Origin of the sequence: Catenulispora yoronensis, from assembly GCF_039531695.1 — a bacterium.
GTDB lineage: Bacteria > Actinomycetota > Actinomycetes > Streptomycetales > Catenulisporaceae > Catenulispora > Catenulispora yoronensis.
Genome location: NZ_BAAAQN010000020.1, coordinates 115,343 through 158,001, shown reverse-complemented (window position 1 = coordinate 158,001; position 42,659 = coordinate 115,343). Strand labels below are relative to the sequence as shown.

Annotated in this window: 40 protein-coding genes and 1 pseudogene (1 of these 41 cut by a window edge); 23 read left to right on the top strand and 18 right to left on the bottom strand. The window is 71.0% G+C overall.

What is annotated here, in order from left to right:
- Positions 1 to 551 precede the first annotated feature (551 nt).
- The gene (locus tag ABD481_RS18740) at positions 552 to 1,484 is read left to right on the top strand and encodes a bestrophin family protein (RefSeq protein WP_344666973.1); all 933 of its coding nucleotides are present in this window, start codon (positions 552 to 554) and stop codon (positions 1,482 to 1,484) included.
- A gap of 34 nt (positions 1,485 to 1,518) precedes the next feature.
- Here ABD481_RS18740 and ABD481_RS18735 read toward each other — a convergent pair whose 3' ends face one another.
- A complete protein-coding gene (locus tag ABD481_RS18735) occupies positions 1,519 to 2,652 on the bottom strand; it encodes a DUF2332 domain-containing protein (protein WP_344666972.1) in 1,134 nt (377 codons plus the stop codon).
- 37 nt (positions 2,653 to 2,689) lie between these two features.
- Positions 2,690 to 3,133, bottom strand: a complete 444-nt coding sequence (locus tag ABD481_RS18730; RefSeq protein ID WP_344666971.1) for a pyridoxamine 5'-phosphate oxidase family protein — start codon at positions 3,131 to 3,133, stop codon at positions 2,690 to 2,692.
- Between the two features lie 162 nt (positions 3,134 to 3,295).
- Between ABD481_RS18730 and ABD481_RS18725 the strand changes: the two genes are divergently transcribed.
- A complete protein-coding gene (locus ABD481_RS18725) occupies positions 3,296 to 4,513 on the top strand; it encodes an LLM class flavin-dependent oxidoreductase (protein ID WP_344666970.1) in 1,218 nt (405 codons plus the stop codon).
- A 265-nt stretch (positions 4,514 to 4,778) separates the two neighbouring features.
- A complete protein-coding gene (locus ABD481_RS18720) occupies positions 4,779 to 6,710 on the top strand; it encodes a S53 family peptidase (RefSeq protein WP_425559211.1) in 1,932 nt (643 codons plus the stop codon).
- A 157-nt stretch (positions 6,711 to 6,867) separates the two neighbouring features.
- On the opposite strand, the gene ABD481_RS18715 is transcribed toward ABD481_RS18720, so the two are convergent.
- From ABD481_RS18715 to ABD481_RS18690, 6 genes are all read right to left on the bottom strand, one after another.
- Complete coding sequence (locus ABD481_RS18715) at positions 6,868 to 7,875, bottom strand: PHP domain-containing protein (protein WP_344666969.1); 1,008 nt, start codon at positions 7,873 to 7,875, stop codon at positions 6,868 to 6,870.
- A gap of 74 nt (positions 7,876 to 7,949) precedes the next feature.
- Complete coding sequence (locus tag ABD481_RS18710) at positions 7,950 to 8,642, bottom strand: fasciclin domain-containing protein (RefSeq protein WP_344666968.1); 693 nt, start codon at positions 8,640 to 8,642, stop codon at positions 7,950 to 7,952.
- Positions 8,643 to 8,815: 173 nt separating this feature from the next.
- Positions 8,816 to 10,495 (bottom strand): molybdopterin-dependent oxidoreductase, encoded by a 1,680-nt coding sequence (locus ABD481_RS18705; RefSeq protein WP_344666967.1) that lies wholly within the window; start codon positions 10,493 to 10,495, stop codon positions 8,816 to 8,818.
- A gap of 140 nt (positions 10,496 to 10,635) precedes the next feature.
- Positions 10,636 to 11,625: an anti-sigma factor RsbA family regulatory protein gene (locus tag ABD481_RS18700; protein WP_344666966.1), complete on the bottom strand. Its 990-nt coding sequence runs from the start codon at positions 11,623 to 11,625 to the stop codon at positions 10,636 to 10,638.
- Between the two features lie 147 nt (positions 11,626 to 11,772).
- Positions 11,773 to 12,564, bottom strand: coding sequence for a SigB/SigF/SigG family RNA polymerase sigma factor (locus tag ABD481_RS18695; RefSeq protein WP_344666965.1), 792 nt, complete (start codon positions 12,562 to 12,564; stop codon positions 11,773 to 11,775).
- 3 nt (positions 12,565 to 12,567) lie between these two features.
- Positions 12,568 to 13,041 carry an ATP-binding protein gene (locus tag ABD481_RS18690; protein WP_344666964.1) on the bottom strand — a complete coding sequence of 158 codons (474 nt, stop codon included), beginning with the start codon at positions 13,039 to 13,041 and terminating at the stop codon, positions 12,568 to 12,570.
- Positions 13,042 to 13,308: 267 nt separating this feature from the next.
- Here ABD481_RS18690 and ABD481_RS18685 point away from each other — a divergent pair, with 267 nt between their 5' ends.
- Positions 13,309 to 13,677: an STAS domain-containing protein gene (locus ABD481_RS18685; protein ID WP_344666963.1), complete on the top strand. Its 369-nt coding sequence runs from the start codon at positions 13,309 to 13,311 to the stop codon at positions 13,675 to 13,677.
- A gap of 118 nt (positions 13,678 to 13,795) precedes the next feature.
- Positions 13,796 to 14,311 carry a pantetheine-phosphate adenylyltransferase gene (gene coaD, locus ABD481_RS18680; protein WP_344666962.1) on the top strand — a complete coding sequence of 172 codons (516 nt, stop codon included), beginning with the start codon at positions 13,796 to 13,798 and terminating at the stop codon, positions 14,309 to 14,311.
- On the opposite strand, the gene ABD481_RS18675 is transcribed toward coaD, so the two are convergent.
- The 3 genes from ABD481_RS18675 to ABD481_RS18665 all read right to left on the bottom strand — a co-directional run bounded on the left by ABD481_RS18675 (position 14,244) and on the right by ABD481_RS18665 (position 16,978).
- Positions 14,244 to 15,272 (bottom strand): GDSL-type esterase/lipase family protein, encoded by a 1,029-nt coding sequence (locus ABD481_RS18675; protein ID WP_344666961.1) that lies wholly within the window; start codon positions 15,270 to 15,272, stop codon positions 14,244 to 14,246. The genes coaD and ABD481_RS18675 overlap by 68 nt on opposite strands.
- A gap of 275 nt (positions 15,273 to 15,547) precedes the next feature.
- Positions 15,548 to 16,171, bottom strand: a complete 624-nt coding sequence (locus ABD481_RS18670; RefSeq protein WP_344666960.1) for a YdcF family protein — start codon at positions 16,169 to 16,171, stop codon at positions 15,548 to 15,550.
- Between the two features lie 81 nt (positions 16,172 to 16,252).
- A complete protein-coding gene (locus ABD481_RS18665; protein ID WP_344666959.1) occupies positions 16,253 to 16,978 on the bottom strand; it encodes a UTRA domain-containing protein in 726 nt (241 codons plus the stop codon).
- Positions 16,979 to 17,322: 344 nt separating this feature from the next.
- Between ABD481_RS18665 and ABD481_RS18660 the strand changes: the two genes are divergently transcribed.
- From ABD481_RS18660 to ABD481_RS18640, 5 genes are all read left to right on the top strand, one after another.
- On the top strand, positions 17,323 to 17,697 hold the full coding sequence (locus tag ABD481_RS18660) for an STAS domain-containing protein (protein ID WP_344666958.1): 375 nt from the start codon (positions 17,323 to 17,325) through the stop codon (positions 17,695 to 17,697).
- A gap of 142 nt (positions 17,698 to 17,839) precedes the next feature.
- The gene (locus ABD481_RS18655) at positions 17,840 to 18,322 is read left to right on the top strand and encodes a DUF6328 family protein (RefSeq protein ID WP_344666957.1); all 483 of its coding nucleotides are present in this window, start codon (positions 17,840 to 17,842) and stop codon (positions 18,320 to 18,322) included.
- Between the two features lie 121 nt (positions 18,323 to 18,443).
- The gene (locus ABD481_RS18650; RefSeq protein WP_344666956.1) at positions 18,444 to 18,788 is read left to right on the top strand and encodes a YciI family protein; all 345 of its coding nucleotides are present in this window, start codon (positions 18,444 to 18,446) and stop codon (positions 18,786 to 18,788) included.
- 19 nt (positions 18,789 to 18,807) lie between these two features.
- Entirely contained in the window at positions 18,808 to 20,118 is a 1,311-nt protein-coding gene (locus ABD481_RS18645; protein ID WP_344666955.1) for an RNA polymerase sigma factor, read from the top strand.
- Positions 20,119 to 22,570: 2,452 nt separating this feature from the next.
- On the top strand, positions 22,571 to 23,026 hold the full coding sequence (locus ABD481_RS18640; RefSeq protein WP_344666954.1) for a hypothetical protein: 456 nt from the start codon (positions 22,571 to 22,573) through the stop codon (positions 23,024 to 23,026).
- 50 nt (positions 23,027 to 23,076) lie between these two features.
- On the opposite strand, the gene ABD481_RS18635 is transcribed toward ABD481_RS18640, so the two are convergent.
- Positions 23,077 to 24,138 (bottom strand): DMT family transporter, encoded by a 1,062-nt coding sequence (locus ABD481_RS18635; protein ID WP_344666953.1) that lies wholly within the window; start codon positions 24,136 to 24,138, stop codon positions 23,077 to 23,079.
- 84 nt (positions 24,139 to 24,222) lie between these two features.
- Between ABD481_RS18635 and ABD481_RS18630 the strand changes: the two genes are divergently transcribed.
- Positions 24,223 to 25,146, top strand: a complete 924-nt coding sequence (locus tag ABD481_RS18630; RefSeq protein WP_344666952.1) for an AraC family transcriptional regulator — start codon at positions 24,223 to 24,225, stop codon at positions 25,144 to 25,146.
- On the opposite strand, the gene ABD481_RS18625 is transcribed toward ABD481_RS18630, so the two are convergent.
- A complete protein-coding gene (locus tag ABD481_RS18625) occupies positions 25,062 to 25,754 on the bottom strand; it encodes a TetR/AcrR family transcriptional regulator (protein WP_344666951.1) in 693 nt (230 codons plus the stop codon). The genes ABD481_RS18630 and ABD481_RS18625 overlap by 85 nt on opposite strands.
- Positions 25,755 to 25,835: 81 nt before the next feature.
- Between ABD481_RS18625 and ABD481_RS18620 the strand changes: the two genes are divergently transcribed.
- Complete coding sequence (locus ABD481_RS18620) at positions 25,836 to 26,186, top strand: antibiotic biosynthesis monooxygenase (RefSeq protein ID WP_344666950.1); 351 nt, start codon at positions 25,836 to 25,838, stop codon at positions 26,184 to 26,186.
- Positions 26,183 to 27,295 carry an amidohydrolase family protein gene (locus ABD481_RS18615; RefSeq protein ID WP_344666949.1) on the top strand — a complete coding sequence of 371 codons (1,113 nt, stop codon included), beginning with the start codon at positions 26,183 to 26,185 and terminating at the stop codon, positions 27,293 to 27,295. The genes ABD481_RS18620 and ABD481_RS18615 overlap by 4 nt, the downstream gene beginning before the upstream one ends.
- A gap of 65 nt (positions 27,296 to 27,360) precedes the next feature.
- Here the strand turns inward: ABD481_RS18615 and ABD481_RS18610 are convergent, their stop codons facing one another.
- On the bottom strand, positions 27,361 to 27,828 hold the full coding sequence (locus ABD481_RS18610; protein WP_344666948.1) for a MarR family winged helix-turn-helix transcriptional regulator: 468 nt from the start codon (positions 27,826 to 27,828) through the stop codon (positions 27,361 to 27,363).
- 87 nt (positions 27,829 to 27,915) lie between these two features.
- Between ABD481_RS18610 and ABD481_RS18605 the strand changes: the two are divergent.
- Positions 27,916 to 29,316, top strand: a pseudogene (locus ABD481_RS18605) (FUSC family protein); the annotation flags it as partial.
- On the opposite strand, the gene ABD481_RS18600 reads toward ABD481_RS18605, so the two are convergent.
- Positions 29,313 to 29,768, bottom strand: coding sequence for a winged helix-turn-helix transcriptional regulator (locus ABD481_RS18600; RefSeq protein ID WP_344666978.1), 456 nt, complete (start codon positions 29,766 to 29,768; stop codon positions 29,313 to 29,315). The pseudogene ABD481_RS18605 and the gene ABD481_RS18600 overlap by 4 nt on opposite strands.
- A gap of 132 nt (positions 29,769 to 29,900) precedes the next feature.
- Between ABD481_RS18600 and ABD481_RS18595 the strand changes: the two genes are divergently transcribed.
- Positions 29,901 to 30,359 (top strand): nuclear transport factor 2 family protein, encoded by a 459-nt coding sequence (locus ABD481_RS18595; RefSeq protein ID WP_344666947.1) that lies wholly within the window; start codon positions 29,901 to 29,903, stop codon positions 30,357 to 30,359.
- Positions 30,360 to 30,421: 62 nt separating this feature from the next.
- Positions 30,422 to 31,099 (top strand): MOSC domain-containing protein, encoded by a 678-nt coding sequence (locus ABD481_RS18590; protein WP_344666977.1) that lies wholly within the window; start codon positions 30,422 to 30,424, stop codon positions 31,097 to 31,099.
- Positions 31,100 to 31,107: 8 nt separating this feature from the next.
- On the opposite strand, the gene ABD481_RS18585 is transcribed toward ABD481_RS18590, so the two are convergent.
- Entirely contained in the window at positions 31,108 to 32,334 is a 1,227-nt protein-coding gene (locus ABD481_RS18585) for an MFS transporter (protein ID WP_344666946.1), read from the bottom strand.
- A gap of 117 nt (positions 32,335 to 32,451) precedes the next feature.
- Here ABD481_RS18585 and ABD481_RS18580 point away from each other — a divergent pair, with 117 nt between their 5' ends.
- Both ABD481_RS18580 and ABD481_RS18575 read left to right on the top strand, forming a co-directional pair.
- Positions 32,452 to 32,916, top strand: a complete 465-nt coding sequence (locus ABD481_RS18580) for a MarR family winged helix-turn-helix transcriptional regulator (protein ID WP_344666945.1) — start codon at positions 32,452 to 32,454, stop codon at positions 32,914 to 32,916.
- 78 nt (positions 32,917 to 32,994) lie between these two features.
- Positions 32,995 to 34,602 (top strand): serine/threonine-protein kinase, encoded by a 1,608-nt coding sequence (locus tag ABD481_RS18575; protein ID WP_344666944.1) that lies wholly within the window; start codon positions 32,995 to 32,997, stop codon positions 34,600 to 34,602.
- A 2-nt stretch (positions 34,603 to 34,604) separates the two neighbouring features.
- Here ABD481_RS18575 and ABD481_RS18570 read toward each other — a convergent pair whose 3' ends face one another.
- A complete protein-coding gene (locus ABD481_RS18570) occupies positions 34,605 to 35,087 on the bottom strand; it encodes a YcxB family protein (protein ID WP_344666943.1) in 483 nt (160 codons plus the stop codon).
- A gap of 209 nt (positions 35,088 to 35,296) precedes the next feature.
- On the opposite strand from ABD481_RS18570, the gene ABD481_RS18565 reads away from it, so the two are divergent.
- From ABD481_RS18565 to ABD481_RS18555, 3 genes are all read left to right on the top strand, one after another.
- Positions 35,297 to 36,079, top strand: coding sequence for a cellulose binding domain-containing protein (locus ABD481_RS18565; RefSeq protein WP_344666942.1), 783 nt, complete (start codon positions 35,297 to 35,299; stop codon positions 36,077 to 36,079).
- Positions 36,080 to 36,234: 155 nt separating this feature from the next.
- Positions 36,235 to 39,162 carry an ATP-binding protein gene (locus ABD481_RS18560; protein WP_344666941.1) on the top strand — a complete coding sequence of 976 codons (2,928 nt, stop codon included), beginning with the start codon at positions 36,235 to 36,237 and terminating at the stop codon, positions 39,160 to 39,162.
- 231 nt (positions 39,163 to 39,393) lie between these two features.
- On the top strand, positions 39,394 to 39,726 hold the full coding sequence (locus ABD481_RS18555) for a hypothetical protein (protein WP_344666940.1): 333 nt from the start codon (positions 39,394 to 39,396) through the stop codon (positions 39,724 to 39,726).
- On the opposite strand, the gene ABD481_RS18550 is transcribed toward ABD481_RS18555, so the two are convergent.
- On the bottom strand, positions 39,727 to 40,704 hold the full coding sequence (locus tag ABD481_RS18550; protein ID WP_344666939.1) for an acetylxylan esterase: 978 nt from the start codon (positions 40,702 to 40,704) through the stop codon (positions 39,727 to 39,729).
- Between the two features lie 232 nt (positions 40,705 to 40,936).
- Here ABD481_RS18550 and ABD481_RS18545 point away from each other — a divergent pair, with 232 nt between their 5' ends.
- Together ABD481_RS18545 and araD are read left to right on the top strand one after the other, a co-directional pair.
- Complete coding sequence (locus ABD481_RS18545) at positions 40,937 to 41,902, top strand: dihydrodipicolinate synthase family protein (RefSeq protein ID WP_344666938.1); 966 nt, start codon at positions 40,937 to 40,939, stop codon at positions 41,900 to 41,902.
- Positions 41,899 to 42,659 carry the beginning of an L-arabinonate dehydratase gene (gene araD, locus ABD481_RS18540; protein WP_425559209.1) on the top strand. Its footprint extends 1,000 nt past the window's final position, so 761 of the gene's 1,761 nt are visible here — the first part of the coding sequence; it begins with the start codon at positions 41,899 to 41,901; the stop codon falls past the right edge of the window. The genes ABD481_RS18545 and araD overlap by 4 nt, the downstream gene beginning before the upstream one ends.

Below are 42,659 nucleotides of genomic sequence, written 5' to 3'. Positions count from 1 at the left end.
TTCCCACGAACCAGCACCCTGCCAAGACACGACACCACATCCGAACCCAACGTCGGCGTCGCCAACAACACCACCCGCCTGATCCGCACCAACTCCCGACCCCGACCCTCCGCCAACATCCGCACCAACCACCGCTGAACCACCAACCCACCCACCCCATGACCCACCAACACCAACCCCTCAAAACCCCCCGCCTCCACCTCCAAAAACAACTTCAAACTATCCGCCACCGTCGCAATCGACGGCAACACACCCACCAACCCCTGCACCCTCCCCGACGCATACTCAAACCGCGACACCGGCTCCCCCACCACCCCCGACAACCCCCCATCCCCAGCCAACAACGCCCCGAACCCATCCCACATCCCCGCCGACGAACCCAACCCATGCACAAACACCACACCCAACAACCCACACCACCCCCAACCAGGACAGAGGATCGCAGAGCACGAAAGCCCCGGCGCCAGTCAAACCAGGCTACTGATGTGCCACGTCCGATTAGGGCCCCTATCGGGAATCCCCTTCAGAGATAGCCCTCGTACCATGTCCCGGTGATTGTCAAAGAGAGCTTCCATATCCGCAGGACTCTGCCATTCGTCTGGTTCGACTCTCTGCTCGCCGTGGGCAGCGCCACGGCGGCGTATCTGCTGATAGACCGTGGCGGCGTGCACTGGCTCGCGCTGCCCTCGCTGCTGGCGACCGTCATGGGCACCGCGCTGGCCATCCTCCTTGCCTTCCGCGCCACGACCGCCTACCAGCGGTGGTGGGAAGCGAGCACCATCTGGGCGCAGCTCACCGGCCAATCCCGGACGCTGATCCGGGTCGCGCGGACCATCACCGACGCGAAGCTCGCCGACCCCTCGATCGACCCCGACACCGTCCACCTCTGGCAGCGCGACCTCGCCAACCGCCAGGCGGCCTGGGCCCACAGCCTGGCCCGGCAGCTGCGCGGCCAGGATCCCGACGCCGAGCTCGCGCGGCTGCTGCCGGCCGACGAAGCGTCCTTGGTCCTGGCCGCCGACAACCGGGCGACCGTGCTGGCCCGGTTGCAGAGCCAGGCCATATTCCGGGGGTACGCCGCCGGCATCCTGACCGGTCTGGACAACTTCCAGATGGAGACGGCGCTGGCGGGGCTGTCCACGCAGCAGGCGCTGGCCGAGCGGATGAGCACGACGCCGATCCCGCGCCCGCACGACTATGTCACCCGGATGTTCGTCCATTGCTATATCGTCGTGTTCCCGTTCGCAGCCATCAGCGCCCTGACGTCCTACCGCTGGCTGGTCATCCCGTCGGCGCTGCTGATCGCGCTGTTCTTCCGGATGGTCGAACGCGTGGGCGCCTCCACGGAGGAGCCGTTCGCCAACCGGACGCAGGACGTGCCGATCACCGCCCTGGCCACCAACCTCGAACGCGACCTGCTCGAACTTGTGGACGTGCGAGAGCGCCCGGCGAAGCCCGTTCCCGTGGACGGATACCTCTGGTAGCCGCAGCCGCTCACCCTCGCGCGACGGCCCCCGGTCACAGCATGGCGGGGGCCCAATCCAGCCAGGCGCCGCGCGGCCCGGCCGTGCCGAGCGAGAAGCACCGCTCGCGACCGGCCTGGTAGAGGACGGCTCCCAGCGTCTCGACGCCAGGTACGGCCGGATCCGCCACCGCGCGTGGGGCGAACAGCCCCAGGCCGACCGAATCAGGCTCCTTAACGATCAGCACCAGGTCCTGCCGCGCTCCCAGAGCCCTGATGAGCTCGACGAAGGCAGCCCGGCCGTCGGCGTCGAAGTGCGCCAAAGTGTTCGACACGAAGACGCACGGCACCGCGGGCGCCGACACCGTCCCGACCGCCGCCGGAAGGATCGCGACCGCGTCGCCCTTGCGCAGCCGCGCCGGGTAGCGGACCGCCATGGCGAGCGCCGCGTCCAGGCGGGCCCGGCGGTCGGCCTCCTCGGGCCAGACCTGGGCGCGCAGCCAGGCCCGGTTCTCGGCGTCGGCCGGGTTCAGCGGGTTCAGGTCGAGACCGACTCGCGAGGAGATACGCAGGTCCTTGGCGATCAGCGGCGCGAGCGCCTTTGCGGTCGCGGCCCCACGCATCTCGCACCGCAGGACCGGTCCTACGACGTCGTCCCGGGGGTCGCTGCCGGCCGCGGGTGGCCGCTCCAGCACCGAGCCGTCGCCAAAGACGTACTCGTAGCCGTAGCGCTCCGGATGCAGCAGCAGGCCGGCGCTCGTGCCGACCTCGATCAGGCCCAGGGCCCGCCCCAGCCCGGCCTGCGCCCATCCGAACGCCGGCCGCAGCTGCGCGGCCCGGAGCGGCTCGTTGCTCTGGAGGTCCGCGGTGGCCAGCAGCGTCTCGATCCGGTCCCGGTGGTCGAACACGAACGCCTCGAACGCCTTGGCCAGCTCCGCGTCCGGCGCACGATCGCCGCCGAGCGACGCGTAGTAGGCGGCCAGCGCGTCGTCCGGGTGGTCCGCGAGCACTCTGTGCATGGCGGCGAAAGCCAGTGTCACAGGCCGATCGTCCGCCGAGCCCGGTTCCGGCCCCTCGAACACCGCCCGCAGCCGCGCGTCGTCGGCGGCCTGCTCGGCCAGCGCCGCGTAGAGCGGCGAGGCGTCGGCCGCCGCCATGGGCGCGAACCTGCGGAAATTGTCGGCGTTCATGGAGGACACTGTAGATCGCGAACCACCGCGGAAGCGGTCAGGAGTTGGAGTAGACGCGCTTCGGGGTGATCAGGACGGCGGCCCGGCGCTCCTCGGCCATGACGCGGTCGTACGTCGGCCAGTCGTCGTGCGTCCCGCCGGCGGCAGTGAAGATCGCCCGCAGCAGCAGCCGCAGGCCCTCGGCGTCGACCCCGGGACGGGGATCGTCCGGGCCGATGATCTCCACCTCCCCGTCCACGCTGGCCCATTCCAGCCCGGCCCGCGCCGTCAGCGTGCCCTGCGGCCGCTGGCGCAGGTGCACCAGTTTCCGGCTGCCGCCGATGGCGACGTACGCCGCCACGTCGTGGCCGAGCACGGGATGGCCGAGCACACCGGCGTTGACGAGCGAGGAGTGGATCGTGCCGTCGGGCCGCAGCGTGGAGGCAATGCAAAGCCCGCAGTCCTTGGCGGCGACCCGGGCGAAGTCAGCGAGTTCTGTCATAGGCGCAACCTAACCAGAGGCAGGAGCGACTGTGCGTCCTTGACGCGGCGGTGTCGTTTCCCAGCAAACCGATGGGAATACCACCAGTCGAGACCGGATTGTCCGCCGATGGCCGGGCCCGCCAGCATGGACGTGCCATGCCACCCACCCATGAGGTCGCCCATGTCCGCTGACCCGCTTGCCCAGGCCGACGCTCAGGCTCCCGCTTCCGTTCCCGCTCAGGCTCACGCTCCCGCTCCCCGGCCCGAACCGGAGTTCCACTGGTTCCTGCCCACCGGCGGCGACGGCCGCGACCCGGGCGGCGTCACCGCCGTGCAGGGGCGGACGCGGGCCGCGACCCGGCGTCCGGCCGACATCGGCTACCTCGGCCAGGTGGCGCGGGCCGCGGAGCAGGCCGGTTTCGGCGCGTTGCTGGCTCCGGTGGGGCTGGGGTGCGTCGACCCGTGGATCCTCTGCTCGGCGCTGACCCAGCACACCTCGCGGATCGGGTTCCTGGTCGCGTTCCGGGCCGGGCTGGCCAGTCCGACGCTGGTGGCGCAGCAGGCCGACGCGTTCCGCCGGTTCGCCGACGGGCGGCTGCGGTTGAACGTGGTCACCGGCGGCGACGCGGCCGAGCAGCGCGCCTACGGCGACCACCTGCCGCACGACGAGCGCTACACCCGGACCGGACACCTGATGGCGGTGCTCCGCGACCTGCTGGAAGGCAAGGAGGCGGCCGGCGACGGCGGAGCGCTGCGGCTGGAAGGCGCCCGGCTCGTCGATCCGGCGGTCGAGCATCCCGTGCCGCTCTACTTCGGCGGGGCGAGCCCGGCCGCGGAGCAGGTGGCGGCCCGCCAGGCCGATGTCCAGCTGCTGTGGGGCGAGCCCCCGGCGGCGGTTGGACAGCGGATCGAGCGGGTCCGGGCCCTGGCCGCCGAACAGGGCCGGACGGTGCGCTTCGGCCTCCGGCTGCACGTCATCACCCGGGACACCGCGCAGCAGGCCTGGGCCGAGGCCGATCGGATCCTCGACACGCTCGACCCGGCAGCGGTGCGGGCCAGCCAGGAGCGCTTCGCGGCCATGGAGTCGGTGGGACAGGCCCGCCAGACCGCGCTGCACGGCGGCGGCACCGACCGGGGCTCGCTCGAAGTGTCGCCCAACCTGTGGGCCGGCATCGGGCTGGTCCGGGAGGGCGCGGGCACGGCGCTGGTGGGCTCGCACGACGAGGTCGCCGAGCGGCTCGCCGAGTACCGCGCACTCGGTATCGACGAGTTCGTACTCTCCGGGTATCCGCATCTGGAGGAGGCACTGCGGGTCGGTGAGGAAGTCGTGCCGCGAGTAAGGGACCTGACGGCCCAGCCCGATCGTATGGCCCGACCTGTTCTTAGGACCTGGTCCTAAGACTTTGCTAAACCAACCCGAATAGTCGGCGGCACACAGTGGAACCATGCCACTGATTCGCTCCCGTCCATCCTGGTCCCTCGGGCTTATCCGTACCCTGTCGCTCGTCTCCGCCGTGGCTCTGGTCTGGTCCATGTTCATCCCGGCGGCACAAGCGACGGCCGCGCAGCCGAACCGAGCAGCGTTCCAGACGTCTTCGAACCCTGCGGTAAAGCGCGCATGCGCCACGCCAACGAAGTCGGGTGTCGCAGCGTGCCTGACCCTCGTGCGCACCGACGTCACACAGAAGACCGGCGCCCTCCTGGCCCCCGCGCAGGCGCCGTCCGGCGTCGGCTACGGTCCGTCCAGCTTGCAGAGTGCTTACAACCTGCCGTCCGCTTCGGGCGGCGCGGGTCAGACGGTCGCCATCGTGGACGCCTACGACGACCCCAACGCCGTCGCGGACCTGGCGGCCTATCGCACCGCCTGGGGCCTGCCGGCCTGCGACGGCTCCACCGGCGCGGGCTGCCTGACCAAGGTCAACCAGAACGGCGCCGCGTCCCCGCTGCCGACGGCGTCGGGGACCACGGGATGGGCCACCGAGGAATCGCTGGACATCGACATGGTGTCCGCCATCTGCCCGAACTGCCGCATCCTGCTGGTGGAGGCGAACTCCCCGACCACCGCCGACCTGGGCACCACGGTCAACAGCGCGGTCGGCCTGGGCGCGAAGTACGTCACCAACAGCTACGGCGGCTCGGAGTACGCGGGCGAGACGAGCGCCGACTCGGCGTATTACAACCACCCGGGCGTGGTGATCACCGCGTCGGCGGGCGACTCCGGCTACGGCGTGGAGTTCCCGGCCGCCTCGCCGCACGTCGTGGCGGTCGGCGGCACGTCGCTGAGCGCGGCGTCCACCGGGCGCGGCTGGGCCGAGTCGGCGTGGAGCGGCACCGGGTCGGGCTGTTCGGCGTTCGAGCCGAAGCCTGCTTGGCAGACCGACTCCGGCTGCGGCTCGCGAACGAACAACGACGTGTCGGCGGTCGCCGACCCGGCCACCGGGGTGGCCGTGTACGACAGCTACGACCAGCACGGCTGGCTCGAGGTCGGCGGCACCAGCGCCTCCTCCCCGATCATCGCGTCCGTATACGCGCTGGCGGGCACTCCGGCCGCGGGGTCGTACCCGGCGTCCTCCCTCTACGCCCACGCCTCCGCCCTCAACGACGTCACCACCGGCAGCGACGGCTCGTGCAGCCCGGCCTACCTCTGCACCGCGCAGGCCGGGTACGACGGACCGACCGGCCTGGGCACCCCGAACGGCCTGACCGCGTTCGGCGAGGGCACGCCGCCGCTCATCGCAGTGCTCGACGGCAATGGCACCGTCCACGCCAAACAGGGCGGCCTGTCCGCCGGCTGGGTCACCGAGACCAGCGGAATCTCGCAGGTCGCGGTCGCCAGCGATCCCGTCAATGGTCCACTGATCGGCGTCCTACGCACCGACGGCAACTTCTACGCGAAGGAAGGCGGCCTGTCAGCAGGCTGGGTCCTGGAGACCACCGGCGTCGCCCAGATCGCGGTCGCCAGCGATCCGGTCAACGGACCGCTGATCGGTGTCCTGGGTACCAACGGCAACTTCTACGCGAAGGAAGGCAGCCTGTCCGCAGGCTGGGTCCTGGAGACCACCGGCGTCGCCCAGATCAGCGTCGCCAGCGACCGCACGCACGGTGCATTGCTCGCCGTCCTGGGCACCAACGGCAACGTCTACGCCAAGCAGGGCGGCCTGTCGGCGGGCTGGGTCCTGGAGACCACGGCCAAGACGCAGGTCGACGTCGCCAGCGATCCCGTCAACGGCGCGCTGATCGCGGTGCTCGACGGTAGCGGCAACGTCTACGCGAAGGAGGGCGGCGTGTCGGCAGGCTGGGTCCTCGAAGCCGGCGGCATCAGCCATGTCGCCGTCGCGAGCGACGCCGCCAACGGTCCGCTGATCGCGGTTCTGGCCACCAACGGCAGCGTCTACGCGAAGGACGGCGGCCTGTCAGCAGGCTGGGTCTTGGAGACCACCGGCCAGAAGCAGATCGCCGTCGCCAGCGATCCGGCCTTCGGTCCTCTGATCGCAGTGCTCGATAACAGCAACAACGTCTACGCGAAGGAGGGCGGCCTGTCCGCAGGCTGGGTTCTCGAAGCCAACGGCCAGGTCCAGGTCAGCGTCGCCGGATGACGGTCCGGATCGGCTGACCCATCGCAGCCCGCTTATATGTCCCGTTGTGTGTCCCGTTGTATGTCCCGTTGTATGTCCCGGTCTGTAGGCCGCGGCTTGGATTCCGGGTTTTGCATGCCCTGGTCTGGCGCTCATCAGGACGAGCGCCAGGCCAGGGCTACGCCCGAGGCCGACCGGTCCACCGCCGGAGTCGCTCCAGCGGCCATGTGGTGATCAGCCGGTCCTCCCCCAAGCCGATCCGGGCGGCGCGCGCATAGCCCGAGGACTGCCATTGCAGCTGCTCGGGAGCGTGCGCATCGGTGTCCACCGCGAACAGGCAACCCGCTTCGGCGGCCAGCATCAGCAGATCGTCCGGCGGGTCGCGGCGCTCGGGCCGGCAGTTGATCTCCACGGCGGTCCCGGACTCGGCGCAGGCCGCGAACACCGCCCGCGCGTCGAACGCGGACTGCGGTCGGCGCCGCGGACCGGAGACCATGCGGCCCGTGCAGTGGCCGAGCACGTCGACCTGGGGGTTGCGCACCGCGGCCAGCATCCGCGCGGTCATCGGGCCCGACTCCGAACGGAGTTTGGAGTGGACCGACGCGACCACCAGGTCGAGCCGGGCGAGCAGCTCCTCCTCCTGGTCGAGCGATCCGTCCTCCAGGATGTCGCACTCGATGCCGGTCAGCAGCTGGAAGCCCGGCTCCGCACGGGCGTTCGACTCCGCGACCACATCCAGCTGCTGCCGGAGCCGTTCCGGGCTCAGCCCGTTCGCGATCGTCAGCCGCGGCGAGTGATCGGTCAGCACCGTCCACTGATGGCCCAGGGCGCGCGCCGCCGCGGCCATTTCCTGGATCGGGGTACCGCCGTCCGACCAGTCGGAGTGCATGTGGCAGTCGCCCTTGCTGGCGACCGCCATCGCCCACCCGGCAGCGGCGGCGGGATCGGCCTCGGATTCCAGGCGGCCCAGGTAGTCCGGGACGGCGCCGTGCGACGCCTGCGCGATCACCACGGCCGTCACCGGCCCGACCCCGGGCCGCCGCTCGATCCGCGCGGCCTCCACCGGGCCCGGCGGCAGATCGCGGATGGCGTCGGCCGCCGTGTGGAAGGCGCGCACCCGGTACTGGGAGGCGCCGCTCCATTCGAGGAGGAAGGCGATCTGCCGCAGGGCTTCGACCGGCTCCATGCGTCCCATCCTCGCCCGGGAAGGCTGGGAGCGCATGCGTAGCCGGTCGTCGGCGCTCAGCTCGCCGTCGGCGCTCAGCTCGCCGGCGGCATCAGCACCGAGTCGACGATGTAGACGGTGGCGTTCGCCGTCTGCACGTTGCCGCAGACCACGTTGGCGTCGCCGACCTTGAACGACTCGCCGGAGCCGGTGACGGTGACCTTGCCGCCCTCCAGGGTGGCGTGGGTCCCGGCCAGCTGGTCCGGGGTCAGGCGGCCGGCCACCACGTGGTAGGTCAGGATCTTGGTGAGCTTGGCCTTGTCGGCCAGCACGGCGTTCAGCGTGTCGGCGGGGATCTTGGCGAACGCGTCGTTGGTCGGCGCGAACACCGTGACACCCTGCGCGGAGTTGAGCGTGTCGACCAGTCCGGCCGTCTTCACCGCGGTGACCAGCGTGGACAGCACCGGGTTGTTCGAGGCGGCGGTGCCGACCGGGTCGGCGGCCATGCCGGTGAAGCTGCCCGCGCCGCTGGCCGGGACGGCCGAGCAGGCGGCGCCGAACGGCGCGGCGGCGGCCGCGCCGGTCATGCTCGGCGAGCTGCTCGAACTGCTCATGCCGCTGGTACTGCCGGTGCTGTTCGAGCTGCTCCCGACGGCCTGGGTGGTCGAGGCCGACGTCGGCATCGCCGTGGACTTGCTCGAATTGCTGCTGCTGCACGCGCTGGCGCCCGCGGCGATCGCCGCCGAGCACACCAGGGCGGCCACCGTCTTGCTCCGCACTGCGACCATGATCAGCTCCTTGTTTTTCGGATGTCTGGGCCTTGCTTCCCGAGGTATTCGGCGCCGGTACGGATCCGGATTGGTCGGGATCTGAGGTAATCCGCGAGCGCTGTCCGGAAGGCGGTTGGGAATCCGGTTCGGAAGCCACTCCGGAACGCAGTCCGAAGCCCAGTCCGGGCTGGTCAGTCCGCTGTGATCACGACCGAGTGCCATCCCGTCGCGCCGTCGGGAAAGGTGTCGGCGCGCGCCTCGGGCTGCACGGCGCCGGAGGCGTCGGTGGCCCGGACCTCCAGGCGGTGCAGCCCGGCCGCGAGGTCGAGCTCGCAGGTCCACTGCCGCCACGTGTCCGGGCTGTCGGAGGGAGTCAGGGCCGCGAGGCGCCACGGCCCGGCGTCGCAGCGCACTTCGACGGCGTCGATGCCGCGGTGCGTGGCCCAGGCGACGCCGGCGGCGGTCACCGGTCCGGCCGCGACATGCGCGAACGGCTTGGGCACGTCGATGCGCGAGGCGGTCTTCACCGGCCCGAGCCGGGACCAGCCGCGCCGCACCCAGTAGGGGTCGTAGTCGGCGAACGTGGTGAGCTCCAGGTCGACCAGCCATTTGGTGGCGGAGGCGTAGCCGAAGAAGCCGGGGACCAGCATCCGGCAGGGGAAACCGTGGGCGACGGGCAGCGGCTCCCCGTTCATCGCCACCGCGAGCAGCCCGGTGCGACCGTCGAGCACTGATTCCACCGGCGTGCCGATGGTCATCCCGTCGACCGAACGGCCGACCAGCTGGTCCGCCCCGCGCCGCACTCCCGCCTCCCGCAGCAGATCGGCGAGCGAGGCGCCGATCCAGCGCGCGGTGCCGACGTAGGGGCCGCCGACCTCGTTCGACACGCAGGACAGCGTCTGGTCGTGCTCCACGAGCGGCCGGGCCAACAGGTCGGCGAAGGAGAGCTCCAAGGGGCGGTCGACCAGGCCGCGGATGCGCAGGGTCCAAGCGTCCGGATCGACCTGGGGCAGCACCAGAGCGGTGTCGACGCGGTAGAAATCAGAGTTCGAGGTCATGAAGCTGGAGAGTCCCGCGACGTTCGGATGGACGTCGGCGGGCAGCGCCGGGGCGAGCCGCGAAGGCGCTGGAATCCTTACGCGGGAACGCTTCAGCGCCACGTTGTAGCGCTGGTTCACCATTGTGCGCCCGGTCAGTCCGGTCAGCGCGGCCGCTCCGGCGGTTCCGGCAGCGAGGGCGATGAAGCCACGGCGGTCGCGGGCCCAGGGCGGCAAGTGCGAGGCGAGGGAAGGCTGAATGGCCTCGGGATCCTTGGCCTCCGGATCCTTGGGCTCCAGAGCCTCGGCGTCCGATCGCTTGGCTTCCAGTTCATCGTCACCGGACGCCGGAACCGGCATCCTCGCAGCCTGCGCACTCCCCACCAGCAGCGCCATCGCCCCCACACCCGCGAGCGCGGCCAGCACCGACGGCCACACGTCGCCGAACCGTGCCGCCGGTCGCGAAAGCGCCGCCCACGCGCCGACGAAGCCGAACAGCGCGACCAGCACCAGGCCGACGACCGGTCGCCGCATCGCCAGGATCCCGGCGGCCACGGCAATCGCGCCGAGCGTGGTGTAGATCCCGGTCAGCAGCACGAGTTTGTCGCTCGTGCCGAAGTTGCGGACGGCGAACTCCTTCAACGGCGTCGGCGTCAGATCGATGGCCGCCGAGCCGACCGCGATGGCCGGCGCCGTGTTCGGCCCGGACCACACCGCCGCCAGTTCACCGACACCCACCGCCAGCGCGGCCGTGATCAGCCCGATCGCCGCGCCGGGAAGCACCGAGCGAAGAACCCGGAAGGGGTGGCGGACTGCCGTGCCGATACGTCTCATAGTCGGTATTCGGCGGGCCGGCGGTCCGGGATTGGTCTCCGGCCGCGAAATCATTCACGAGTTCACGAATTGATGAGTTCATGAGTTCACGAGCCGACGTGTTCCCGGACGCGTTTCCGGTCGCCGCCCCGCGACTCGACTCAGCCTCCTGCGAGGTGCGCCCGCACCACCGTCCCGCGGTCCGGATCCGACCGGATCTGAAGCAGGTCGCACAGCTGGTTGACGATCCACAGCCCGGCCCGCCCCGTCGCCGAGCCGACCGGCCGCCGCCGTCCGACCAGCGGATCGACGATGGTCCCGTGGTCCCGGGCCTCGAACACCACGGTCTGGCCCTCCTGCCACATCCGCAGCAGCCCCGCTCCCCCGCCGTGCAGCACGCTGTTCGTCGCCAGCTCGTCGACGACCAACGCCGCGTTGCCCGCGCCGTTGCGGCCCAGCACCGACTCCGCGAAGTCCGAGACCCGGCCGCGGAGTTCGCGCAGGCCCTGCACGTCGTAGCTGACCTCGCACACCGGGACCGCGGGCTCGTCGAGCGGCCCGCCGAACATCTCCCCGAAGCTGAACCCGGTGTCGGGGTAGGTCGTGCTCGGCTCCCACGCGTCCCCGTCGCCGGCCACGTAGCCGGGGTGGGTGTCGCGGGCCCGGTCGATCACCGGCGCGGGCAGCGCCTCGGTGTCGTACGGGCACAGCAGCCACCACGCCGGGCCGTCGTCGAAGGCGGTGTTGAGCAGCTGCTCGTGCTGCTGGCACTCGACGATCTCGGCCGGGCTGCGGTGGGCCCAGATCGGCTCGCCGACGCCCCGGAGACCGCGGGGCCCGCCGGCCGCTCCGGCCGCTCCGCCCGCTCCGGCCGAGGTCTGCCGGTCGACCCAGTCCTGCCAGGCCGGGAGCATCCGCGCCGGGTTGCGCCCGATCCTCGCCATGTCCAGGAACTCGACCCGGTCGGCGTCGGCGCCCAGCGCCGCCGCGAGCAGCGAGGCGCGGGGCTCGACGACGGCGACCAGGACGGCCTCGCCGGCGTCGAGCCCGCCGCGGACGAACGCCGTCGTGCCCGCCAGGAACTGCTTCTCCCCCGCGTACAGGAAGGCGTCATGGCGGAACGCGCCCGCGGCGTCAGCGGCGGAACCCACGCGGCTCCAGATCGATCCAGGCGACGGTGCCCATGGAGCTGTCTCCTCCCTCGTTCTCCGGCCCGGACGCGCCCGCCGGACCGCTTCGTCTCCCACGGATGACCGTTTCGCCGCTCGTCAAACCGACCTCGCGGACCGGGATCGGGCTCAGCGTCCGCTCTCGACCCCTTCCCGCAGGCCCGCCAGGATCCGCGAGAGCAGCCGCGACACCTGCATCTGCGAGACGCCGAGCTCCTCGCCGATCTGCGCCTGCGACATGTTCCGGAAGAAGCGCATCAGCAGGATCCGCTTGTCCCGCGCGCTCAGCTGGGCCAGCAGCGGCCGCAGCGCCTCGCGGTCGACGACCTTGTCGAAGCCGGGGTCCTCGTCACCGAGCAGCTCCCCGAGGCTGGCGCCGTCGCCGTCGGACATGGACACCGGGACGTCCAGGGAGGCCGTGCTGTGGGCGGCGACCGCCTCGTAGGCGTCGGCCACCTCGTCGGCGGACAGGTTCAGCCGGGCGGCGATCTGCGCCGCGCTCGGCGGCGATCCGAGCTGCTGGGTGAGCTCCTCCTCGGCGGCCCGCACCGACAGGGAGAGCTCCTGCATGCTGCGCGGGACGTGCAGGTCCCACGAGGTGTCGCGGAAGTGCCGCTTGATCTCGCCGGCGATCATCGGCGTGGCGTAGGTGAGGAAGGTCGTTCCGTAGTCGGGGTCGAAGTTGTCCACGGCCTTGACCAGGCCGAGGTAGGCGACCTGCTCGACGTCGGACAGCGACTCGCCGTGCAGCCGGAACTTGCCGGCCACGTAGCGCGCGTAGGACATGTACTCGCCGATGACGAACTCGCGCAGGCTCTCGTACTCGCGGTCATCCGGCGCCATCTTCCGCAGGCGCAGCAGCGCGGCCCGGGCCGCGGCCCGTTCCCGGGCCCGGTCCTCCGGCGCGACAGGGGTGCCCATCGATCACCTCCCCGCCGTTCGGTGCTTCAGGATCTCGACGCGGACGGTCGGCCCGTCGGCCTGCCAGACGATGTCGTCCACCAGCGCCGCCAGGATGGTCCAGCCGAACTCGTCGGCGTCCGGGCGGGCGCCGTCGCGGCCGTCCAGGCTCAGCGCGACGCGCAGGGCGCCGGTGCCGTCCAGGACGAAGCGGCATTCCAGGTCGCCGGCGCCGTCGGCACCGTTCACCCCGGCCCCCGGCCGGTCCCGGACCGTGTTGCGCAGCAGCAGGCCGCACGCCTCGTCCACGGCCAGACGCAGGTCGGAGACCTCGGACAGGGTGCAGCCCAGCTTGGTGGCGACGTGCGCCGTGGCCGACCGGATGACGCCCAGGTAGTCCGGGTCGGCCGGCACCCGGATCAGGACGGTCTCGGTGACGGGGCCCGCCTCCGGTCCCACGACCGGAGCCGTGCGCGCCGATGGTATTTCAGGATCCATATTTGCTCTCCCGGTATCTCAGTACGCCCGCCACCGCTCCCCCGACCGGCGGCGTCCGCCGGATGTCCACTCACCGCGCGGGTAAACCACGCCGGGGGCCCCGAGCGACGGTCATCACGACGACCATCGGGCCGAGCCTACCCACGAAGCTGAAAACACGAGAAATAATTCATGTATCGGTTGACAGCGATGACCGGATGCCGAAAGCTGGGGTGGGTTTCCCACCGGCGGGCCGACGCCGGACACCGTCGACGGCAAGGAGCCGCCATGGAGTTCTCTTGCACTGCTCGCAGGAGCGGGGGGCTTCTGGTGCTCGAAGTCGCCGGCGACATCGACCTCGCAGTCCACGGCCGCTTCCAGGCCGCCATCGACGAACTGTGGCCGACCGGCCCGATCGACGTGGTGGTGGACTGCTCACGAGTGACATTCCTGGACTCGATGGGCCTGCGGGTCCTGGTCCACGCCATGCAGCGAGCCGCCGGCCACGGCTGCGGGTTCGCCCTCGCGGCGCCGTCCCAGCCGGTGCTGCGGGTCCTGGACCTGGCCGGGGTCAAGAGCTTGTTCTCGGTGATCGGCCCGCTGCCGGACGCCGACGCGGAGCCGGCTGCCGAGGCGGCGCCTGATCCGGCGATCTGAGGGGCTGAGGAGCCGCGCAGTTGAGGGCCTGAGCAGCTGCGAGGCGGCGGACTTGAGCAACTGAAGGGTTCACAAGCCGAGCACCTGAGGCGGCGACCGCCCGGATAGCCTTGCGGTCGTGCGAGCGCTCTATCCGGGATCCTTCGATCCCGTCACCTCAGGGCACCAAGACATACTCCGCCGAGCCGCGCTCCTGTTCGACGAGGTCGTCGTCTGCGTCATGGCGAACCCGAACAAGAGCGGCCGGTTCACTGTCGGTGAGCGGCTGGACCGGCTCCGCGAAGCGGCTTCCGGTATGAGAAACGTCACGGTCGATTCCCACACCGGCGGCCTGCTCGTCGACTACTGCCGCCGTGCCGGTATCGACGTCGTCATCCGCGGGGTGCGCGACGGCCGGGACCTGGAGCACGAGACGCCGATGGCCCACATGAACCGCGTCCTGGCAGGAGTCGAAACCCTGTTCATCGCGGCGGAGCCCGGGCAGGCCCACATCTCCTCCACTCTCGTCACCGCCCTCACCGCCGCCGTCACCATCACCGCCGCCGTCGCCGCCCCCGTCACCCACCTCACACCCCCGCCGTCACCCGCAGCGGCTCCGAGCGCGGCCCGAGCCGCTCGCCCCGGGCCGCGGTGACGTCGAACTCGTAGACATGGCCGCCGGTCAGCCCGCGGGCCCACCAATGATCGCCCAGCACCGGGATCGGTCCCACCTCGCGCGGCTGTCCCAGCGTCACGTCGCGCAGCGCGATCCGGTAGCCGGACGCTCCGCGCACCCGGTTCCACTCCAGCCGGACGCTCCCGGCCCGGCCGCTCGCCGCCGTGACCGTCGGCTCGGTCAGTCGCAGCTCGCTCGGCCGCACCCGGGGTGGCCGGAGCGGTTCCCGGCCGATGCCGAAGGCCAGTAGCGCGTCGGCGAAGGCGGTCGCCATGACCAGCTCGCCGGCGGCGTTCGGATGGATCTCGTCATACGTGTCGGCGGCGGCGTCGAACCGGCTGTGCACGTCCACCAGCGCAACCGGGGACTCGCGCGTCGACCATTCGGCGACCGCTCCGGGCAGCCGCTCGTTGAATTCGTCGATCGTCTGCCGGAACCACTCCGTGCCCCAGGTCGCGGTGCCGGCAACGTCGGCGACCAGGACGACCAGCTCCGGCGCGGCGGCCCGGGCCTCGGCGACCACCGCCTCCAGGTCGCGCAGCACCACGTCGGGCGGCCCGACCATCGCCAGATCGTTGAATCCCAGCTGGACCAAGAGGAACTCCGGCTGGCCGGTGGCGACGTGCGCACGCACCGAGTCCTTCGCGTCGTGCGCCGTCGACCCGGGCCGCGCGCAGTGCCCGCCCTCGAAGCGCCCCTCCCGATAGGGCCCCGTCATCGGATTCGCCGCCTCCGGGCCGGTGGGCAACGCCCGTCCCTCCACCAGCGCGCGCAGAACCGGATCCTCGTACATCGAGAACGTCCCGCTATGCGGCCCCACGAACTCGGCGTCGACGCCGGTACCGCGCAGGTGCTCGGCCAGCCGCCAACGCCACGTGTAGTCGTCCTGCATCCCGCTGGCCAGGGAATCGCCCAGGACCATGATCCGGTGGGGGCGCATGCTGTCCTCTCCGTCGCTGAACTGTTCGGCTGCCCGCCCCGGAAGAGATTGAAACGATCTGCCAGATGACCGTTTGGGTTTCCCGATCGCGGCTATCAGGACTCTGGCCGCCGGAACCAACCCCCCCGTCCCGACGGCCGCCGTATCGGCGACCCAGCGCCGCCGGTACGGATCGAGAAGGAGCCCGCGATGTCTGAGACATCGCGGGCTCCTCCGCGTCTGTGCGGTCGCCGGGGATCCCTTGGATACCGGGGTCTGCTTGATATCGGGGTGTGCTAGATCACGACGGCGACCAGCGCCACGACCGCGACAAGCGCCGCGAAAGACTTCCAGAAGGTGACGATGAGAGCGGCGACATCCCGAACCGCCGCTCTCGGCCACTGCCGGGCCGGCGCCGTCGCGCCGACCACCGTCGCCGGCAGCCGGCCGCAGCGGGCGAGGATGGCGACGCGGGGGCAGTGGTAGTCGCTCGTGACGATGACGCACCGGTACCCGTCCGGCCTGGCCTCCGCCATCAGCCTGCCCGCCAGCCGCAGGTTGTCCTTCGTGGTGAGGGACTGGTCTTCCAGAAGGAGTTCTTCCGCCTTCTCGCCGGCCGCCACCAGGTATCCGGCCATCGGGCCCGCCTCGGCCACAGCGTCACGCCGGGTCTTGCCGCCGGATACCAGCAGGACCGGCCTGGTCTCGGCGCCGTCGCGCAAGGCGGCCGCGGTCTCGTGCGCCTTGTCGAGGCGAGCCGCGAGCATCGGCGGCACCTGGCCGTCCGAGGTCAGCGTGGATCCGAGCACGACGACGAAGTCCGCGCTTCCCGCTTCCGGCCGGCGCAGGCGACTGGCGACGACATAGGCCAGCCACGCGAGCAGGCCGATCATCCCGAAGATCACCAGCGCTACCGACACACGGACACCAAGAGGGCTCATCGCGACCAGCCCTCCAGCGGATCGTCAGCGGATCACCGTCCCCGGGTCACCGCACCCCGCTCAGGGCCCGGTCCGGCGCCGGTATTCGTTCTCCACCACCACGTTGCGCGGCGTGACCGCCTGACCGTACTCGATGACGCTGTCGCGATCGTGGCGGACCGTCGTCCGAATCATAACCGGATCACTGATGGGGACATTGAACAGGTCAGCCATTTCCTTGTCGGTCACGCTGACCTCCATCCGGTCGTGCGTCACCTCGGTCGGATGGCCCAGCACCGCCTCGATCCGGGCGACCGAGCCCGGCGCCGTGGAGGCGGCCGTCAGCAGCTCGGGCACGCGCTCGGCCCACTTGGCCGGGAACCAGCTGGTGGTGTGGGCCACCAACCGGCCGTGGCGGACGATCCGCCCCTGGCGCAGCACCGACATCTCCCCGGCCTCGATGCCGAACATGTCGGCGATCGCGGCGGGCGTCGGCGCCAGGCCGGCCAGGGTGATCTCCTTGATCTCGCCGTCCACCGGCAGGAAGCCGCGCAGCCGGACGCCGTCGATCGGCACCCGCAGCGTCTCGGTGTCCGCGATGCGATAGGTGACGACGAACCCGCGCGGGGTGGCCCGGGATAACCCTTCAAGGACGAGCTGATTCAGGCCGTGGTGCGCGGTCTTGTCGGTGACCCCGAACCGCCGGGCCACTTCACGGACGGAGGGCAACGCCTGGTCGAAGGGCACTTGCCCGGTCAGGATCCCGCTACGGAAGTGCTCTGCGATATCGCGGTATCCGACGGCCATTCCCCATCACTCTCCGTGAAAACAGCTCCAGGGTTGCGTGATCAACCTATCAGGTATAAGAACACTGTAGTACTACTGTGGTACATCGTTGCGCGGAGCCGGACAAGCGGCCCAGATCACGGCCCGGAACCACAACCGGAACCAAACGCGGAACCACATCGGAACCACACCAGAACGGCACCCGGAACCACTTCAGAACCGCACCAGTCCCACCCCAGAACCGCACCAGACCCAGACCCAGACCTTTAGCCGTCAGCCTGATTGGCCGTCAGCCCGATCGGACCGGATACGGGAGGTACGACCTCGTGGGCCCACCGGCACCCCGGCGACACTCCCGTTTCTTCGTGGACTCGCACCTCACGGACACGGGCGTCACCGTCATCACCACCCGCGGCGACCTCGACCTCGACGGCACCCGCCAGCTCCGCCAGCCGCTCATCTCCGCGACCTCCGCCCAGCAACCGCTGGTCGTGCTGGACCTGGCCGGGCTGGAGTTCCTGGACTCCTCCGGGATCAGCCTGCTGGTCCACGGTGTGAAACGGGTCCGGGCCCGCGGAGGCGCCCTGGTCCTGGCCGCTGCACCGGCGAAAGTCGCCAGGCTTTTCGAGGTCACCGGCCTGACCAGGGTGTTCGAGATCTTCCCGACCACCGAGGACGCGAACGCGCAGCTGTCGGCGCGCGCCGGCCTCGACAGCTCGGAGTGCGGGGCGCGGTCGTAGCCGCGAGGTGGTGGTCGCGAGCCGGTGGTCGTAAGCCGGTAGTCGTTAGCCGCGAGTTGGTCGTCGCGAGCCGCGTGCATGCGCGCGCCACGATCGGGTACGCAGCGCCAGACAGCGACCGGTCGATCAGCACGGGATCTCCATGGACACGCACAGCGGCGAACACGACCGGTCGACACGTGACGAGACCCCGGCGGAACGCGCCGACCGGAACCTGACCGAGCTCCTCCAGGAGCTGCGCGTGCTCCAGACGGGTGTCCAGATCATCTTCGCGTTCCTGCTGGGCGTCGCGTTCACGCCGCGGTTCACGCAGCTCACGACCCTCCAAGAGAACGTCTACATCGCCGCGCTCCTGTTGTCCGTGAGCTCGGTCGCCGTGCTCGTCGCGCCCGTGGCGATCCACCGTCAGCTGTTCCACCACCGCCAGAAGCAACGCATCGTGAAGCTGTCGACCCGGCTCGCCCGAGCCGGGCTGGTCCTGGTGGCCGCCGCGCTCGACTGCTCCGTCTTCTTGATTCTCGACGTGATCCGCGGGCACGCCGCCGCGTCGGTCGTCGCCGCCGCCGTGGCGGTGATGTTCGGCACGCTGTGGTTCGTCTTCCCGTGGACACTGCGCCGCTCCTAGCCTGCTCGGGCGTGCGTCCGAAGATTTTTCGCGCGAGCCTGTAGTAATGCGGCCGGCCCGTTCGTCAATCAGATGCCAACGGCGCTAGACGCCACCGACGAGCAGTGAACGGAGCAGACAGATGAAGTACCTGATGCTGGTGTGCGTGGACCCCGACCTGCCGGACGAGGAAGCCCCGGGCTCGCCCGACATCGAGGAGTGGGTGCGCGACACCGACGCCAAGGGGATCCGGCTGATCGGCAACCGGACGCGGCCGGGCAGCGACGCGACCACGGTCCGGGTGCGCAACGGCGAGGTGCTGCTGACCGACGGCCCATACGCGGAGACGAAGGACCTGATCGCCGGGTTCGACGTGCTGGAGTGCGCCGACCTGGACGAGGCCGTGGAAGTCGCGGCGCGGCACACGATGGCGTGGAACGGGGTCATCGAGCTGCGGCCGTTCTGGGTGGACGGCGACGACGACTGATGTTGTCCACCGACGACTGATGGGCGACGAGGCGATGAGTGATGAGGTGACGCGCGGCGAGACAGCGCGCAGCAAGACGGCGCACAGCGAGACGGCGCGCGAGCTCATCGCTGAGATCTACGCCGATGGGTGGAGCCGGATCGTGGCGACCATGATCCGGTTCACCGGCGGCAATTGGGACCTGGCCGAGGAATGCGCACAGGACGCTTTCACACAGGCGCTGCGACGCTGGCCCGCCGAAGGCGTCCCCCGGCAACCGCTGGCATGGCTCACCACTGCCGCGCGGAACCGCGCGATCGACCACATGCGGCGGACGTCTACGGAGGCCGCGAAGCTGCGACAGTTGGCCGCGATGGAGACCGATCCACCGAACAGTCCGAGTCCGAGCTATACGAGCGACAGCGAGATCCCCGACGAGCGCCTGGAACTCATGTTCACATGCTGCCACCCGGCGTTGAACCTCGACGCGCAGGTCGCACTCACACTGCGCGCACTGGCGGGCTTGAGCACCGCGGACATCGCGCGCGCATTCCTGGTGACGGAACGCACGATGGGGCAGCGCCTCTTCCGGGCCAAGCAGAAGGTCGCGCACGCGGTGATCCCGTTCCGGGTACCGCCGGCGCACCTGCTGCCGGATCGGCTGCCGGGCGTGTTGCATGTGTTGTATCTGCTCTACAACGAGGGCTATAGCGATCAGCAGCACAAGGCGCGGCTAGGGGTCGAGGCGATTCGGCTGGCGCGGGTGCTGGCCGCGCTGATGCCTGACGAGCCCGAGGCCCAGGGCTTGCTCGCGTTGATGCTGTTGCAGGACGCGCGGCGGCCTTCGCGGATCGATGCCGACGGCGAACTGGTGACGCTGGAGGAGCAGGACCGGTCACTGTGGGACAGCGCGCGCATCGACGAAGGAACGGCGGTCCTCGAACGCGCGCTGCGACGCGGTCGAGCCGGCGCCTTCCAGATCCAGGCAGCGATCGCGGCATGCCACGCCACCGCGCCCTCCTTCACGACCACCGACTGGGCACAGATCGTCGGGCTGTATGACGAACTGGAGAAGGTAACGCCGAGCGCATTGGTGGAGCTGAACCGCGCGGTCGCGCTATCGATGGCGCAGGGTGCTGAGACGGCCCTCCCGATAGTCGAGGAAATCACCGCATCGGGACGCCTCGACGGGTACTACCTCCTGCACGCCACACGCGCCGACCTGCTGCGAAAGCTGGGACGCGACGCGGAGGCGGCGGAGAGCCTACAAGCAGCGCTGGAGCTGGCACCCACCGAGGCCGAACAGCGCTTGCTGACAACTCGCCTGTCGCACCGTCCGCCATCTGGCTGAAACTCTCACCTCCCACCCCCCTCCCGGGCGTGTCCCCCACACCGAAGCCACCAACCTCAGCATGCTGTCTATCGACTTCAGAGCTGACCAGCCGCAGCTGGCGAAGACGAACACGGACACGATGCACACCTCCCCCGACTCCCCTCGACCCCAAGCCCAAGCCCAAGCCCAACCCCAGCCCCGAGTCCCCCGCGCGGTCATCATCCCGGTGGTCAGCGCCCTCGTGTGCCTCCCGAGCATCAACGCCCACGCTGCCCTGACGTCGACAGCGGTAAGCCGCGCCCTGCGTGCGAATGCGATGGGGATGACGACGCCGATCGGGCCGCAGGGGTTTCAGGCGCCGGTGGATGGTGGGGCGGGGACGGGAACGGGGGCGGGTTTCGGGCCAGGGTCCGCACCGATGCCGACTCGGACGCCGGGGCTGTGGCCGACGCCGGGGGCGGGGCCGGATCTGCCGCCGCCGGATCCGTCGGAGCGGAAGGGGGATGAGGGTGGGGTGGGGCCGGGGCCGGGTGGAGTCGTGGGGCCGGGGCCGGGGCCTGGGCCGGGGGTGATGGGGCCGCCGCGGTTGGTGCGTGGGCCGCAGGGTGTGGCGGGGAGGCGCGGCGCGGTTGGGCCGATGGGGCCGGCTGGACCTGTTGGACCGGCTGGACCTGCTGGACGAACAGGGCTGAATGGACTTACTGGGCCGACAGGTCCTGCCGGATCCGTTGGGCCTGCCGGGCCTGCCGGACCGGAGGGTTCGCAGGGCATTGCTGGAAGCACAGGTCCGCAAGGAGTCCAGGGCCCGGCAGGACCGCAGGGTTTCCAAGGCGTCGCAGGAACCACCGGCGCCACCGGCACACAAGGTTCGACTGGCGCACAAGGCACCACCGGCTCGACAGGCTTGCAGGGCGCGACCGGCGCCACCGGCACACAAGGCGCAAGCGGTGCCCAGGGCACTACCGGGCCGACGGGTCCTGCGGGATCGCAAGGCCTGCCCGGCACGACCGGAGCGCAGGGCGACACTGGCGCAACTGGTTCGCAGGGCTTGCAAGGCGCGACTGGCACTCCCGGGAGCCAGGGTGCCACTGGCGCTACCGGAACCCAAGGATCGCAGGGCTCGACCGGCGCGACCGGCAGTCAGGGAGCCACCGGATCCGCAGGTCCAACCGGCGCCCAGGGCGACACCGGCGCCACCGGCCTGCAAGGAATCACCGGCGCGACAGGCTCCACCGGTGCTCAGGGCGACGCTGGCGCAGCAGGGCCGCAGGGCCTGCAAGGTGCGACCGGACCACAAGGCGACATCGGCGCGACTGGTGCCACCGGTGCCCAAGGGACGTCGGGCGCAACCGGAGTGCAGGGCGACACGGGCACGACCGGTCCGCAAGGAGACACCGGCGCTCCCGGGAGCCAGGGTGTCACTGGACCACAGGGCGACATCGGCGCGTCCGGTGCCACTGGCGCCCAGGGAACGTCGGGCGCGACCGGCGCGCAGGGCGACACGGGCGGCATCGGTCCCCAAGGCGAGCAAGGTCCGACCGGAGCGCAGGGCGACATCGGCGCGACCGGCGCGACAGGCTCCGCTGGTGCACAAGGTGACACCGGCGTTGCGGGCCCGCAGGGGCTCCAGGGTGACACCGGTCCGCAGGGGACGGACGGTGCCACCGGTTCGCAAGGTTCTGTCGGCGCGCAGGGCGATACCGGCGCGCAGGGCAGTGCTGGATCTCAGGGCGATACTGGTGCGCAGGGTGCAACCGGGGCTCAGGGCGGGGCTGGCATCACCGGTGCGCAGGGTATGCAAGGCGCTACCGGTCCTCAGGGTGACACCGGCGCTGTCGGCTCTCAAGGTGTGACCGGAGCGCAAGGTGACACCGGCGCGACCGGCGCAGCGGGCGCGGCAGGTGCAACCGGCAGCGCTGGCGTAACCGGTGCGACTGGTCCGGCTGGCGCCCAGGGCGATACCGGTGCGCAAGGCAACACAGGTACGCAAGGATCAACCGGCTCGCAGGGTTCTGTCGGCTCACAGGGCGATACCGGTGCGCAGGGCAGCGCTGGCATTACCGGTGCACAGGGAATGCAAGGTGCCACGGGTCCCCAGGGCGACACCGGAGCTGTGGGTGCAACGGGCCCCAACGGTGCGCAGGGTGACACCGGCGCGGTCGGCTCCGCTGGCGCGACCGGTGCGCAAGGAGACACCGGTGCTGTCGGTGCCACGGGCGCCACCGGCGTACAGGGCGACACTGGAGCGCAAGGCTCAACTGGTCTGCAAGGCATCACCGGTGCGACGGGCGCCACTGGATCGCAGGGTGACACCGGCGCGAACGGCTCGCAGGGTGCGACCGGCTCGACCGGAGCGACTGGCTCGACTGGTGCAACTGGCGCCCAAGGCGACGTCGGTGCCGCAGGCCCCCAAGGCATGCAAGGCGCCACCGGTCCTCAAGGCGACACCGGTGCCGCAGGTCCCCAAGGGTTGCAAGGCGACACCGGCCCGACCGGCCTCCCAGGCGTCACCGGTTCCACCGGCGCCACCGGCCCGACCGGAGCCACCGGCCCCACCGGCGGCCAAGGCCCGCAAGGCTTCCAAGGCGCGACCGGATCCTCGGGCACCCAAGGTTCCCAAGGCGACACCGGCGCCACCGGTCCCCAAGGCACCCCCGGATCCCAAGGCATCGCCAACGGGTTCTACTACAAGGTCCTCAACGGCCCCTTCGTCGGCGACGTCCCCGGCATCAACGCCACCCTCACCTGCGACGGCACCGACACCGCTGTCTCCAGCGGCTACCAGACCTCCGGTGCCGGCATGAATCTTGAGCGGCCGTTCGGGACGCAGGGGGACCCCGCGTTTCGGCCGACCGGTTGGGTGTTCGGCTTCAATGCACCGGGAGATCCCGAAAACGCTGTGTGGGTTATCTGCGCCAAGAGTTGAGTTGAGTCGCCTCGGCTCTTGGCGCCCGAAGACCGCGGCTACCAGTGCTACTACTTGGCGGAAATCATCGTCTCCACAACGCGCTCCGACTCTGACTCCGGCTCCGACTCCGACTCCGACTCCGGCAACCGCCCCCGCAGCCTAGACCCCCTCCCCCAAAACCCAATCCGCGCCCGCCCAGCCAACGCCGCCCCCACCAACAACGCCGCAGCCCCCACCCCCTGAAGCGGCGTGAACGACTCCCCGAGGAACACCGTCCCGCAAAGCGTGTTGATCGCCGGCACCAAAAACATCATCAGCGACGCCGAAGCCGGGCCCACCGCGCTGATCCCCCGGTAGTAGAAGACGTTCGCAATGGCCGTCGCCCCGACCGCCAAGTACACGACGTTCAGCCAGACCTGCGACGGCAGCGCGCCCCACTGCACCTGCCCCACATCCGGCAGCGCAAGCACTCCCAGCAGCACCGCGCCGGCGCACGTCGCGCACGTCATCGCCGTCAGCGGCTCGATATCAGCCAACACCTTCGGCGCGGCCAACGTGAAAGCCACCCAGCACACAGCGCTCAGCAAATACAACGCGTCCCCGGCCAGCCGATCCGCCCCGGCGCCCCCGGCTCCGCCGACGCCCCCGGCTCCTCCCGCTCCGACCAGGTAAACCGCAGCCCCACTCAACCCCAACCCAAATCCCACCAATCGCCGCCGCGACACCACCTCCCGGCCACTGACCAACTGAAACGCCGTAGTCAGCACTGGGCTCATCACAGGTATCAGGATCCCGCCATCCAACGACGGCGCCAGCGACAACCCCCAAAAGAAGAACCCGTTGTACGCGAACACCCCCAGCACCCCCGCCGCCGCAGCACGTGCCCCCGCCCGCACCGTCACCGACGCACCCAGCGAACTCGAAGCCCCCAACCGCCGCCCCCGCGTCACCCCAACCGTAACCAGCAACGCAATCGCGCCACCACCAAACCGCAGCGTCGCGGCAACGGTATGCGGAACCTGGTCCACAACACTCTTCGAGCTGGCGAACGCCCCGCCCCACAGCATCATCGTCACTGTGAGCAGCGCGTAAGGGTTCCGGATGGTCCGGATACGTTGATCGGCCGACATGCCTCAACCCTGGCCTGCGTATCACCATCCGGTCTTGAACGCTCGTGCGGTCGCGTCCGCTCGCCGAGACCCCAGAATGGATTCATGGAGGGGACGCGCGGCTGGGCCGAATACTGGCGGGACGAGGGCCGGGGCCTCGAACTCATGCACGCCCGCTTCCGCGAGCACGTCTACGCCCCCCACACCCACGACGCCTACTCCTTCGGCGTCACCGACGCCGGCGCCCAGCAGTTCCACTGCCGCGGCGCCCTCCACACCAGCACCCCGGGCATGGTGATGGCCCTCAACCCCGACGAGGTCCATGACGGCCGCGCCGCCGTCGACCTCGGCTACCACTACCGCATCGCCTACATCCGCCCCGACGTCGTCAGCGAAGTCCTGGCCGACGCCGCCGACCAGCCCGCCGACCGGTTCGGCGGACTCCCGCTGTTCACCCGGCCGGTGCTCGGCGACCATCGCCTCGCCGAGGCCTTCAACCGCTTCCACGCCGCGATGGCCGGCGCCGACCGCTCCCCCGCCGGCGATCTGCTCCGGGACGAGCGCCTGCGGGCCGTCATCCTCGCGGCGGCAGCGCGCGGCGCGACCCGGGCGCCGAAGACCCGCACGCTCAGCGGGGGCGCCCAACGCCAGGCCGCTGTCAGGGCCCGGACACTGATCCGCGAGGCCTATCCGGAGTCGGTCTCGGTCGAGATGCTGGCAGCCGCCGCCGGATGCAGCCGCTTCGCCTTGTATCGCGCGTTCTTCGCCGAGTTCGGCATGTCGCCCAGCGACTACGAACGCCAGCTGCGGCTACGCCACGCCAGGTCCCTGCTGGCGACGGGCAACAAACCCGCCGATACCGCGGCACTCTGCGGATTCGCGGACCAGGCGCACCTCGCGCGCTGGTTCAAGCGCACCTACGGCGTCACACCGGGCGTCTTCGCTCAGGCCGCCGTCTCCTCGCCCCCCGGCCGCGCCTCGTCGCCTGCCCGTCCCTCGATCCCCGCCCCGCTCACAACCACAAGCTGAGCCCGCAACGACTCGTAAGCCCACTCCACATACTGCTCGGCTGTCCAACCACGATCACGCACCAACACCAGGTACAACTCCGGGCTGAGCATCGCATAAAGCAGATCCGCCGCACGTTCGGCGCCGACCCCGGCCCGCGCCCCCGGCTTCGCCAGCAGCGCCTCCGCAGCAGCCCGCTGCACGATCAGCCGGTTGACGTTCCCCAACCGCCACATCTCGGCAAGCTCCGCCTCCTGCGCCGCAGCCGTCCGCAGCACGTCGAAAATCGCGCTCGACCGCGAAGCGACCCCGACGGCCCCCTCCACATGCGCCCGCAGCTGCTCATCGGCCGTCGGCGCGGCCATCGCGGCCGTGAACCAGGCCCGCTCCATGGTCGGGATGGGCTCGTCGTCGCCGGCCACCACGACGTCGGCCAGTTCCTTCAGCAGCGTCCGCTTGTTGCGGAACGTGAAGTAGATCGTCTGCACCGACACGCCAGCCCGGTCCGCCACCTCCTGCAACGTGGTGACGCCGTATCCGCGCTCGACGAACAGCTCCTCGGCGGCGCCGAGCACCCGCCGCCGGGTCTGTCGCGCCTTCTCAGCCTGCTTGCCGTTGACCGGGCTCATGACTGAAGTCTAGCTTTAGAGTTGAGCTCTAGAGTTCAACTCTAGTGAATTGCCTCAGCCTGACTTCAGGAGGACAGAACCATGGCTGTACTGCGCATAGTCCGCTTCACCGCCGACCCCGACCAGGCCGACACCCTGCGGCAGGTCCGCACCGCGCTGATCGCGGCGACCCGCGAGCGCTTCGACGGCCTCACCGAGACGCGGCTGACCCGCGTCGACGACAGCACCTGGATCGACCACTGGCGGTGGGAGTCCGCCGAGCACATGCAGCGTGCCCTGGACAGCGCCGCGACGATTCCCGGCGCCGGGGAGGCGTTCGCGCTCATCAGCGAGCCGAGCCCGACGGTCGCCGAGATCGTCGACGAGGACTACCAGGACGACGAGGACGACCAGGACCGCGCGACCGACGACAACGACGAGGCCGCCAAGTGACCACCGAAGGCACCCAGCCCGACACCACCGACTACGTCCTGACCGCCGACCTCCTGTTCGACGGCGAGCACGTCCACGAAAACCACGCCATCGCGATCGCCGGCGACCGGATCGCCGCCGTCGGCCCGATCGCCGACCTGCGCGACCACGGCGAGGTCAGCAAGCTCGACGGCACCCTGCTCCCCGGCTTCATCGACCTGCACGCCCACGTCCATCTCGATCAGACGCCGCGCGACATCGTCCTGCGCCACGGCCTGACGACCGTCCGCGACACCGGCGGACCGCTGGTCCCGATGGCCGGCGGCGACGGGCGACTCAGGGTGCTGGGTTCCGGGCCGATCCTCACCGCGCCCGGCGGCTACCCGGTCCCGGTGTTCGGCCCGCAGGCCGCGATCGAGGTCGCCGACGCCGACGCCGCCCGCGAAGCCGTGCGCGCGCTGGCGGTCGGCGGGGCGGTAATGGTCAAAATCGGCCTGGAGCCGGGCGGTTCGGGCGGCGCGCCGTGGAGCGCGCACGCCGCGTCCTCCGAACCGCCGTGGCCGCTGCTGCCGGTGGAGACGGTCGCCGCGATCGTCGCCGAGGCGCACGAGCACGGACTCACGGTCGCCGCGCACCTGTCCGGGCCGGCGGGCGCGGAAGTGGCGCTGGCCGCCGGTGTCGACGAGTGGGCCCACGTCCCCTGCGATCCGCTGCCCGACGAGCTGATCGAGAAGGCCGCCGGGGCCGGGGTCCGGGTGGTCGGGACGCTGGCCACGCTGTCGCGCACATCAGGGCTCTTTCCCAACGCGATCCGGATGGCGCAGGCCGGGATCCGGCTGCTGTACGGGACGGACCTGGCGCATCCGGACGTGCCGTGGGGCATCAGCGGATTCGAACTCCAGCTGATGCTGCACACCGGGCACGGCGCCGTGACGCCGACCGAGGTGCTGGCCGCCGCGACGGCGCGCGCCGGTGACCATCTCGGCCTGGCTCCGCTCGGCCGCCTCGTGCCGGGCGCTCCGGCGGACGTGATCGGCACGCGGGGCGACGCCCTGGCCCGGTTCAAGCTGCTGGAGTATCCGTCGCTGGTGGTGTCCGGGGGCGTAGTGGTCGTCGACACTAGGGACTGATCGCCCGGGACCGATCACGCTGCATCAGCTCACGGTCGATGCGGCATCAGTTCGATCCGCCCTCGTCAGCTGTCTGCGATCCGCTCCATCAGCGCCGCGGCCAGCCGCAGCACCTCGCGCTCGGTCGCCGTCAGCGGGGCGAGGGCGTCGGTCAGCCAGGCGTCGCGTTCGGCGACGTCCAGCTCCAGGGCCCGACGGCCGGTGTCGGTGATCGTGATGATCGACTGGCGCCGGTCGTCGGGCGCGGTGTCGCGCACGACGAGGCCGTCCCGTTCCAGCTCGGCGAAGACGCGGGTCAGGGACTGGGGTTGCTGGCGGTCGGAGGCGGCGACGTCACCCGGAGTGGAGGGGCCGTGGCGATAGAGGTGGCTCAGGACACTGATCTTGTTGGTGCTCAGCGCGCCGGTGGAGCGCACCGTGCGGACTCGGCGGGCCAGGCGGACGGTGGCTTGGCGCAGCGCGGAGGCGACGGGGTCGCGGTGGGCATCGAGGTGAGCGTCGGGGTCGGCCTCGGAAGCGGCGTCGGTTGTCACATTACTAAGCTATCACTTACGATTATTCTGCGGCTGACGGGCCCGCCGCTGTCCTGAACGGCGGATCCCTCCTCAAGGTAGTAGCCAATGAGTACTAATCTGATCCCCGTTGGCCGACGTGGACCGGCATGGCGGCCGGACGCGCTGCGCGCCTCCGTGGTGGCCTTGGCGGCGGTACTGGCCGCCTTCGGATCCGCGATCTGGATCGAGCATCGTGCACACCTCCACGTCGACGTCGTGATCGCCGCGGTGGCGGTGGCCATGACGTTGGCGCGCGTCCAGCTCGGCGCCGATCCGTGGGACCGGCTGATCGGTGCCGTCGTGCTCGCCGGATCGGCGGCGGGGGCTTCGGAGATCAGTTCCCTGATGATGCGGCATCAGTTCCTGGGCGATGCCGCGTTCACGGTGGCGATGGCGGCGTCGGTCTGGGTTCGGCGCTTCGGCCCGCGAGCCACCAAGGCGGGCACCGTGTTGGTGGTGCCGCTCGTGACGCTGCTGGTCACGCATGTCGAGAACGCTCCCGCGCAAGCCGCTTCCCACGACCTGTGGTCCGCGCTCATCGTGCTCATCGCAGCGTTCTGGGTCACGGGGTTCCAGTTCGGCGCCGGCTCACTCGGGCTGCGCGAACAGCGACAACGCCGAGCGCCGGCCGCACCAGCCACACCGGCCGCACCAACCGCAGCTTCCACAGCGGCCAAGCCGAGCACCCGCCGGATCTCGGCCAGCACCCGCATGGCCGGTCAGCTGGCCGCCGCCCTGGCTGTCGCTTTCGTTGCCGGGCACCGGATCTTCCACGAGCACTGGCCGTGGGCCGTACTGACCGCGTTCATCGTGTGCAGCGGCGCTCGGGGCCGTGGCGACGTACTGCATAAGGGCGTGCTGCGCATAGCCGGCGCCGCCGCCGGAACCGTACTCGCGACGCTGATCGCCGGGGCCTTCCCGCCCGCCGACCGCTGGTCGGTAGTCCTCATCTTCGCCGTGCTGGCCCTCGCCGGATGGCTGCGCGAGATCAGCTACCTGTGGTGGGCCGGCAGCATCACCGCCGCGCTGTCACTGCTCTACGGCTACTTCGGGCAGAACGCGTCCTCGCTGCTGCCCACACGGCTGGAGGCGATCGCGATCGGCGGGCTCGTCGCGATCGCAGCATCCTGGTTCATCCTGCCGGTCCGCACCGGGGATGTGTACCGGCGCCGAGTAGGAGATGTGCGTCTGGCTCTGCGCGACTTCCTCGGGTCGCCCTCGGGCGACGGGAACGAGATCCAGCGGCGCCAAGACCGTTTCCTGCACGCCGTGACGCAGCTGGAGCAGATCGCCAAGCCGCTGCGGGCGCAGCGAAGGCTCTCGCTGTCGGCCGAGCGGGCCGAGCGGGCCGACGTCATCGACATGCTCCACCGCTGCGTCGAGCCGGTCGACCGGTTGGCAGCGGCGCTCGCCGCCTCGACGCAGTCTGATATCGACGCCGCGCGTGCCGAACTCGACGCCGTCTACGACCGGCGCGCAATCGCCCCGTCCGGCAGTGGCCGCGACGCCACCACGGCCGTGCCGCGAGCCGCGCGCGCCCCGGGGCCGGGCACGGGGACCAGCGTCTCGACGGTGACCGGCTCGGAGCAGGTGGAGCAGCCGACGGTCGGGACGCATTCGTGCCCGTCGTGCTCGAACAGCAGCGGCGGCCCGCCGGCCGGGGTCTGCCAGCGGTCGCCCCAGGCGGCCAGGGCGGCCAGGATCGGGATCAGGTCGCGGCCCTGGGGTTCGAGCAGGTAGCGGTAGCGGTCGTCCCGGTCGCCGTACACCTCGCGGCGGACGAGGCCGTCGTCGACCAGATCCGTCAGGCGGCGGGTGAGCAGGCTGCGGGAGATGCCGAGGTCCGCAACCAGCTCGTCGAAGGTGTCCACGCCCAGGTAGAGGTCGCGCAGGATGAGCGGCGTCCACCACTGGCCCATCACTTCCAGGCTGCGGGCGACGGAGCAGGCGAAGTCGGAATAGTCGGTCCTGGGCATACCGCCATGCTACCCGCCTGAGTTCTGTGACAGAACTCATGTAGAGTTCACTAACAGAACTCATGGAGGTGGGCGATGGTGTACCACTACGTCGTGACCCGCGTCGTGCGGGGAGTCTGGGACAAGATCAACGCGGGGAACGCGAGCGCGGCCGGACGGATGGCGGCTCCGGACGTCAGGTTCACGGTGGTCGGCGACACGGTGATCGGCGGCAGCTGGACCGGGCCGGAGGCCCTGCAGGACTGGCTGACCAGCTTCGCGGCGCGGTTCAGCAAAGTACGGATCCAGGTCGACGACGTGGCCGTGGCCGGCTGGCCGTGGCGGACGCGCATCGCGGTACGGCTGACGGTCGACGGCGAGCTGGTCGGGGGCGGCCGGTATCACAACTATGCGACACAGTGGATGACGCTGCGATGGGGGCGGATGACCGACGACTGGGTGCTGGAGGACACGAAGGCGGTGGACGCGGCGCTCGGGGCGCCGACGGCGCGGCGCGCGCAATCACCGACCGGATCGCTATCGTCGAGTCCGTGACGAACCCCGCGCCGACCCCGTCCGGCCGAACCCCCGTCGACGAGTCCGCGCCGAAGCCCGCCCTGGTCCTGTCGGTGAACGTCGGCCTGGCCGCGCCCACCGACCACTCCGACGTCGGCTTCACCGCGATCGACAAGCGGCCGAGCGCCGGGCCGGTGCGCGTCACCGTCCCGGGCCCGGGCGGCAGCGGGCTGGCCGGCGACGAGCTCTGCGACGTCCGGCACCACGGCGGGGAGGCGCAGGCGGTGTACGCCTTCGCCCGCGAGGACCTGGACGAGTGGGCGGAGCTGCTGGGGCGCGCGTTGGCGAACGGGGTGTTCGGGGAGAACCTGACCACGTCAGGGCTCGACGTCACCGGCACGGTGATCGGGGAGCGCTGGCGGGTCGGGTCGGCGCTGCTGGAGGTGACGGCACCCCGGATCCCGTGCCGGACGTTCGCGGGGTGGCTGGGCGAGAAGGGGTGGGTGAAGACGTTCACTCAGCGGGCCGCGCCCGGGGCGTATCTGCGGGTGCTGGAGGAGGGCGCGGTGCGGGCCGGGGACGTGGTGGAGGTGCTGGAGCGGCCCGGGCACGGGGTGAGCGTCGGGGAGGCGTTTCGAGCCCTGACCACGGAGCGGGAGCTGTTGCCGCGGTTGTTGGAGGTGGAGTCGTTGGCGGAGACCGCGCGGAAGCGGCTGGGCCCGGCGGCCGTCGCCGACACCGACACCGACACCGACACCGACACCGACAGCATCCCTTAGAAGGCTAGCTAGACCAGCGCGGATACCGAATCGGTCGCCGCTTCCGACGCCGGCTCGGACACCCGCTCCCCCACGCCCCCGGACGCCCCCGCCGAACGCCGCTCCAACGCCGCCGACCACAGCGCCAGGGCCAGCGCGGAAGCAGCCAACAGCGCGCCGACCCAGTTCGGCGCGGTGTAGCCGAGCCCAGAGCTGATCACGACGCCGCCGAGCCAGGCCGCCAGCGCGTTGCCGAGGTTGAAGGCGCCGATGTTGACCGCGGAGGCCAGCGTCGGGGCGCCGTGGGCCTGGTCCAGGACGCGCTTCTGCAACGGCGGGACGGTGGCGAAGCCCAGGGCGCCGATGAGCAGGATCGTCGCGGCGGCCAGGACCTTGTTGTGGGCGGTCACGGTGAACACGGCCAGCACCACGGCCAGTCCCGCCAGCGTGGTGAACAGCATCGGCATCAGGCGGCGGTCGGCGTAGCGGCCGCCGAGCAGGTTGCCCAGGAACATGCCGATCCCGAACAGGACCAGCAGCCAGGTGACGGCGCCGTCGGAGTAGCCGGCGACGTGGGTCATCATCGGCGCGATGTAAGTAATGGCGGCGAAGACCCCGCCGAAGCCCAGCACCGTCATCGCCATGGCCAGCACGACCTGGGTGTTCCGGAACGCGGCCAGCTCCCGGCGCAGCCGCGCGCCCTGCTGTCGGGGCAGTGCCGGGACCAGCTTGGCGATGCCGACCAGGCCGACTATGCCGAGCGCGGCGACCCCGGCGAAGGTGGCGCGCCAGCCGACGGCCTGGCCGACGAAGGTGCCGAGCGGGACGCCGACGATGTTGGCGACGGTCAGGCCGGTGAACATGGTGGCGATGGCGCCGGCCTTCTTGTCCGGGGCGACCAGGTCGGCGGCCACCACCGAGCCGATGCCGAAGAAGGCGCCGTGCGCCAGCGAGGTGACGATCCGGCCGGCCAGCATCAGCGGGAACGCCGGGGCCAGCGCGGAGAGCAGGTTGCCGGCCACGAACAGGCCCATGAGCAGCATGAGCATGGTCTTGCGGTCCATCTTCGTGCCGAGCACGGTCATCAGCGGGGCGCCGGCCACGACGCCGAGCGCGTAGCCGGTGACCAGCAGGCCGGCGGACGGGATCGAGACGCCGTAGTCGGCGGCGATCTGCGGCAGCAGGCCCATGACCACGAATTCGGTGGTGCCGATTCCGAAGGCGCCGATGGCCAGGGCGAGGAGCGCGAGAGGCATTGGGGGGCTCCATGCGGTTGCTTGAGAGGCTTACAGGCGTCAACAATAATTGCAGACGCATGTACTTGCAAACGCAACGATTGCAGACGCGGTATATTGGCTGGTGAAGGAGGAGCCATGACCGTCGGCACCACCGACGCCCTGCGCGCGGCCCCCGGCTGGTACGCCCTGTCGCTGCTGCACGGCCGGATCGACAGCCACCTCGAACGCGCGCTGCAGGGCGGCCACGACCTGAGCTCCCGCGAGTACTCGCTGCTGGAGGTCCTCAGCCACCAGCACGACGGCGAGGGCGGCCACCTGCGGATGAACCAGGTCGCCGACGCCGTCGTGCTCAGCCAGAGCGCCACGACCCGGCTGGTCACCCGGCTGGAGGACCGCGGCCTGCTGGCCCGGTACCTGTGCCCGACCGACCGGCGCGGCATCTACACGAACGTCACCCCGGCCGGGCTGGAACTGCTGGAGCAGGCGCGGCCGACGCACGACGCGGCGCTGCGCGAGGCGCTGGCCGCGGCGGCGGCGGATCCACGGCTGGAACCGTTCGTGGCGGCCGTCGAGCACCTCAACCGCGCCGCTGTAGGTTAAGCCCCTCCTTACTCAAGCCTTGATTCGCCGGGTATCCTCCCGACCGACAATGACGCTCAGGGGTTGGGTGGTGGCACGGTGTCGAATTCTCCGGAGGAGCCCACGCGGTCGGTGGCGGCGTCCGGCCGCCTGGTCGGCGGCCGCTACCGGCTGGTCGACCGGCTCGGCGCCGGCGGATTCGGCCGGGTCTGGCGGGCCCTGGACACCTCGCTGGAGGTGGAGGTGGCGATCAAGGAGGTCGTGCTCCCGCCGGAGCTGACCGACGCCGAGCGCACCGACCGGCTCACCCGGGCCCGGCGCGAGGCCCGCAGCGCGGCGCGGCTGCGCGGCAATCCGCATGTCGTCAGCGTGCACGACGTCGTCATCGACGACGAGACGCCGTGGATCGTCATGGAGTTGGTTCCCGGCCGCTCGCTCGCCGAGCGGCTGCGGGCCGACGGCGCGCTGTCGGTCGAGCAGACGACGCGGGTGGCGCGGGCGTTGCTGATCGCGCTGGGCGCCTCGCACGCGGCCGGGATCGTGCACCGGGACGTGAAGCCCGCGAACGTCATGCTCACCGACGACGGCCAGGTGCAGCTCACCGACTTCGGGATCGCGGTCCTGACCACCGACACCCGGCTGACGACGGCGGGCCACTTCATCGGCTCGGTGGAATACCTGGCACCGGAGCGGGCCAAGGGCGAGGAGAGCCGGCCGGCCGCCGACATGTTCTCGCTCGGGGCGACGCTGTACCACGCCGTCGAGGGCACGTCGGCGTTCGCGCGGGACACGGCGGCGGCGACGCTGGGCGCGGTGTTGTTCGACGGCGCGCCCGCGCCGTCCCGGGCCGGGGCGCTGACGCCGCTGCTCGCGGCGCTGCTGAGCAAGGACCCGAACGCGCGGCCGGATTCGGCGCGGGCGTTGCGGATGCTGGACGAGATCGGGTCCGGGAGCGGGGTCGCGGCGCCGTCGGGGTCCGGAGTCGGTGTCGGTGTGGGCGGTGCCGGTGCTGGCGCTGGCACTGGCGCCAGCGGCGGTGTCGCTGCCAGTTCCGGTTCCGGTTCCAGCGCCGCTGCCGCTGCCGCTGCCGCCTGGTCGGCAGCCACCACCGCGGCCGGAGCCGGCGCGGCCGTGACCATGAACGCCGATGCGGGCTGGTCGACCCCGGCGACCTCCACCCCGATGGTCAAGACCCGGAAGCCGGCGGCGATCTGGAAGGCGGCGCGCGCCGTCCCGTTCCTGCTGCTCGCCGCGGTGCCGCTCGTGCCGGTCCTGCACGTCGGCAACGACGAGATCGGCATCACCACCTACAGCGCCGGCCTGCACGTCGGGTTCGTGGGGGCCTGGGACGGCGACAACGGCGTCTCGGTCTGGGCCGGTGTCGCCTTCTATATCAGCCTGCTGCTGGCCCTGGTGTTCTGGGCGGTACCCGGCATGCGCCGGGGCTGGAAGGTCGTCGGATACGTCCTGGGGCTGGCCGCGCTGGCGGAGACCGTCGTCTACACCCTCAACATCGGCCTCGATCTCGACGATCACCGCTACGAGCTGGCCGACGCGCTCGGTCCCACCGGCGGCGAGCAGGACATCAGCCCCTTCATTTTCTATGCGCCGGCGCTCGCGCTGCTGACGCTCGTCCTCTACATCTGGCGGGACAGCTCACGTTGGCGTCAGATGTTCCGCCGCGCCTTCATCTCGGCGCCGCGCTGAGCTCAGCGCGAGAGGAGTTCGGCGGCGCGCAGCAGGGAGCTTATGCGCTCGGTGTCGATGCTGGAGAACGGCCGTTTCGGGACGATGAGGGCGTGGCCGGTGCTCACGTAGAGCACGAATACGTGGCCTGTCTCGACCGCTTTGGTGAAGCCGTGCCAGGGACGGTGCGCCGATGCGCCTTGCAGTGTTTTGGTGGTGACGCCGTCGTCGGTGAAGGACACGGTCAGCGGAGTGCGGCCACGGCGGCGCTTGAAGGCCAGGTTCGCCCGCGCCGCCTCGATCCGCCAGGCACACACCGTCAGCAACGCGATCGCGAGTCCGTACACGCCGAACGCCGGATGCCCGGTGGCGAGCAGGACCGCGCCGCAGACCGCCGCGGGCGTCGCGAACAGCCAGCTCACGAAACGGCGGCGGCCGCGGAGGATCACCTTCATGCCGCTGCCGTACTCCTGCGCCGAGAGCAGATACTCGCCAGTGACTTCCACGGCTATACCCCTTCCCCGCGCCGGGGCGTTTGACGGGGAAATCTCGGTAAATACCGGCGACGCAGGGGGCGCTCGGGGTGCGTCAACGCTCTTAGTGGTCCGGTCCTGACAATGAGGTATTCCGGCCTATTGCCAGGCCCCCGACGCTCAACCACCATGTTCTCCGCTATGCGACATCAAGCCCTGCGTCAACGAAAGGAGAACCACGCGTGCGTATTCTGCGTATGGCGGCCCTGATGCTGGTCGCCTTCGTGCTGTGCGGCACGGGCACCGCCTCAGCGGCCGGGCCCGGAGCCGCCGGAGGATCCGCGGCGGCGGGGTGTACGGGAGTGCTCGCACTCACCCAGACCTTCAGCCAGCCCAGCTACACCCCCGATCAGGCGGTCACCGTCACCGTCACGGCCGTCAACTGCACGGATCAGGCGCTGTCGACCCACCTGATGCCCTACGGTCAGTTCGCTGATTCGACCGGCGGCCGGGGAACGGGTTGCGTCGTCATCGATCCGCTCTGGCTGCCGGTGACGATCGCCGCGAACGGGACGTACAGCACCAGCTTCACCTACTCCCACTTCTCGGGATGCCAGGCGAGCCAGTTCGTGGCGTACGACAACTTCTACGACGCCAGTGGCGCCCTCATCGTCGCCGGCACCGCGTCGGTCCCGATCGTTCCGGCGACCGCCTGCCATGTGTCCTACACCAATCAGGGCGAGTGGCAGGGCGGGTTCACCGCCGCGATCTCCATCACCAACACCGGGAAGATCGCGAACACCGCCTGGACGCTCACCTTCGCGTTCGGCGGGGACCAGAAGGTGGGGAGTGTCTGGGGCGCCGGAGCCACCCAGAACGGATCGGCCGTGACCCTGAGCAGCCTGGCTTGGGACTCGGCGATCGCCCCCGGGCAGACGATCAACTTCGTCGGTCTGACCGGGACCTGGGGCACCAGTGACCTCGCGCCGAGCAGCTTCGCCCTCAACGGCGTCACCTGCGCCTGACGCGGATCCGGCGGGGCGGCGATCCGGCACCGCCGCCCTGCCGGCCGCCGGCGCGCGGGACGTTCTGTTCAGCGGATGAGAAGCTCCAGCCCCTTCTTCGCATCGTCCGCAAATATGTTTCTCAGAGCCTTACAATGAGCCGGACCATGGATGCGATGCGGGACTTGCTGGCGGCGCTCGACCGCCTGCGGATGCGAGCGGCGCGCGGAACGGGGAAGCCCCGGGTGCCGCTGCGGGATCTGGCGTCCGCGACCGGAGTGCCGCGCAGCAGTCTGGCCAACTATCTCTCGGGGGCGACCCTGATGCCCGCGGACGTGCTGGACGCCGTGGTGCTCGCGCTCGGCGCGAGCCCGGCCGAGGCGCGGGAGTGGGCGAACGCGAGGGAGGCGGCGAGCGCCGAGCGGTTCCGCGGCCCGGGCGGCAGTGGCGGCGGCGGTGGCAGCGGCGGCGCCTCGACCGGCGGCAGCGGCACGGGCCGCGGGGCCGGAGCCGGAGCCGGTAGCACTCCCGCCGCCCCGCGACCGCGTCAGCTCCCGGCCGACGTCATGGCCTTCACCGGCCGCAAGGCGTTCCTCAAGCGTCTCGACGAGTTGTCCGAGGTCAGCGGCGGCACCGCGGTGACCGTGTCGGTCGTGGCGGGAACCGCGGGCGTCGGCAAGACCGCGTTAGCCGTCCACTGGGCCCATCGCGTCGCGGACCGGTTCCCCGACGGCCAGCTCTATGTGGACCTTCGCGGCTACGACCCCGGGGAGCCGCTCGCTTCCGGCGTCGCGCTGGAGCGTTTCCTGCGCGCTCTGGGCGCCGGCGCGATCCCCGACGACCCGGACGAGCGCAGCGCCCTGTATCGCAGCACCCTGGTCGGCCGCCGCCTGTTGGTGGTGCTCGACAACGCGCGGACCGCCGAGCAGGTCCGTCCGCTGCTCCCCGGCTCGGCCGGCACTCATGTCCTGGTCACCAGCCGGGACGGGCTCGCGGGCCTGGTGGCCCGGGACGGCGCGCAGCGCGTGGCGCTGGACCGCCTCTCGCCCGAGGAGGGCTTGGAGCTGCTGCGCCGGTTGCTCGGTCCCGAGGCGGTCCATGGCGATCCGGAGGCGTGCGCCGAACTGGTCCGGCTGTGCGCCGGGCTGCCGCTGGCGCTGCGCATCGCCGCCGAGCGCGCGGTGCGCCACACCGAGCGCCCGCTGCGGGACCTGGCGGCCGAGCTCGCCGATCGGACGCGCACGCTGGACCTGCTCGACGCCTCCGGGGATCCGCTGTCCGATGTGCGGGCGGTCTTCTCCTGGTCCTACGACGACCTTCCCGCCCCGGCCGCGCGCCTGTTCCGCTTGCTGGGCCTGCGTCCCGGCCCGGACGTGGACGCCCACGGCGCGGCCAACCTGGCGGGCACGGAGCTCGGCGACACCCGGCGGCTGCTGGGCGTGCTGGCCGGCGTGCACCTGATCGAGCCGGTCGCCGACGAGCGCTACCAGCTCCACGACCTGCTGCGGGTCTACGCCGCCGAGCTGACCGAGCGCGAGGACTCCGAGGCCGATCGTCGCAGCGCCCTGACCCGGCTGGCCGACTGGTCGCTGCACACCGCGTACGCGGCCATGGACCGGGTCAACCCGAACCGCCGCCCGCTGCCCGCGCCCCCGGCGGAGCCGGCCGTCCCGGGCCCGCCGCTGCCCGACGCCGACGCGGCGCGCGGCTGGCTGGAGGCCGAGCGGCCGGGCCTGGTCGCGCAGATCCGGCACGACGCCGACACCGACTGGCCGGTGCAGGCATGGCAGCTCGCGAACACGCTGTGGACGTTCTTCTACCGCGGCGGGCACCGTGACGACTGGTTCGACACCCATGACAATGCCCTGAGCGCCGCGCGACGTCTCGGCGACGCCTATGCCGAGGGCGAGGTCCTGCACGCCGTGGGAGTGGCCTGTTTCGCCGCCGGACGGCACGACCAGGCGGTCAGCCGGTTGCAGGCGTCGCTGGCGGTGCGGGACGCGATCGGCGACCGCCGCGGCCGGGCGGCGACGCTCAACGCCCTCGGCGCCAGCTATCACGCGACCCAGCGCTACGACCTGGCGCTGGAGCACCATCGGCAGGCGCTGGCGACCAACCGGGAGAACGGCGACCGCTACGCCGCCGCCCTGAACCTGGCGAACATCGCCCTGACCTTCGGCGATCTGGGCCGCTATCGCGACGCGATCGACCAGTTCGACCAGAACCTGCTGTTGCTGCGCGACCTCGGCGACCGGCAGGCCGAGGCGCTGACGATGGCGAACATCGGCCGGCTCCGGACGCTGCTGGGCGAGCAGGGCCCGGCGTTCGCGGCGCTGAACGAGGCGCTGGCGACGGCGGAGGAGACCGGCGACCAGCGCAACCGTGCCTATTCGCTGCTGGGGCTGGGCATCGCGCACGCCCGGTTCGGGCAGCCGGGGCCGGCCGCCGAGCACGGCCGGCGGGCCCTGGGGCTGGCGCGCGAGTTCGGCGATCCGAACGACGAAGCCAGTGCCCTGAGTACGCTCGGGCTGGCCAGCCTGCAACGCGGCGATCCGGCGAAGGCACTGGACTACCAGCTCCAGGCGCTGGCCGTGTGCCGCGACGAGGACAACAACCGCTGGGCCGGGCAGATCCACAACGACGCCGGCGAGATCTACCGGCGGATCGGGCAGCGGGCGGCGGCGCTGGAGCACCATCGGGCGGCGCTGGAACTGTCCGCCGCCGGGTCCAACCGGTACGAGGAAGGACGTGCCGAGTTCGGGCTCGCCCTCGCCCTGGCGCCGTCCGGCGACTCGGGCACCGGGACGACGGCCCCGGCCGCAAAGAGCGAAGAAGTCGCCGAACGCGAACCGGCCGCCAAGCGCGAAACGCTCGCCGAACGCGAAACGGTCGCCGACACCGGGCTGGACAACGCTGGGCAGCCCGACGCCGGACAGACCGGTACCGAGCACACCGGTGCCGGACAGACCGACGCCGCCCGGGCCGCAGTCCATGCCGAACGGGCCCTTCGCATCTTCACCGCGCTCGGCGTGCCCGAGGCGGCGGCGGTCATGGAACGGTTCAGCGGGCTGAACCCGGACCCCCGTCCCGATTCAGCCCTCTGATCCCGCACCCCCCACCAGATTTGCCCCACTAACCTGGTCGAGGATGCCCCCTGCGCACTACGATGCCGGATCCGACCGGCCCGGAGCGCTGATCCTGGACAACCCTGGACAGCGCGGGACGCGACAGCGTGTAGACAGTTGCTCTAGACGACTGGCCCCTGAGGTACCGCCGTGAGACGACTGCCGGAACCCCGAGGAACCAGCGGTCGCGCCTTGGTGCAGCATGAGCGCGTGACCTCCGCCTCGAACCGCCGTTTCGCGCTCGTGTACCTCGTTCACGTCTTCGAGGTCTACCGAGGCGGACGTCGCCCGGCACGCCGAAGCGCCTCGGGCATTCTGCCGAGCGCGTGCGCGGACGTCGGGATCGAATGGACCGGGCAGGTCGACCGGGATTGGATCACATCCGAACTGACGAAGGTACAGGCCGTCCCCGGCGATTACGACGTCGAGAGTTACGAGCGGTGGCGCCTGCTGGGTCTTCCGGTGTGGGCGGCTCTCGCTGCGGGCATGGCTCCCACGCCTGGCTCCCGGAAGATCATCGGCAGGCGCCCGCACCTGCCCTGACTAGCGTTCCCGAGTCACGGAGGCTGCGAACCCGAGCGCCACCGGCACGTGGTGGCCGCCGCCGCCCTCGTGGCCGTTGTAGGTGTAGACGCTGATCTCCTTCGGGCCCCGGTAGTGGTTGTAGGAGGCGTAGACCGTCTCCGGCGGGCAGATCTCGTCCATCAGGGCGACCGAGTACAGCGCCGGGGCGGTCCCCCGGGCGGCGAAGTTCAGGCCGTCGAAGTACGACAGGGTCCCGAAGACCGTCTCGACCTTGTCGCGGTGGGTTTTGCAGAAGTCTGCGACCTCCTTGTACGGCATTTCGTCCGTGATCTCCGTCGCGCGCCGGATGTTCTGCAGGAACGGCACATCCGCGACGACGCCCGCCAGGCCGGGGACCAGCGCGCCGACCGCGATCGCGATCCCGCCGCCCTGACTGATGCCGGCCACGAGGACCCGCTCGGCGTCGATCCCCGGGTACGTACGGATCGCGTCCACCGCACGCACTCCGTCCGTGAATACCCGCCGGTAATAATACGTAGCCGGGTCCAGGACGCCGCGGGTCATCGAGCCCGGATACGCCGGTCCGGCGCCGGGGCCGTCGTCCGGGGTGTCCCCCACCGACCAGGTGGCGCCCTGGCCCCGGGTGTCCATGACGAGCTGCGCGTATCCCGCGCTGGCCCACAGCAGGTGGTCGTGCGGCAGGCCCCGGCCGCCGCCGTACCCGACATACGTCACCACCGCGGGCAGCGGGCCCTCGACGCCGCGCGGCCGCACCAGCCAGCCCCGGACCGGCTGGCCGCCGAAGCCGGGGAAGGTCACGTCCTGCACGCCGACTGTCGTCAGCCCGGTCGCGACCTCCTCGGCCCGCAAGCCGGCCGGCGCCGCAGCGCGCGCCTCGGCCAGGGTGTCCGCCCAGAACGTGTCGAAGTCGTCGGGTTCGGTCCGCTCGGGCCGGTGCTTCACCAGGTCCGCGAGCTCCATCGAGAGGAAGGCCATGGGTGGGAACGGTAAAGCGTGATGATCGCTTCGTCCACCGAGCGCACCGCATGACAATCAGATCTCATATATGAGAGCCCGATCAGTCGATGGGGGTCCGTTCGCGCGCAGCTCGTGTTACTGAAACTCGCACAGCTCATCCTTGACGCCATCCCTAGTCCCGCCTACGCTCCCGTCGCGTCTCATATATGAGGTCTGATGCTTGTCGGCCCAACAGCTCCCAGGAGCCTCCATGCCCGATGCCCTGCCCGCCACTGCCGAGCACCTGCGGGCTCTGCGGTCCCGCCTCGCCACGGTCGTGGCGATCCCGGTCACCCCGTTCACCGCCGACCACGCCGCCAGCGCCGTCGACTGGGACCAGCACGCGGCCCTGATCGCCCGCCTGGTGGACCACGGCGTGGGCGTCGTCACCCCGAACGGCAACACCGGCGAGTTCTACACCCTCAGCGACACCGAGAAGCGCCGCGCCGTGGAATCGACAGTGGCGGCGGTGGCAGCGGCGGCCGTCGGCAGCCGCGCCGAGGTCGTCGCCGGCGTCGGCCTGGATCTGCCCTGCGCACTCGACGCCGCCCGCCATGCCCGCGACGCCGGAGCCGGGGCGCTGATGGTGCACCAGCCGGTCCACCCCTACCGGTCGGCCGAGGGTTGGATCGAATACCACCGCGCCGTCGCCGACGCCGTCCCCGAGCTCGGAGTCGTCCTCTATATCCGGGACGAGCGCGTCAACGGCGCGCACATCGCCGAACTGGCGGCGCACAGCCCCAACGTCATCGGGGTCAAATACGCGATCAGCGACCCGGTGCGATTCGCCGCCGTGGCGCGCGACGCCGGGCTCGATGCCTTCGCCTGGATCGCCGGCCTGGCCGAGCTGTCGGCCCCGGGCTATTGGGCCGTGGGGGCGACGGGATTCACGTCGGGTCTGGTCAACGTCGCGCCCCGGCTGTCGGCGGCGCTTCTGGAGGCTCTGCGCGGCGGCGACTTCGCGAAAGCGATGGTGTTGTGGGAAGCGGTGCGCGACTTCGAGGAGCTGCGGGCCGCGGACGCCTCGGCCGACAACGTCAGCGTCGTGAAGGAGGCCCTGGCACAGCTCGGCCTGGCCGGGCGCGAAGTTCGGCCGCCGTCCCGGGTCCTGCCGCCGGCGGTTCGCGACCGGATCTCGGTGGTGCTGGCGCGGTGGCGGGAGGGAGGCTGGCTGTGAGCGGGGACCAGGGATCCTCGGGTGCTGCGATACCGCTGCGCAGCGCGGCATGGTTCGGCGAGGGGCGAACCGGCGGCGGCCTGCGCGCCTTCAGCCACCGCTCCCGGATGCGCCAGCTCGGTTACCTCCCCGAGGAGCACCTCGGCAAGCCGGTCATCGCCGTCCTGAACACGTGGTCCGACATCAACCCCTGCCACATGCATCTGCGGGAGCGCGCCGAGCAGGTCAAACGAGGTGTCTGGCAGGCCGGCGGCTTCCCCTTGGAGTTCCCGGTCGCGACGTTGTCCGAGACGTTCCAGAAGCCGACGCCGATGCTCTATCGCAATCTCCTGTCGATGGAGACCGAGGAGGTGCTCCGCTCCTATCCGATCGACGGCGCCGTGCTCATGGGCGGCTGCGACAAGACCATCCCCGCGCTGCTCATGGGAGCGACCAGCGCCGACCTGCCCGCGATCGTGGTCCCGGCGGGCCCGATGCTGCGCGGCCACCACCGGGGACGCGCGCTGGGCAGCGGGACGGACCTGTGGGCGTACTGGGACGAGTTCCGGGCCGGGCGCCTGACCGAGTGCGAGTTGTCAGAGGTCGAATGCGGACTGGCCCGGTCGCCCGGCCACTGCATGACGATGGGCACCGCTTCCACCATGACCGCGGTGGCCGAGGTGCTGGGCCTGGCGCTGCCCGGGGCGTCGTCGATCCCGGCCGTGGACTCGGCGCACCACCGCATGGCCTCGGCGTCGGGAGCCCGCGCGGTCGCGCT

Coding starts and splice junctions, on each gene's coding strand:
- ABD481_RS18645 (WP_344666955.1), top strand. CDS start 18,808: ATGGGCGACGAGGCGATGAGTGATGAGGTGACGCGCGGCGAGACAGCG.
- ABD481_RS18710 (WP_344666968.1), bottom strand. CDS start 8,642: ATGGTCGCAGTGCGGAGCAAGACGGTGGCCGCCCTGGTGTGCTCGGCG.
- ABD481_RS18620 (WP_344666950.1), top strand. CDS start 25,836: ATGGCTGTACTGCGCATAGTCCGCTTCACCGCCGACCCCGACCAGGCC.
- ABD481_RS18725 (WP_344666970.1), top strand. CDS start 3,296: ATGTCCGCTGACCCGCTTGCCCAGGCCGACGCTCAGGCTCCCGCTTCC.
- ABD481_RS18600 (WP_344666978.1), bottom strand. CDS start 29,768: ATGGGCCAGTGGTGGACGCCGCTCATCCTGCGCGACCTCTACCTGGGC.
- ABD481_RS18685 (WP_344666963.1), top strand. CDS start 13,309: ATGGAGTTCTCTTGCACTGCTCGCAGGAGCGGGGGGCTTCTGGTGCTC.
- ABD481_RS18650 (WP_344666956.1), top strand. CDS start 18,444: ATGAAGTACCTGATGCTGGTGTGCGTGGACCCCGACCTGCCGGACGAG.
- ABD481_RS18585 (WP_344666946.1), bottom strand. CDS start 32,334: ATGCCTCTCGCGCTCCTCGCCCTGGCCATCGGCGCCTTCGGAATCGGC.
- ABD481_RS18560 (WP_344666941.1), top strand. CDS start 36,235: ATGCGGGACTTGCTGGCGGCGCTCGACCGCCTGCGGATGCGAGCGGCG.
- ABD481_RS18580 (WP_344666945.1), top strand. CDS start 32,452: ATGACCGTCGGCACCACCGACGCCCTGCGCGCGGCCCCCGGCTGGTAC.
- ABD481_RS18695 (WP_344666965.1), bottom strand. CDS start 12,564: ATGGGCACCCCTGTCGCGCCGGAGGACCGGGCCCGGGAACGGGCCGCG.
- ABD481_RS18735 (WP_344666972.1), bottom strand. CDS start 2,652: ATGAACGCCGACAATTTCCGCAGGTTCGCGCCCATGGCGGCGGCCGAC.
- ABD481_RS18690 (WP_344666964.1), bottom strand. CDS start 13,041: ATGGATCCTGAAATACCATCGGCGCGCACGGCTCCGGTCGTGGGACCG.
- ABD481_RS18625 (WP_344666951.1), bottom strand. CDS start 25,754: ATGAGCCCGGTCAACGGCAAGCAGGCTGAGAAGGCGCGACAGACCCGG.
- ABD481_RS18630 (WP_344666952.1), top strand. CDS start 24,223: ATGGAGGGGACGCGCGGCTGGGCCGAATACTGGCGGGACGAGGGCCGG.
- ABD481_RS18635 (WP_344666953.1), bottom strand. CDS start 24,138: ATGTCGGCCGATCAACGTATCCGGACCATCCGGAACCCTTACGCGCTG.
- ABD481_RS18595 (WP_344666947.1), top strand. CDS start 29,901: ATGGTGTACCACTACGTCGTGACCCGCGTCGTGCGGGGAGTCTGGGAC.
- ABD481_RS18730 (WP_344666971.1), bottom strand. CDS start 3,133: ATGACAGAACTCGCTGACTTCGCCCGGGTCGCCGCCAAGGACTGCGGG.
- ABD481_RS18545 (WP_344666938.1), top strand. CDS start 40,937: ATGCCCGATGCCCTGCCCGCCACTGCCGAGCACCTGCGGGCTCTGCGG.
- ABD481_RS18665 (WP_344666959.1), bottom strand. CDS start 16,978: ATGGCCGTCGGATACCGCGATATCGCAGAGCACTTCCGTAGCGGGATC.
- ABD481_RS18550 (WP_344666939.1), bottom strand. CDS start 40,704: ATGGCCTTCCTCTCGATGGAGCTCGCGGACCTGGTGAAGCACCGGCCC.
- ABD481_RS18655 (WP_344666957.1), top strand. CDS start 17,840: ATGGACACGCACAGCGGCGAACACGACCGGTCGACACGTGACGAGACC.
- ABD481_RS18675 (WP_344666961.1), bottom strand. CDS start 15,272: ATGCGCCCCCACCGGATCATGGTCCTGGGCGATTCCCTGGCCAGCGGG.
- ABD481_RS18715 (WP_344666969.1), bottom strand. CDS start 7,875: ATGGAGCCGGTCGAAGCCCTGCGGCAGATCGCCTTCCTCCTCGAATGG.
- ABD481_RS18705 (WP_344666967.1), bottom strand. CDS start 10,495: ATGAGACGTATCGGCACGGCAGTCCGCCACCCCTTCCGGGTTCTTCGC.